The 56,624-nt window shown below is 61.7% G+C and carries 50 protein-coding genes and 1 pseudogene (2 of these 51 running past the window's edge); 23 read left to right on the top strand and 28 right to left on the bottom strand.

Annotated features, from left to right (window positions below; all coding sequences use genetic code 11):
- From hflK to cfaB, 6 genes are all read left to right on the top strand, one after another.
- Positions 1-205: the end of a protease modulator HflK gene (hflK, locus tag K5K89_RS00765; protein WP_071490870.1), read on the top strand. The gene continues 830 nt to the left of window position 1, outside the view; 205 of the gene's 1,035 nt are visible here — the last part of the coding sequence; the start codon falls outside the window, past its left edge; the stop codon is at positions 203-205.
- Positions 202-2,088, top strand: coding sequence for a cation-translocating P-type ATPase (locus K5K89_RS00760; protein ID WP_222540681.1), 1,887 nt, complete (start codon positions 202-204; stop codon positions 2,086-2,088). The genes hflK and K5K89_RS00760 overlap by 4 nt, the downstream gene beginning before the upstream one ends.
- A 118-nt stretch (positions 2,089-2,206) precedes the next feature.
- A complete protein-coding gene (locus K5K89_RS00755) occupies positions 2,207-2,458 on the top strand; it encodes a hypothetical protein (RefSeq protein ID WP_071490868.1) in 252 nt (83 codons plus the stop codon).
- A 65-nt stretch (positions 2,459-2,523) separates the two neighbouring features.
- On the top strand, positions 2,524-3,369 hold the full coding sequence (locus tag K5K89_RS00750) for a DUF692 domain-containing protein (RefSeq protein WP_222540680.1): 846 nt from the start codon (positions 2,524-2,526) through the stop codon (positions 3,367-3,369).
- Positions 3,360-4,148, top strand: coding sequence for a DNA-binding domain-containing protein (locus K5K89_RS00745; RefSeq protein WP_071490866.1), 789 nt, complete (start codon positions 3,360-3,362; stop codon positions 4,146-4,148). The genes K5K89_RS00750 and K5K89_RS00745 overlap by 10 nt, the downstream gene beginning before the upstream one ends.
- Positions 4,149-4,235: 87 nt before the next feature.
- On the top strand, positions 4,236-5,420 hold the full coding sequence (gene cfaB / locus K5K89_RS00740; protein ID WP_071490865.1) for a C17 cyclopropane fatty acid synthase CfaB: 1,185 nt from the start codon (positions 4,236-4,238) through the stop codon (positions 5,418-5,420).
- A gap of 74 nt (positions 5,421-5,494) precedes the next feature.
- Here the strand turns inward: cfaB and cls are convergent, their stop codons facing one another.
- Positions 5,495-6,934: a cardiolipin synthase gene (gene cls, locus K5K89_RS00735; RefSeq protein WP_071490864.1), complete on the bottom strand. Its 1,440-nt coding sequence runs from the start codon at positions 6,932-6,934 to the stop codon at positions 5,495-5,497.
- Between the two features lie 131 nt (positions 6,935-7,065).
- Here cls and K5K89_RS00730 point away from each other — a divergent pair, with 131 nt between their 5' ends.
- Positions 7,066-7,587 (top strand): DUF3617 domain-containing protein, encoded by a 522-nt coding sequence (locus tag K5K89_RS00730; protein ID WP_071490863.1) that lies wholly within the window; start codon positions 7,066-7,068, stop codon positions 7,585-7,587.
- Here the strand turns inward: K5K89_RS00730 and K5K89_RS00725 are convergent.
- The 7 genes and pseudogenes from K5K89_RS00725 to folE2 all read right to left on the bottom strand — a co-directional run bounded on the left by K5K89_RS00725 (position 7,584) and on the right by folE2 (position 13,211).
- Positions 7,584-8,921, bottom strand: coding sequence for a dihydroorotase (locus K5K89_RS00725; RefSeq protein WP_222540679.1), 1,338 nt, complete (start codon positions 8,919-8,921; stop codon positions 7,584-7,586). The two genes, K5K89_RS00730 and K5K89_RS00725, sit on opposite strands and share 4 nt — an antisense overlap.
- A 3-nt stretch (positions 8,922-8,924) precedes the next feature.
- Complete coding sequence (locus tag K5K89_RS00720; RefSeq protein WP_071490861.1) at positions 8,925-9,485, bottom strand: DapH/DapD/GlmU-related protein; 561 nt, start codon at positions 9,483-9,485, stop codon at positions 8,925-8,927.
- Complete coding sequence (hisI, locus tag K5K89_RS00715; RefSeq protein ID WP_222540678.1) at positions 9,482-9,895, bottom strand: phosphoribosyl-AMP cyclohydrolase; 414 nt, start codon at positions 9,893-9,895, stop codon at positions 9,482-9,484. The genes K5K89_RS00720 and hisI overlap by 4 nt, the downstream gene beginning before the upstream one ends.
- Complete coding sequence (locus K5K89_RS00710) at positions 9,892-10,770, bottom strand: metal ABC transporter substrate-binding protein (RefSeq protein ID WP_071490859.1); 879 nt, start codon at positions 10,768-10,770, stop codon at positions 9,892-9,894. Before K5K89_RS00710 ends, hisI begins: the two co-directional genes overlap by 4 nt.
- 11 nt (positions 10,771-10,781) lie before the next feature.
- On the bottom strand, positions 10,782-11,648 hold the full coding sequence (locus tag K5K89_RS00705; protein WP_071490858.1) for a metal ABC transporter permease: 867 nt from the start codon (positions 11,646-11,648) through the stop codon (positions 10,782-10,784).
- Positions 11,648-12,318: pseudogene (locus K5K89_RS00700) on the bottom strand (metal ABC transporter ATP-binding protein). Before K5K89_RS00700 ends, K5K89_RS00705 begins: the two are co-directional and overlap by 1 nt.
- Positions 12,315-13,211, bottom strand: coding sequence for a GTP cyclohydrolase FolE2 (folE2, locus tag K5K89_RS00695; protein ID WP_222540677.1), 897 nt, complete (start codon positions 13,209-13,211; stop codon positions 12,315-12,317). Before folE2 ends, K5K89_RS00700 begins: the two are co-directional and overlap by 4 nt.
- A gap of 127 nt (positions 13,212-13,338) precedes the next feature.
- Here folE2 and K5K89_RS00690 point away from each other — a divergent pair, with 127 nt between their 5' ends.
- The gene (locus tag K5K89_RS00690) at positions 13,339-14,541 is read left to right on the top strand and encodes an N-acetylmuramoyl-L-alanine amidase (RefSeq protein ID WP_092241559.1); all 1,203 of its coding nucleotides are present in this window, start codon (positions 13,339-13,341) and stop codon (positions 14,539-14,541) included.
- Here the strand turns inward: K5K89_RS00690 and K5K89_RS00685 are convergent.
- Complete coding sequence (locus K5K89_RS00685) at positions 14,538-14,906, bottom strand: glutamine synthetase (protein WP_071490854.1); 369 nt, start codon at positions 14,904-14,906, stop codon at positions 14,538-14,540. The genes K5K89_RS00690 and K5K89_RS00685 overlap by 4 nt on opposite strands.
- Before the next feature lie 127 nt (positions 14,907-15,033).
- Between K5K89_RS00685 and dksA the strand changes: the two genes are divergently transcribed.
- From dksA to K5K89_RS00665, 4 genes are read left to right on the top strand one after another with little or no spacing between them, the layout of a single operon-like run.
- Positions 15,034-15,438 (top strand): RNA polymerase-binding protein DksA, encoded by a 405-nt coding sequence (dksA, locus tag K5K89_RS00680; protein ID WP_058424325.1) that lies wholly within the window; start codon positions 15,034-15,036, stop codon positions 15,436-15,438.
- A gap of 27 nt (positions 15,439-15,465) precedes the next feature.
- On the top strand, positions 15,466-16,674 hold the full coding sequence (zigA, locus tag K5K89_RS00675) for a zinc metallochaperone GTPase ZigA (RefSeq protein WP_222540676.1): 1,209 nt from the start codon (positions 15,466-15,468) through the stop codon (positions 16,672-16,674).
- On the top strand, positions 16,674-17,318 hold the full coding sequence (locus K5K89_RS00670) for a DUF1826 domain-containing protein (protein WP_071490852.1): 645 nt from the start codon (positions 16,674-16,676) through the stop codon (positions 17,316-17,318). The genes zigA and K5K89_RS00670 overlap by 1 nt, the downstream gene beginning before the upstream one ends.
- 44 nt (positions 17,319-17,362) lie before the next feature.
- On the top strand, positions 17,363-18,325 hold the full coding sequence (locus K5K89_RS00665) for a CobW family GTP-binding protein (RefSeq protein WP_222540675.1): 963 nt from the start codon (positions 17,363-17,365) through the stop codon (positions 18,323-18,325).
- On the opposite strand, the gene K5K89_RS00660 is transcribed toward K5K89_RS00665, so the two are convergent.
- Entirely contained in the window at positions 18,319-18,714 is a 396-nt protein-coding gene (locus tag K5K89_RS00660) for a DUF3301 domain-containing protein (protein ID WP_058424321.1), read from the bottom strand. The genes K5K89_RS00665 and K5K89_RS00660 overlap by 7 nt on opposite strands.
- Before the next feature lie 117 nt (positions 18,715-18,831).
- Here K5K89_RS00660 and pdxY point away from each other — a divergent pair, with 117 nt between their 5' ends.
- Positions 18,832-19,704, top strand: coding sequence for a pyridoxal kinase PdxY (pdxY, locus tag K5K89_RS00655; protein WP_071490850.1), 873 nt, complete (start codon positions 18,832-18,834; stop codon positions 19,702-19,704).
- Between the two features lie 82 nt (positions 19,705-19,786).
- On the top strand, positions 19,787-20,815 hold the full coding sequence (locus K5K89_RS00650) for a hypothetical protein (RefSeq protein ID WP_071490849.1): 1,029 nt from the start codon (positions 19,787-19,789) through the stop codon (positions 20,813-20,815).
- Between the two features lie 36 nt (positions 20,816-20,851).
- Here K5K89_RS00650 and K5K89_RS00645 read toward each other — a convergent pair whose 3' ends face one another.
- Positions 20,852-21,337, bottom strand: a complete 486-nt coding sequence (locus K5K89_RS00645) for an acyl-CoA thioesterase (RefSeq protein WP_033897247.1) — start codon at positions 21,335-21,337, stop codon at positions 20,852-20,854.
- A gap of 291 nt (positions 21,338-21,628) precedes the next feature.
- On the opposite strand from K5K89_RS00645, the gene K5K89_RS00640 reads away from it, so the two are divergent.
- Positions 21,629-23,392 carry a cation:proton antiporter gene (locus K5K89_RS00640; RefSeq protein ID WP_093514228.1) on the top strand — a complete coding sequence of 588 codons (1,764 nt, stop codon included), beginning with the start codon at positions 21,629-21,631 and terminating at the stop codon, positions 23,390-23,392.
- 81 nt (positions 23,393-23,473) lie between these two features.
- Here the strand turns inward: K5K89_RS00640 and K5K89_RS00635 are convergent, their stop codons facing one another.
- The 3 genes from K5K89_RS00635 to uvrD form a co-directional block, all read right to left on the bottom strand.
- Positions 23,474-23,881, bottom strand: a complete 408-nt coding sequence (locus tag K5K89_RS00635) for an SMI1/KNR4 family protein (protein WP_028618538.1) — start codon at positions 23,879-23,881, stop codon at positions 23,474-23,476.
- Positions 23,882-24,016: 135 nt separating this feature from the next.
- Entirely contained in the window at positions 24,017-24,886 is an 870-nt protein-coding gene (locus K5K89_RS00630; RefSeq protein WP_071490847.1) for a Tim44 domain-containing protein, read from the bottom strand.
- Positions 24,887-25,075: 189 nt separating this feature from the next.
- Positions 25,076-27,259, bottom strand: coding sequence for a DNA helicase II (gene uvrD, locus K5K89_RS00625; protein ID WP_071490846.1), 2,184 nt, complete (start codon positions 27,257-27,259; stop codon positions 25,076-25,078).
- Between the two features lie 247 nt (positions 27,260-27,506).
- Here uvrD and K5K89_RS00620 point away from each other — a divergent pair, with 247 nt between their 5' ends.
- The 3 genes from K5K89_RS00620 (at position 27,507) to K5K89_RS28575 (ending at position 31,754) form a co-directional block, all read left to right on the top strand.
- Positions 27,507-30,380, top strand: coding sequence for an EAL domain-containing protein (locus K5K89_RS00620; RefSeq protein ID WP_093120274.1), 2,874 nt, complete (start codon positions 27,507-27,509; stop codon positions 30,378-30,380).
- 161 nt (positions 30,381-30,541) lie between these two features.
- Entirely contained in the window at positions 30,542-31,408 is an 867-nt protein-coding gene (gene hexR / locus K5K89_RS00615; RefSeq protein ID WP_003177007.1) for a transcriptional regulator HexR, read from the top strand.
- Between the two features lie 148 nt (positions 31,409-31,556).
- A complete protein-coding gene (locus K5K89_RS28575) occupies positions 31,557-31,754 on the top strand; it encodes a PA3496 family putative envelope integrity protein (protein WP_083351517.1) in 198 nt (65 codons plus the stop codon).
- Here the strand turns inward: K5K89_RS28575 and K5K89_RS00610 are convergent.
- Positions 31,684-32,658 (bottom strand): LysR family transcriptional regulator, encoded by a 975-nt coding sequence (locus K5K89_RS00610; RefSeq protein WP_071490844.1) that lies wholly within the window; start codon positions 32,656-32,658, stop codon positions 31,684-31,686. The two genes, K5K89_RS28575 and K5K89_RS00610, sit on opposite strands and share 71 nt — an antisense overlap.
- A 195-nt stretch (positions 32,659-32,853) precedes the next feature.
- Between K5K89_RS00610 and K5K89_RS00605 the strand changes: the two genes are divergently transcribed.
- Positions 32,854-34,269: an acetyl-CoA carboxylase biotin carboxylase subunit gene (locus tag K5K89_RS00605; protein WP_003195732.1), complete on the top strand. Its 1,416-nt coding sequence runs from the start codon at positions 32,854-32,856 to the stop codon at positions 34,267-34,269.
- Positions 34,270-34,280: 11 nt separating this feature from the next.
- Positions 34,281-36,089, top strand: a complete 1,809-nt coding sequence (gene oadA, locus K5K89_RS00600) for a sodium-extruding oxaloacetate decarboxylase subunit alpha (protein ID WP_058424313.1) — start codon at positions 34,281-34,283, stop codon at positions 36,087-36,089.
- Between the two features lie 74 nt (positions 36,090-36,163).
- Here oadA and K5K89_RS00595 read toward each other — a convergent pair whose 3' ends face one another.
- The 3 genes from K5K89_RS00595 to K5K89_RS00585 form a co-directional block, all read right to left on the bottom strand.
- On the bottom strand, positions 36,164-37,456 hold the full coding sequence (locus tag K5K89_RS00595) for an autotransporter domain-containing protein (RefSeq protein WP_222540674.1): 1,293 nt from the start codon (positions 37,454-37,456) through the stop codon (positions 36,164-36,166).
- Between the two features lie 117 nt (positions 37,457-37,573).
- Positions 37,574-38,344, bottom strand: a complete 771-nt coding sequence (locus K5K89_RS00590) for an amino acid ABC transporter permease (RefSeq protein ID WP_083351516.1) — start codon at positions 38,342-38,344, stop codon at positions 37,574-37,576.
- A 47-nt stretch (positions 38,345-38,391) separates the two neighbouring features.
- On the bottom strand, positions 38,392-39,213 hold the full coding sequence (locus tag K5K89_RS00585; RefSeq protein WP_071490841.1) for an ABC transporter substrate-binding protein: 822 nt from the start codon (positions 39,211-39,213) through the stop codon (positions 38,392-38,394).
- A gap of 113 nt (positions 39,214-39,326) precedes the next feature.
- On the opposite strand from K5K89_RS00585, the gene K5K89_RS00580 reads away from it, so the two are divergent.
- The gene (locus K5K89_RS00580) at positions 39,327-40,226 is read left to right on the top strand and encodes a homocysteine S-methyltransferase family protein (protein WP_222540673.1); all 900 of its coding nucleotides are present in this window, start codon (positions 39,327-39,329) and stop codon (positions 40,224-40,226) included.
- Positions 40,227-40,229: 3 nt separating this feature from the next.
- Here K5K89_RS00580 and K5K89_RS00575 read toward each other — a convergent pair whose 3' ends face one another.
- Genes K5K89_RS00575 through K5K89_RS00565 form a run of 3 tightly spaced genes read right to left on the bottom strand, consistent with a single transcriptional unit; the run spans position 40,230 to position 42,005 of the window.
- Positions 40,230-40,910, bottom strand: a complete 681-nt coding sequence (locus K5K89_RS00575) for a GNAT family N-acetyltransferase (RefSeq protein WP_071490839.1) — start codon at positions 40,908-40,910, stop codon at positions 40,230-40,232.
- Between the two features lie 10 nt (positions 40,911-40,920).
- Entirely contained in the window at positions 40,921-41,367 is a 447-nt protein-coding gene (locus K5K89_RS00570; RefSeq protein WP_071490838.1) for a GNAT family N-acetyltransferase, read from the bottom strand.
- The gene (locus K5K89_RS00565; protein ID WP_222540672.1) at positions 41,364-42,005 is read right to left on the bottom strand and encodes an FMN-binding negative transcriptional regulator; all 642 of its coding nucleotides are present in this window, start codon (positions 42,003-42,005) and stop codon (positions 41,364-41,366) included. The genes K5K89_RS00570 and K5K89_RS00565 overlap by 4 nt, the downstream gene beginning before the upstream one ends.
- Before the next feature lie 87 nt (positions 42,006-42,092).
- Between K5K89_RS00565 and K5K89_RS00560 the strand changes: the two genes are divergently transcribed.
- Positions 42,093-43,637 (top strand): PLP-dependent aminotransferase family protein, encoded by a 1,545-nt coding sequence (locus K5K89_RS00560; protein ID WP_222540671.1) that lies wholly within the window; start codon positions 42,093-42,095, stop codon positions 43,635-43,637.
- 65 nt (positions 43,638-43,702) lie between these two features.
- Here K5K89_RS00560 and K5K89_RS00555 read toward each other — a convergent pair whose 3' ends face one another.
- The 7 genes from K5K89_RS00555 to aspA form a co-directional block, all read right to left on the bottom strand.
- Positions 43,703-48,295 carry a dermonecrotic toxin domain-containing protein gene (locus K5K89_RS00555; protein ID WP_222540670.1) on the bottom strand — a complete coding sequence of 1,531 codons (4,593 nt, stop codon included), beginning with the start codon at positions 48,293-48,295 and terminating at the stop codon, positions 43,703-43,705.
- Between the two features lie 103 nt (positions 48,296-48,398).
- The gene (locus K5K89_RS00550; protein ID WP_071490834.1) at positions 48,399-49,490 is read right to left on the bottom strand and encodes a polyamine ABC transporter substrate-binding protein; all 1,092 of its coding nucleotides are present in this window, start codon (positions 49,488-49,490) and stop codon (positions 48,399-48,401) included.
- Positions 49,487-50,521, bottom strand: a complete 1,035-nt coding sequence (locus K5K89_RS00545; protein WP_222540669.1) for a histone deacetylase family protein — start codon at positions 50,519-50,521, stop codon at positions 49,487-49,489. The genes K5K89_RS00550 and K5K89_RS00545 overlap by 4 nt, the downstream gene beginning before the upstream one ends.
- A gap of 131 nt (positions 50,522-50,652) precedes the next feature.
- Positions 50,653-51,645, bottom strand: coding sequence for an AraC family transcriptional regulator (locus K5K89_RS00540; protein ID WP_071490832.1), 993 nt, complete (start codon positions 51,643-51,645; stop codon positions 50,653-50,655).
- 51 nt (positions 51,646-51,696) lie between these two features.
- Entirely contained in the window at positions 51,697-52,674 is a 978-nt protein-coding gene (locus K5K89_RS00535) for an asparaginase (protein ID WP_071490831.1), read from the bottom strand.
- Positions 52,675-52,751: 77 nt separating this feature from the next.
- Complete coding sequence (locus K5K89_RS00530; RefSeq protein ID WP_071490830.1) at positions 52,752-54,203, bottom strand: alanine/glycine:cation symporter family protein; 1,452 nt, start codon at positions 54,201-54,203, stop codon at positions 52,752-52,754.
- Positions 54,204-54,583: 380 nt separating this feature from the next.
- Positions 54,584-56,008 (bottom strand): aspartate ammonia-lyase, encoded by a 1,425-nt coding sequence (gene aspA / locus K5K89_RS00525; RefSeq protein WP_071490829.1) that lies wholly within the window; start codon positions 56,006-56,008, stop codon positions 54,584-54,586.
- A 182-nt stretch (positions 56,009-56,190) separates the two neighbouring features.
- On the opposite strand from aspA, the gene K5K89_RS00520 reads away from it, so the two are divergent.
- A protein-coding gene (locus K5K89_RS00520) for a LysR substrate-binding domain-containing protein (RefSeq protein WP_071490828.1) crosses the window boundary here: on the top strand, positions 56,191-56,624 show its beginning. Its footprint extends 475 nt past the window's final position; the window shows 434 of its 909 coding nt (coding positions 1-434); it begins with the start codon at positions 56,191-56,193; its stop codon lies off the right edge, out of view.

The raw sequence follows: 56,624 nt of genomic DNA, 5'->3' as shown, positions 1-56,624 counted from the left end.
CGCCCATGCCCAGGCCAGTGAACGCCTGGCCAATGCCCAGGCGCAAACCGCCACCGTCGCCAGCCTGGCCCAGGTGAAAGACCCGGGCTTGCTGCTGCGCCTGTACCGCGAGCGCCTGCCGAAGATTCTCGGCCAGGCTGGTTCCGTGACCACGGTCGATCCGAAAGACGACGCCCGCTTGATCATCCAGGGAACCGAACAATGAGCGCACCCATGCTGACCTCTGCAGAACAGCGCAGCGCTGCCCGGCAATTGACCCTGGCCATGCTGGCCCTGGGGTTGCTGGTGCTGGGCCTGGTGTGGAGCTGGCTGGCGCCGGACCAGAGCGGTGTGAGCCAGTTGCTGCTGGGTGTCGCATCGCTGTTGGTGGCAGTGCCGGTGATGCGTTCGGCGTGGTACAGCCTGCGATTCCCCAGCCTGCATGGCATCACCGACCAACTGATCGCCCTGGCCATGCTCGGCGCCTGGGCCACGGGTGACCTGCTGACCGCCGCGTTGCTGCCGATCATCATGATTTTTGGTCATGTGCTGGAAGAGCGCAGCGTGATCGGCTCCCAGGAGGCGATCCATGCCCTGGGCAAGCTGACCCGCAGCCATGCGCGTTTGGTGCAGGCCGATGGCAGCATCCGGGAAGTAGACAATGGCACGCTGAATACCGGTGACATCGTCGAGGTGCGTGCTGGCGACCGAGTGCCGGCGGATGGCGTGGTGCTGTCAGGCCAGGCGAGCCTGGACACGGCGCCGATTACCGGTGAGTCGGTGCCGTTGGAAGCCAGCGTGGGTTTGCAGGTGTTTGGCGGGGCGATCAACCTCGATGGGTTGCTGCGCCTGCAGGTGACCCGCACCGGTAACGAGTCCACCCTAGGCAAAGTCATCGCACTGATGCAGAACGCCGAGCGTTCCAAGCCGCCGATCACGCGGTTGCTGGAGCGGTACGCCGGCAGCTATATGGTGTTGGTGCTGCTGCTGGCGGCGGTGACCTGGTTTGTGACCAATGATGCCCAGGCGATGCTTGCCGTGCTGGTGGCGGCGTGTCCGTGTGCGTTGGTGCTGTCGGCGCCGGCCACGGCGATTGCCGGGATCGCCGTGGCGGCACGGCATGGGATTCTGATTCGCAGCTCGGCGTTCCTCGAAGAACTGGCGGACCTGACCTCCCTGGTGGTCGACAAGACCGGCACCCTGACCTATGGCACTCTGCGTCTGCACGCCATCGACACCACGGCGCCGGACCGGCAGGTGTTGTTGAACCTGGCGGCGAGCCTGGGTTCGGCCAGCAGCCACCCGGTCAGCCGGGCGTTGGCGGGGTTGGCGACGCAGGAACAGATGCTGGCGTTGACGGACATCCGCGAACGCCAGGGCCTCGGCGTGGTGGCGCAGACCGATCAGGGCGAAGCGGCTCTGGGCCGCCCGGAATTGTTCGAGCAGTTGGGCATCGCGACCACGCCGGTGCCGAACCACGATGGGCCCATCGCCGGGCTGGCGTTGGACGGTCAGTTTCTGGCCTGGCTGTTGCTGGCCGATAGCGTCAAGCCGGAGGCCCGCCAGGCCCTGCAAGAGCTGCGCGACCTTGGCCTCTGTCGTCAACTGTTGCTCACCGGCGACCGCCAGAGCGTCGCCGACAGCCTCGCGCTGGATGTGGGCATCAGTGACGTCGAAGCCCAGGCCCTGCCGGAAGACAAGCTCAACCGCGTGCTGGGTGAAATCGGCAGCGGTTTCCGGCCGATGGTAGTGGGGGATGGCATCAATGATTCGCTGGCGCTCAAGGCCGGTGTGGTCGGCGTGGCCATGGGCGCGGGCGGGGCGGATATCGCCCTGGCATCGGCGGATGTGGTGTTGATCGGCAGCGACCTGCGGCGCCTGGGGACGTGCGTGCGCTTGAGCCGCCAGTGCCGGCAGACGTTGCAGGTCAACGTGATTATCGGTCTGGGCTGGACCTTGGCGATCGTTATATTCGCCGCGTTTGGCTGGTTGGGCGCTGCCGGGGCGATGATTGCTGCGGTGTTGCATAACCTCAGCACCTTGCTGGTCCTGGGTAATGCCGGGCGCTTGCTGCGCTTCCAGGAGCCCCTTTTGAAGCTTGAAGAATAATTTCAGAAATTTTTGCGCACCCCTGTAACGCGGATGAGGGGCCTCACTCTAGTGGTGTGTCGAGACTGAACAATCCGTTCAGCCCGACACCCCTACTGATCGTTGAGGAATACAAAAAATGAACATCAAAAATGCCGTTTCCGGTGCTGCCCTGGCTATCGCTGCCGCCACCATGTTCGCCGGTGTCGCTACCCAGGCACAGGCCGCCGACGCTACTGTTCATTGCTACGGCGTCACGTCCTGCAAAGGCATGAACGATTGCAAGACCGCTGAAAACGCCTGTAAAGGCCAGGCTGTCTGCAAAGGTCACGGTTTCAAGGCCATGACCAAGGCCGCCTGCGACGCTGCCGGCGGTAAGGTCGGCGAGTAATCGCAAGCCGAGTGCAACCGCAGCGAGCCTTCAAGCCGCTGCGGACACTTTTCCAGGAGTCCGCAATGGCCATGTCTCTTCCCTTCCTGGGTTACGGCCTGGGTTTACGCAACGAATACTACGAACAGATCCTTGAACAATCGCCGGCTGTGGATTGGTTCGAAGTGATCTCCGAGAATTACCTGGTCCAGGGCGGTAAAGCCTTGTACTACCTGGACGCGATAGCCGAGCGTTATCCGCTGGTGATGCATGGGGTGTCCCTGTCCATCGGCGGGCCCCATGCCCTCGACACCGACTATCTTAAGCAGATCAGACAGCTCGCCGAGCGTATCCAGTCGGCGTGGGTGTCCGATCATCTGTGCTGGAGCCGCGGCAGCGCCCACCAGTTGCACGACCTGCTGCCGTTGCCTTACACCGAAGAAAGCCTCTACCACGTGGCCGCCCGCGTGCGCCAAGTGCAGGACGTGTTGGAGCGCCCGCTGGTGCTGGAAAACGTCTCCAGTTACGTGCGTTCCAAGGCCGATGAGTTCACCGAGTGGGAATTCCTCAACGCCCTGGCCCACCTGTCGGGGTGCCAGTTGTTGCTGGACGTCAACAATGTGTACGTCAGCTCGCGCAATCATGGCTTCGATGCCTGGACGTTTATCCGCAACCTGCCGCCGCAGAGCATCCGCCAGCTGCACCTGGCCGGGCACATGGACTACGGCGACTACGTGGTCGATACCCATGACCATCCGGTGTGTGACCCGGTGTGGGACCTCTATCAACAGACGCTGGAGCACCTGGGGCCGGTGTCGACCCTACTGGAGCGGGACGACCATTTCCCACCCTTCGAAGAGTTGCTTACCGAGCTCAGCAAGGCCCGTGAACTGGGCGCCATGGCGTTGGCCAGGAGATCGTTATGCGCCTGACCGATTGGCAGTTGGCCTTCGAACAGCACCTGTTATCCGAAACACCTGTAGCCAACAGTGGCTTCGCTGCGACCCTGCTGGGCGGGCCGACGCTGGATGTGGACACGGGCCTGGCGATTTATCACAACGCCTATATCTCGCGGTTGCAGGACGTCTTGCGGCATGACTTCAGCGCCATTCTCTATTGGCTGGGGGATGACGAGTTTGCCGCGCTGACCGAAGCCTATGTGCGCCGCTACCCCTCGGCCCATTACAGCCTGCGCTGGCTGGGCGAGCGTTTCCCGACGTTTATCCTTGAGCATCTGGTAGCGGAGCAAGGTGTGCCGCTGGCGGAGCTGGCGCGGTTGGAGTGGGCGTTTACCCTGGCATTCGATGCGCCGCAGGGCGAACCGCTGACCCTTCACGACATGGCAAGCCTGGCGCCTGAAGACTGGCCGGGCCTGCAGGTGACGCTGGCGCCCTCCGTGCAACAGGTCTTCTGCCGCTTCAATACCGTGGCGATCTGGCGAGCCAGCAAGGATGAGTCAGACTTCCCCCATAGCCAGGCCCTGGATCCGGTGCAGATCTGTCTGGTATGGCGGCACCAGAATGTGTGCCACTACCGCAGCCTGGAACCTGCAGAAATCTGCGCCCTGGCAGGCATGGTGACCACCGGCTGGCGTTTTTCAGAACTGTGCGCGGAACTGGCAGTCACTTATGCAGAGGGTGCTCCACTGCAAGCCGTGACGTGGCTGAAACAGTGGGTCCAGGATGGTTTGCTCGAGCGCCGAGCCCCATAGAGGACCGCTATCAAATCGATAGCCTCCTACTTTGTCTTCGGATGGTCTACCCTCACAGCAGACGTCTGAAACAAGGGGGGACTACTCATGCTCGCGCAACTTCCACCGGCCTTACAGAATCTTCAGCTACCGCTGCGTCTTCGACTCTGGGATGGCCATGAATTCAACTTGGGCCCCGAGCCCAGTGTGACCATCGTGGTGAAGGACCCCACGGTCGTTAACAAACTGACCCATCCCACGCTCGATTCACTGGGCGAAGCCTTCGTCGAGGGTAAATTGGAGCTGGAAGGCTCCATCTCCGAGGTCATCCGGGTTTGTGACGAATTGAGTCACGCCCTGATCGAAGACGACGAGGGGAGTCGTCCGGTGCGCTCGATCCACGACAAGGCCACTGACGCAGCGGCTATTTCCTACCATTACGACCTGTCCAACGAGTTCTACCAGCTGTGGCTGGACCAGGACATGGCGTACTCCTGCGGTTATTTCGAAACCGGCAGCGAATCCATCGACCAGGCGCAACAAGACAAATTCCGCCATCTGTGCCGCAAGCTGCGGCTGCAGCCGGGCGAGTATTTGCTCGACGTAGGTTGTGGTTGGGGTGGGTTGGCGCGGTTTGCTGCGCGGGAGTTCGGGGTCAAGGTGTTTGGTATCACCCTGAGCAAGGAGCAGTTGGCTCTGGCCCGGGAACGGGTGAAGGCCGAGGGCCTCGAAGACCAGGTGGACCTGCAATTGCTCGACTACCGCGACCTGCCGCAAGACGGCCGTTTTGACAAAGTGGTGAGCGTGGGCATGTTCGAACACGTCGGCCACGCCAACCTGGCGCAGTACTGCAAGACCCTGTTCGGCGCCGTGCGCGAAGGCGGCCTGGTGATGAACCACGGCATTACCGCCAAGCACACCGATGGCCGCCCGGTCGGTCGTGGCGCCGGGGAGTTCATCGAGCGTTATGTGTTCCCCAACGGTGAGCTGCCGCACCTGGCGATGATGACCGCCGAGATCAGTGAAGTCGGGCTGGAAGTGGTCGACGTCGAGAGCCTGCGCCTGCACTACGCGCGTACCCTGGACCATTGGAGCGAGCGCCTGGAAGACAACCTGGAGGCGGCGGCGAAGATGGTGCCGGAGCAGGCGCTACGCATCTGGCGCCTGTACCTGGCCGGTTGCGCCTATGCGTTTGCCCGGGGCTGGATCAACCTGCACCAGATCCTGGCGGTGAAACCCCATGCCGATGGCAGCCATGACCTGCCGTGGACGCGGGAAGATATCTACCGCTAACCCCGTTTCTGCGAAAAATGAAGGTCCAAGTGTGGGAGGGGGCAAGCCCCTCCCACAGGGTTCACCGCAGTGTGTTAAAGAATCGGTGAAATAAGCCGCGCGACTCGCATGCCCAGTTGTTGCAGGCGGCGCGTCTCGCGGCTCTCTTGCTGGCTGACCTCATGGGCCAGGGCAAAGTCGTCCAGCAGCATCAGCTCCACTTCCCGGGCGAAGGCTTCGTCGACCGTCAGCAACATCACTTCGAAATTCAGCCGGAACGAGCGGTTGTCCATGTTCGCACTGCCGATGGCGCTGATTTCGCTGTCCACCAGTACGACTTTCTGATGCAGGAAGCCCGGCGTGTAGCGGAACACCCGTACACCGGCGCGCACGGCTTCGATCGCGTAAAGGCTCGATGCCGCGTAAACGATGCGATGGTCGGGCCGTGAGGGCAGCAACAGGCGTACATCGACCCCGCGCAGCACTGCCAGGCGCAGGGCGGCGAACACCGCTTCGTCGGGGATGAAGTACGGGCTGGTGATCCATACGCGTTCGGTCGCCGCATGAATGGCCTCGACAAAAAACAATGAGCAGGTTTCATACGGGTCGGCGGGACCGCTGGCGAGCAATTGGCAGAGCACGCCGTCTTCCGGGTAGGCGTCCGGCAGGATCAGCGGCGGCAGCTCGCGTGCAGCCCAGAACCAGTCTTCGGCAAACGACTCTTGCAAACACGCCACCACCGGGCCGGTCACCTGCACATGGGTATCGCGCCACGGCGCCAGCGGTGGTTTCTTGCCCAGGTATTCATCGCCGACGTTATGCCCGCCGACAAACCCGGTGATGCCGTCCACCACCACGATCTTGCGGTGGTTGCGGAAATTGACCTGGAAGCGATTGAGCCAGCCGCCGCGGGTGGCGAACGCTTTGACTTTCACCCCGGCATCCCGCAGCGATTGCACATATCGGTGGGGCAGGGCGTGGCTGCCGATGCGGTCATAGAGCACGTGGATGTCTATGCCTTCAGCCGCTTTTTCCTTCAACAGCGCGTGCAATTGGCGGCCAAGCTCGTCGTCATGAATGATGAAGAACTGGAACAGCACCGCCGTCCTGGCGTTGCGAATGGCCTCGAAGATTGCGCTGAACGTGGCCTCGCCATTGATCAACAAGCGCACTTCATTGTTGGCCAGGCACGGCATGCGGCCCAGCTTGGGCATGGCGCGCAAAGAGGTGTACGCGCTGGAGTTGCGCGCCGCGAGGGCTTCCTCGACCCAGGGGCGCCAGTTCAGCGCGGTGATCGCGGTGTGCATTTCCTGGTTGGCCTGGCGGCGGGCCTGGATGTAGGCGTCGAACGTGCTGCGGCCGAAGATCAGGTAGGGGATCAACGTGAGGTAGGGCATGAACATCAGCGACAAGGCCCAGGCGATCGAGCCTTGGGCGGTCCTGACGGTCAGCACCGCGTGGATCGCGGCGAGAGTCCCGAGAAAGTGCAGCGTGGCGATGAAGTAGGCGAGCAGGTGCGGGCCAAAGAAATCCATGGACGACGGTACTCCAGGCAATCCAAGTGCCTAACAGACCATGTCTGCTTACGAATGTCGCTATTTTATTTGCCGTGCAACACTGGCGCCCTGGCGGCGTCTAACGCCCAACATCAACCAGGAGTTACCCGATGAATGCACGTCTGCTGTCTTTAGCCATGGTTATGGGGTTGTCGCTGCCGGTGGCCGCACAGGCGCAGATGCTGGCGCCGGGCTTGTGGGAATTGACCACCAGCAATATGAAAGTCGATAACCAGGACCTGCCGGACCTGTCGCTGATCCTTGGTCAACTCAAGCAACAAATGACCCCCGAACAGCGCGCCATGCTGGAAAAACAAGGCATCACCATGGCCGGCAAAGGCGTGCAGGTGTGCCTGACACCGGCGCAGGTCGCCTCTGATTCTATCCCGTTGACCGACCCGCAATCGGGCTGCAAACAGCAAGTGACGGACAAGACCGGCAACCAGTGGAAATTCCGCTTCAGTTGCCCGAAAGCCCAGGGCACGGGCGTGGCGACCTTCCAGAGTCAGAAGGAATTCACCACCACCGTCAACGGAACCTTCAATGCCACCGGTATCCAGCAAAAGGGCAGCCTCGACAGTCACGCCCAGTGGCTGGGCAACGATTGCGGTACGGTCAAGCCTCGCGCTTAACGCAGGAAATGCAATGGCAGGCCCTGGCAACTGTCGACTACCTGACCGTTGTGCCAGGCCAAGTGGCCGGAGACCAGCGTGGTGCTGACGCTATGACGAAAGCTGCGCTCGGCGAAGGGGGTCCAACCGCAGCGGGCCAGGATCGGCTCGCTGCTCACCGGCTTGCCGTGGGGCTCGGGTTTGATCAGCACCAGGTCGGCCCAATAGCCTTCGCGTAGGTAACCCCGATCCGGGATGGCGAACAGGTCGGCCACGCGATGACTGGTCTTCGCCACCAGCGTGGTCAGCGGCAGATGCCCGTCAGCCACCAGTTCCAACAGCGCCGGCAGCGCGTATTGCACCAGCGGCAGTCCGGACGGCGCCTCTCGGTAACCCAATTGTTTTTGCCCCCAGGTGTGCGGCGCATGGTCGCTGCCAATCACGTCCAATCGATCACTCAGCAAGGCCTGGCGCAAGGCGTCGCGGTCGGTACGACTCTTGATCGCCGGATTGCATTTGATCTGGTGGCCGAGGCGGTGATAGTCGCGGTCGTCGAACAGCAGGTGGTGCAGGCAGACTTCGGCGGTGATGCGTTTTTCGGCCAGGGGCTTGTCGTCGAACAGCGCCAGTTCGCGGGCGCTGGTCAGGTGCAGCACATGCAGGCGCGTGCCATGGCGCCTGGCCAACTCCACGGCAAAAGATGAGGAGCGATAGCACGCCTCGGCATCGCGGATCAGTGGGTGCGCGACGGCGGGAATATTGTCGCCGAAGCGCTCGCGCAGACGTTGTTCGTTGGCCTGGATACTCGGCGTGTGTTCGCAATGGGCCAGCAGGATGGTTGGCACTTCGGCGAACAGGCGCTCCAGGATCCGCGGGTCATTCACCAGCATATTGCCGGTGGACGCTCCCATGAATACTTTCACCCCGGCGACTTCACGCGGGTCGAGGGCGGCGACGGTGTCGAGATTTTCGTTGCTGACACCAAAGTGAAAGCCGTAGTTGGCCACCGAGTGCAGGGCGGCACGGCGTTTCTTGTCGGCCAGCGCTTGCAGGTTCAAGGTGGCCGGGTTGGTGTTGGGCATGTCCATGAAGCTGGTGATGCCGCCGGCCACCGCGGCGCGGGATTCGCTGTAGAAGCTGCCTTTGTCCGGCGCGCCGGGTTCGCGAAAGTGCACCTGGTCATCGATCATGCCCGGCAGCAGCCACTGGCCTTGGGCGTCGATTTCCACCGGTTCGTTATAGCCGTCAAGGCTGGCGGCGATCTTCTCGATACGGCCATTGGCGACCAGTACATCGGCGTCGAACTCCTGGCCTTCATTCACCAGACGGGCATTGCGAATCAGCACGCGGCTCATGGCTCAGAACTCGTTTTGCAGGGCTTTGTAGCCACGCACCAGATCGACGTTGGTACGCGCCACGTCTTCGGAAAACTCCGAGGCGCTCACGCTGACCGGCGGGAATTGCGACAGGTCGGTGGCAGGCCCGATGCGGGTGGTGGAGGGCACGTAGAAGGCGGCGGGCAAATCGCGACCGTCGACCACCGAGTTGTGACGCACCACGCAGCCATCACCCACGGCGCAGTTGAACAGCACACTGTTGAAGCCGATGAACACACGGTCGCCGACGCTGCAGGGGCCGTGGACGATGGAGCGGTGGGCGATGGAAGTGAACTCGCCGATGGTCACCGCCGCGCCGGATTTGGAGTGGATAACCACGCCGTCCTGGATGTTGGAGTTGGCGCCGATGGTGATCGGGTCCATGTCCCCACTGGCGTCGACTTCATCGGCGCGGATCACCGCGTAGGGGCCGACGAAGACGTTCTCGCCGATGATGACCTTGCCGCAGATGATTGCGGTCTTGTCGACGTAGGCTGATTCGGCAATGACGGGAAGATCGCCGGATGGGTTCTTGCGGATCATGCTGAGGGCTCCGTGATGATGTGAACGTAGTCGCCATCGATAGCGTTGTAGAAGCAGGTCGGTCGACCGGTGTGGCAGGCCGGGCCCTGCTGGTCGACGATCAGCAACACCGCGTCGCCGTCGCAATCCAGGCGCGCCTCGACCAATTGTTGCCAATGGCCGGAGCTTTCGCCTTTACGCCATAGCTGCCGACGCGAGCGTGACCAGTAGCAGACTTGCCCGGTGGCCAGGGTTTCGTTTAGGGCCGTGCGGTTCATCCAGGCCAACATCAACACTTCACCGCTGCCGTGTTGCTGGGCGATGGCGGCGATCAGGCCGTCGCTGTTCCAGGGCAGGGCGTCGAGCACCTGTCCGAGTGGAAAGCGGCTGCCCACGGCAGCCCCTTCCAGATCGAGCATGCTCAGGGTCATGGCTTGCCCAGGGCCGCGCACAAGGTGTTGAGGTTGTATTCGAACAGCCCGGTAAAGGTGCTGGCCGGACCTTGCGCGGCGAGGGCGTCGGAGTACAGCGTGCCGCCGATCTGCGCGCCACTTTCGTCTGCGATCTGCTTGAGCAGGCGCGAGTCCTTGATGTTTTCCATGAACACCGCTTTGACTTTGTCTTTGCGGATCTGGGTGATCAGCGCGGCGACCTCGGCGGCGGACGGTTCACGTTCGGTGGACAGACCCTGGGGCGCAAGGAACTCAATGCCGTAGGCCTGGCCCAGGTAGCCGAAGGCGTCATGGGAGGTGACGATGCGGCGGTTGCCTGCTGGCAGCGCACCGAACTTGGCCTTGGCTTCGGCCAGCAGGCGGTAGATTTCTTTCAGGTAGGCCTGGCTGTTGCGCAGGTAGTCAGCCTTGTTCGCCGGGTCGGCGGCGACCAGCGCCTTGGTGATGTTGTTCACGTAGATTTCGGCGTTGGCCAGGTTGTGCCAGGCGTGGGGGTCGGGGATCGTTTCGCCGTCCTCTTCCATGGTGTGGGAAATCACGCCTTTGCTGGCGGTGACCACGGTCGCCTTGGTTTCAGTGCTGGCCACCAGCCGGTCCAGCCACGGCTCGAAGCCCAGGCCGTTCTTGATGATCAGCTTGGCCTTGAGCAGCGCCTTCGCGTCGTCCGGCGTTGGTTCGTAGGTATGGGCGTCGGCGTCAGGGCCGACCATGTTGCTGATCTGGATGTGATCGCCACCGATCTGGTGAGTGATGTCATCGAGAATACTGAAACTGGTCACCACCTGGAGTTTGTCGGCGGCCTGGGCCATCGACAACGGCAGCAGCAGACTGAACAGCACGAGTAAAGCGCGCATCGGGAAACACCTCATTGGGATGTAAGGGAGGGCGGGCGGCGCAGCAAGCCGTGCACCGGACCGAAGACCACGGACAGCAGATACCCGGCACCCGCCACCAGCACGATGGCCGGGCCGCTGGGCAACGAGTAGTAGAACGACAACAACAAACCCAGCCACACCGACAGGCTTCCCAGCACCGCCGATACCGCGATCAACACCGGCAGGCGCCGGCTCCAGAAACGTGAAGCGATGGCCGGCAACATCATCAAGCCCACCACCATCAAGGCGCCGATGGCCTGGAAACCGATCACTAGGTTCAGCACCACCAGGGTCAGGAACAACCCGTGGGCCAGTGGGCCGAGGCGGCTGACGGTTTGCAGGAACAGCGGATCGAGAGTGTCCAGCAGCAACGGTCTGTAGATCACCGCCATGGCGATCAGGCTGAACCCGGAGACCCAGAGCATGCCGGTGAGGGTGGTTTCATCCACCGCCAGGGCCGAGCCGAACAGCAGATGCAGCAAGTCCAGGCGCTTGCCGGCGATGCCGAGGATCAACACGCCGGCGGCGAGGGAGATGGGGTAGATGGCGGCGAGGCTGGCGTCTTCACGCAGGCCGGTGCGACGGGTGATCCACGCGGACAGGCCGGCCATGCTCAAGCCGGCGCCGAGGCCGCCGATGGTCAGAGCCGGCAGGCTGAGGCCGGCAAACCAGAAACCGAGTGCGGCGCCGGGCAGGATGCCGTGGGCCACGGCGTCACCGATCAGGCTCATGCGTCGCAGGATCAGGAACACACCCAGCGGTGCAGTGCTGCAGGCAAGTACCAGTCCGCCGATCAACGCACGACGCATGAACACGAAGTCGAGGAAGGGCATCCACAGGTGGGCGGCGAAGTGCATCAGGCCACCTGCATTTGGGGCTGTGGGCGGATCAGCTCTTTGCTGGGGCCGAACAGGCAGCCGGTATTCTTGATCTGCACCACGTGCTGGGTGTGATGGCGCACGGAGGCAAGGTCATGGCAGACCACGATCAGCGTACGGCCTTGATCGTGCCAGGCGTGGATGTGTTTCCAGCACAGCGCCTGGCCTTCTTCATCGAGGGCGGCGTGGGGTTCATCGAGCAGCAGCACCGGCGCTTCGGCCAGGCTCATGCGGGCGAGCAGGGCGCGTTGCAGCTCGCCGCCGGAGAGAGCCATCAGCGGGCGATGTTCCAGGCCGCTGAGGCACCAGTCTTCCAGCACGGCTTCAAGGCGCTGGCTGCGTTGTTGCGGGGAGAGCTGGGTGCCCCAGAAGCCGGCGGCGACCAGCTCTTGCAGGCTGATGGGGAACTGGCGGTCCAAGTGCTGTTGCTGCGGCAGAAACGACAGACCGCCACGGCGTGGAACCGCCACCGTGACTTTGCCCGCCAAGGGCTTTTGCAGGCCGGCGATGTGACCTTGAGCAGGCTGCTTTTGCCGGTGCCATTGGCGCCGATGATGCCGGTGAGGCTGCCTTTTTCCAGATTGAGGTCGAGGGCGGGCGTCAGCGGTTGGCCCGGGGCGCCCCAGCGTAAGGCGGTGCAGGTGATCATGCAGGGTTTCTCGTCCAGCGGCTTTCCGCCACGGCATCGTGCGCGTGCAGGCTTTCGGCGTGGATCACTTTCAGGTGGAAGGCGTTGACCGCATCCGAGCGTTTCAATACGAGGTTCAGGCGGCGGGCGGCGTCTTCGCAGAACATCAGGTTCTGCCCATTGGCCAGGGCGAAGGCTTGTTCGTCCGCGCGTTTTACAGCGGTTTGTACGGCGGTGCCGAGGGCGGCTTCGACGTTATCGATCAGTTCGGTGATGGGCAGGCTGGGTTGGTCGCCGTCCAGCTCGATCAGCAACTGCGCGCTGCTGCGCTGGCTGTGAGGTGTGGCGACGATGCCATTGGCGCTGCCTAGCCAGGTCAACACGTCTTCATGCTGCAGCGGGGTGTTGCCGAAGTCTTCAAGAAATTGCTGCTGAATCAATTGCCTGGCGAGGGCTGCGGAGCACGGGCAGGTTGAGGAATAGGTAACGTCAATTTTTAGTTCCACGTGGAACATCTGGTTTTCCAGGCGCGCCTGGATGCTCACCGGGTAGCCTTTCCAGCCGGCCAACGGGCTGACCAGCGCCGAGCGCTTGAGCAGCAGATCGGTATGGATACGCAGGTAGGCGTTATTAGATAAACCTTCATGACTGTCGAGAAAACGCTGCAGTACATTACGCAGAAGTGCAGGTGTAAGCGGCTGCTGGTCGAGCATCTCCAGCGCCAGGTACAGGCGTGACATATGAATGCCACGGGCGGCGCCATCATCCAGGCTTACGCCGGCATCGGCAGTAGCGGCAAGACGCTCGCCGTCGATGAGGATCGGCAGGGCGATGCCGCACATGCCTACCCAGTCGAGTGGCAAAGCTTGGCGTGAAGCCTGCGCGGCGATATCCGGCAGAGTCAGCGCATTCATGAGCAGGTCCATCATTGGAAATAAAAAGACATGTTATAGTATAACTATTGCGTCGACGATGGTTTTTCTGCGCCAGCCTTTTTTCAGTCATGTCGAGCAGGGACGCTCCTTTTTGCGGTAACTTTTCATGCACAGACGTCAGCTTCTTAACCTGCTTCTGGCCAGCCCTCTTTTCACCTTGCCATTTGCAGCCCACGCCACGCAGATCAGCAACGCCCGCCTGTGGCGCTCGGACGACAAGCTGCGGTTGGTGTTCGACCTCAGCGGCCCGGTGCAATACAAGACCTTCACCCTGAGCGCGCCGGAGCGCCTGATCATTGACTTGAGCGGTGCCGGGCTCAGCGGTGATTTCTCTCAGTTGGCGTTGAAGAACAGCGGCATCACCTCGATTCGCTCGGGGCATTTTGGTAAAGGCGATACGCGCATCGTGCTGGACCTGGTCGCACCGATGCAGCTCAACAGCTTTCTATTGCCGCCTCAGGACGGCCAGGGTCATCGCCTGGTGCTGGACCTGACCAGCGCCACCCAGGTGCCTCGCCAGATGGCCGCTGAACCTGCGCCGCGCGTGGACAAGGCCCACCCCAAGCGCGACATCATCGTGGTGGTGGATCCCGGCCACGGCGGCAAGGACCCGGGTGCAGTCGGCTCCAAGGGCCAGCGCGAAAAAGACGTGGTGCTGTCCATTGCGCAACTGTTGGCCAAACGCTTGAAGCGCGAGAAAGGCTTTGACGTGAAGTTGGTGCGCAACGACGATTTCTTCGTACCGTTGCGCAAACGGGTGGAGATTGCCCACAAGCACAATGCCGACATGTTCATCTCCGTGCACGCGGACGCGGCACCACGCATCACCGCCTCGGGCGCGTCGGTGTATGCCCTGTCCGAAGGCGGCGCGACGTCCGCCACGGCTCGGTTCATGGCGCAACGGGAAAACGGTGCCGACTTGCTCGGCGCCACCAGCCTGCTGAATCTGAAGGACAAGGACCCGATGCTGGCCGGGGTAATCCTGGACATGTCGATGAACGCTACCATCGCCTCCAGCCTGCAACTGGGCCACTCGATCCTGGGCAGCCTGGAAGGCATCACCAGCCTGCATCAGAAACGCGTGGAACAGGCGGGATTCGCGGTGCTCAAGTCACCCGACGTGCCGTCGATCCTGGTGGAAACCGGGTTTATCTCCAATGCGCGTGACAGTGCGCGGCTGGTTACCGCGCGGCATCAACAAGCGGTTGCCGATGGGTTGTTCGAAGGCTTGAAAAAGTATTTCCAGAAGAACCCACCGATGAACAGCTACATGGCGTGGGTGCAGGAACAGAAGAACGCCCAGGTCTAGCAACCCGTTATACGGCTGCAGGTGAATTTTGCGCTGGCACCACCCGAACTGGAAAACCGGTTGAGGGTGGTCCAGCCCACGCGCCGCGTGTAGCCGACCCACGCCTCACCGTCCGACGCCAACCCGGTAAAAAAGGTCAGCTGCCCGTAGCGGCTGTTGGTCTGTGCCCAGTGGCGCTTGCCGATCACCTCGTATCCGCGCAGATACGTGGTACTGCCGACCGTCGCCACGCTGTAGGCATTGCCCAACGGGTCAACACAAGCCAGCAGGTTGGCGCTGCGCGTGCAGTGGGCCAACAGGTTGGGGGCCTGGGCGCAGGCAGGTCCGGCCGCAGCCAAAAACAGGGCGCACACCAGGTATTTCATCAGGTTTCTCGTGGCAGGGAAGTGTTCAAGCATTGCGCCCTTCGTCGTGGTGAGCAAGAGGGGATTGGCTTATTTGTGTTGTTATACTATAACATTAAAACACAGCCTGACCCGTGAACCGCTCTCCATGACCGAACAAGACCTGCTGGCCCAACCGCCCGCCGACTATATGAATGAAGCCCAGCAAGGCTTCTTCCGTGAGTTGCTGCTGGCGCAACGCAATGAGCTGCAAGCGCGTATCGACGCCGAATTCCTGCTGCTGCGCGAGCAGGAAACCAACAGCGATCCTGCCGATGTGGGCAGCGCAGAAGAACAGCGCCAATGGCAACTGCGCCTGCTGGAGCGGGAAAAGAAGCTGTTGGACAAGATCGACGACGCCCTCGAATTGCTGGCTCGCGGCGAGTACGGCTGGTGCCGCGAGACCGGCGAGCCCATCGGCCTGCAGCGCTTGTTGCTGCGTCCTACCGCCACCCTGTGTATCGAAGCCAAAGAACGTGAAGAGCTGCGCGAACGCCATAAACGGGCGATTTGACCGGCCAACCCTGATGAGGAATACCTGATGCCCAATCGCCTCCCCGTTACTGTGTTGTCCGGCTTTCTCGGCGCCGGTAAAAGCACGCTGCTCAACTACGTCCTGCGCAACCGCGAAAATCTGCGGGTGGCGGTGATCGTCAACGATATGAGCGAAATCAATATCGATGGCAGCGAAGTCCAGCGCGACGTCACCCTCAACCGCTCCGAAGAAAAACTGGTGGAGATGAGCAACGGCTGCATCTGCTGCACCTTGCGCGAGGACTTGCTGGAAGAAGTCGGAAAACTCGCCAAGGAAGGTCGCTTCGATTACCTGCTGATCGAATCCACCGGCATCTCCGAGCCCTTGCCGGTGGCCGAGACCTTCACCTTTCGTGATGAAAACGAGCAAAGCCTGGCCGATATCGCCCGCCTGGACACCATGGTCACCGTGGTCGATGGCATGAACTTCCTGCTCGACTACCAGGCCGCCGAAAGCCTGGCCTCGCGCGGTGAAACCCTCGGTGAAGAAGACGAGCGCTCCATCACCGACCTGTTGATCGAGCAGATCGAATTCGCTGACGTGATCCTCATCAGCAAGATCGACCTGATCAGCAGTCGCGAACGTGAAGAGTTGATGGCAATCCTCGAACGCCTCAACGCCCAGGCGGAAATCATCCCGATGGTCATGGGGGAGGTGCCGCTGAACAAGATCCTCAACACCGGCCGTTTCGACTTCGAGCGCGCCGCCCAGGCGCCGGGCTGGCTGCAGGAATTGCGCGGTGAACATGTGCCAGAAACCGAAGAGTACGGCATTGCCTCCACCGCTTATCGAGCTCGCCGCCCGTTTCATCCGCAGCGCTTTTTCGACTTTATCGACCGCCCGTGGGTCAACGGCAAACTGCTGCGTTCCAAGGGTTTTTTCTGGCTGGCCAGCAAACACCAGGATGCGGGCAGTTGGTCCCAGGCCGGTGGCCTGATGCGTCATGGGTTTGCCGGCCGCTGGTGGCGTTTTGTGCCCAAAAGCCAATGGCCCCAGGATGAAGAGAGCATCGCGGCGATCATGGGCAACTGGCAACTGAGCACTGGCGACTGCCGCCAGGAGCTGGTGTTTATCGGCCAGAACATCGACTTCACCCGCATGCGCGCCGAGTTGGATGCGTGCTTGCTCACCGATGAAGAAATGGCCCTGGGCGTCGAAGGCTGGCGCCTGCTGGCTGACCCTTTTGGCCCCTGGTATGAGGAGGCAGCCGCCTGATGCTGGCCCCGGTGATTCCCCTGCGTCCCGTGATTCGCCAGACCTGCGGTGACACCCCGCTGGCGCTGTCCGACATCCTCGAAGACGGCGTCAACCTGGCGCTGTGGCAGCGCCAGCTGCCGCTGCACATCGCCGAGTTCGGCGCCTTGCTGGTGGCGCTCAACGAGCCGTTGGCCGACTCCATGGTCATCGAGCTCAACAACGACGACGCCGAGCCAAACTTGCAGGGTTTGGCGTCGAGTTGTCGTGATCTTGAGGGCTACGAAGGCTTCATCGCCGATGTGTCGTGGCTGGTCAGCGCGTTCGCCTGTCTGCTTGGTGCCAAGCGTATCGGCGTGCGCCTGCGTCTGTTGGATAAAGCCATGTGCCCGCGTTTTCACGTCGACCACGTGCCGGTGCGCCTGATCACCACCTACGCTGGGGTTGGCAGCCAGTGGTTGCGTGAAGGCGTGATGGACCGTCGCAAGCTCAGCCAGCCGGATGCCGAACCCACCGAGCGTATCGAGCAGATCCACTGCGGCGAAGTCGCCTTGCTCAAGGGCACCAAATGGCATGGCAATGAAGGCCATGGCCTGATTCACCGTTCACCCGCACTGAGGGCCGACGAGCGCCGCTTGATCCTGACACTGGATTGGCTCGCATAACCGCGTAGGATCAGACGCTCTACACGGTCCGAACGATGCCCCTCATGTTGCAGAACATTCCTACCCACGTGATTGCCGGGCCCCTGGGCGCCGGCAAGACCAGCCTCATCCAGCACCTGCTTGCCCAGCGCCCGGCCAACGAGCGCTGGGCCGTGCTGATCAACGAGTTCGGGCAGATCGGCCTGGATGCCGCCTTGCTCACTCAGGATGACGACGGCATTGCCCTCGGCGAAGTCGCCGGAGGCTGCCTGTGTTGTGTGAATGGTGCCCCGTTCCAGGTCGGCCTGGGTCGCTTGTTGCGTAAGGCCAAGCCTGATCGGCTGTTTATCGAGCCCTCGGGCCTGGGTCATCCGGCGCAGTTGCTCGGGCAGTTGCGCGAAGCGCCGTGGCAGAACGTGCTGGCCGTCCAGCCGTGCGTGATGGTGCTGGATGCGCAAGCGTTGGCGGCGGGCAAGCCCTTGCCCCAAGCACAACATGAGGCATTGGCGAATGCCGGTTTGCTGGTATTGAACAAGGATGAAGCGCTGGATGCAGCGCAGCGCGAGGTGATCGAGCGGCAGTTACCCGACTGCCCGCTTTACTGGACCCGCCAGGCGTATTTGCCGCTGGCGCATTTACCTGGCCTTGACGCGCGGGCTGCTGCGGCTGTGGACAACTTCGCCGTACCCAAAGGCCTGGCGCAAATGCCGGCCATCTGGACCGATCCTGACCAGCCCATTTGCCTGAGCCAGGCTCAAGAGGGCGGCTGGAGCATTGGCTGGCGCTGGCACCCCAGCCAGCAGTTCGACACCCAGCGGCTGCATAACTGGCTTGCAAGCCTTGATTGGCGCCGCGTCAAACTGGTTATCCACAGTGCCGAAGGCTGGGTGTCCGCCAATGCTGTGGATAACGGCCCGCTCACCTGGCAACCCAGCGAATGGCGGCGCGATTCGCGTATCGAATTGATCTTCAGCGAGCCACAGGACGTGGACGTGTTACAGCGTGCGCTGGCCGCCAGCCGTCAGTGACGGTTCTTGGACGCGTGGTCCTGGCGCCACTGGCTCAGCTCGATCACCTCGGCACTGGGCAACGGCGTCTTGATCTCGAACGGGTAGGGCGCCAGTTCGATCTGTGCGCTGTGGGCACCGAACTGGGTGATGGTCCCCGGATGGCGGGTTTCGCCGGTCACGGTGAACTCGAAGTTGTAGATGCGCGCCAGGCGCCGCCGACCGTTGGCATCCTTTACAAAACCGATGCGCTTGAGTGCCACCGCACCGTCCAGCAGTTCGATGTCGAGCTTGGCGCAATGCTGCTTGACCCGCTCCAGCGCCCGCTCGCGCAGGCCATGGTTGTGCCAAACCCAGGCGGCACCGGTCGCCAGTAGCATCAACACGAACATGTTTCCCAGGGTCAGCATGCGAAAAACTCCAACAAAGTGAGGGCAGCTTAACTGTGTCGCCGGTCTGTCGTACAGGCTGCGTTTAGTCGCATACTGCGCGGCCAGAATTTCATTGGTTTTACGGAAATCTCCCGCATGAAACGCACACCTCATCTGCTTGCGATCCAGTCTCATGTGGTCTTTGGCCACGCCGGAAACAGCGCCGCCGTGTTCCCCATGCAGCGCGTTGGGGTGAACGTGTGGCCGCTGAACACGGTGCAGTTCTCCAACCACACCCAGTATGGCCAATGGGCGGGAGAAGTGTTGGCGCCACAGCAGATTCCCGCGTTGGTGGAAGGCATTGCCGCCATCGGCGAGCTGGGCAATTGCGATGCGATTCTGTCCGGCTACCTGGGCAGCGCCGATCAGGGCAGGGCGATCCTGACTGGCGTGGCGCGCATCAAGGCCATCAACCCCAAGGCCCTGTATCTGTGCGACCCGGTGATGGGGCATCCGGAAAAAGGCTGCATCGTTCCTCAGGAAGTCAGCGATTTCCTGCTGGACGAAGCCGCGGCCATGGCCGACTTCCTGTGCCCCAACCAACTGGAACTGGACAGCTTTGCCGGGCGCAAGCCGCAATCGCTGTTCGATTGCCTGGCCATGGCCAAGGCGTTGCTGGCGCGTGGGCCGAAGGCCGTATTGGTCAAACACCTGGATTATCCGGGCAAGTTGCCGGACGGTTTCGAGATGCTGCTGGTGACCCCCGAAGGCAGTTGGCACCTGCGACGGCCGCTGCTGGCGTTCCCACGTCAGCCGGTCGGGGTGGGCGATTTGACCTCGGGGCTGTTCCTGGCACGTGTTCTGTTGGGCGATAGCCTGCTGGCCGCCTTCGAATTCACCGCTGCAGCGGTCCACGAAGTGTTGTTAGAAACCCAGGCCTGCGCCAGTTACGAGTTGGAGCTGGTGCGCGCCCAGGATCGTATTGCCCATCCTCGCGTGCGTTTCGAAGCCACTCCCATTGGATTGTAGGAATATTCCTGATTGAGTCAGGCAAAGAGCGTCCGGTACTATCGGGCGCCTCTTAGTCCCCTGTGCTTTTCAAGGAAGAACCATGTCTCCCGTATTCCCTTCGCCACGGGCGTTGACCGCTCTGGTGCTGACGTCGTTGCTGGGCGGTTGCAGTGTGAACGGCACTTACCCTGACGCCACCGAGCCGGACGCTGCGAAACTGCGCTTCATCTCCAATACGTCCAACACCACCATCGACGTCTACGATGCGCAACATTGCATGGGCCAGACCACCGGCATGCTCAATAATATTTTCCTGGTCGATACCCGGCGGCGTGTCGGCATGTCGGTGCCCCCTCCGGCCAAGGCCAGGGGCTTGCTGGAGTTCAAGCTGGCTCCCGGCAAGGAAACCATGCTGATGATCAACACCAATGGCGGCAGCTATGTCTGCGGCAAATCAATGAGTATCACGCCAAAGGCCGGGGAAGAGTACGAAGTGACCTTCGATATGGCGCGGGGCATCTGCACGACCTCGTTGCAGCGCCTGACGCGCTCCGATGGCAAGGACGTGCGCATTCCACAGCCGATATTCGAGAACGGCATCCCATCGTGCGCGGGCAAAAGCCCGATATTCGGCAAGGTGATCCCGGATACGCCACACCGAACTGCGTTGATCAACGCAATCGTTGAAACCCATATGCAACTCATCACGTTGATGGAGCCTGACACGGCGCAGCGCCCGCAAGCCGTCGAGGAGGCAATCGCCGAGCGCAAGGCGCGGTTCGCCCAGTTCACTCCGCCTGAGGCCTATTGGACTCAATACCGTGAGAACTATGCACGGGTAAATCAGGAAATGGCCGGCCGCAAGGCGCGTACCCTCGAGCTGTATGAGCGGGTTTACCGCATGCGCCTGAGCGGCACCGAAGATGCGATCCTGGAGCAATGGCAGAACCCGACGGACGCCGCCGTGGTCGAGCGCGTCAAGGCGAACGACAAGTTGATGGCGCAGTACTACAAGAACACCAGCAAAGCGGTGATGGTGGACATCGTGAATCATCATATGGAGCGCATGAGCCAGTTGGACCAGCGCTTTGATGTCTGTGCCCACGATGATCAGTGCTGGCGGCTGTAGGAGCGCAGCTGCTCGCTCCTAAAGGCGGGAAATGGCCTACAGTGCGTCTGCCTTGATTTCCTGGTAGCGCTTCTCCAGTTCCTGTCGGATCTGTCGACGCTGCTGAGCCTGTACGAATCGGCGCTTGTCCTCGCTGTTCTGCGGTTGCAGCGGGGGCACGGCGGCCGGTTTGCGCTGGTCGTCCACGGCGACCATGGTGAAGAAGCAGCTGTTGGTATGGCGCACGGAGCGTTCGCGGATGTTCTCGGTCACTACCTTGATGCCCACCTCCATCGAGGTGTTGCCGGTGTAGTTGACCGACGCGAGGAAGGTCACCAGCTCGCCGACATGGATCGGCTCGCGAAAGATCACCTGGTCCACCGACAGCGTGACCACATAGCGGCCGGCATAGCGGCTCGCGCAGGCGTAGGCCACTTCGTCGAGGTACTTGAGCAGGGTGCCACCGTGGACATTGCCTGAGAAGTTGGCCATGTCAGGGGTCATCAATACCGTCATCGACAGCTGGGCGTTTCCGGGTTCCATAGCACACTCACGGGTTGTAGGCATTGGTTGGGGGGCACCTCTGCGGGTGCTGGAATCTTTGCAGGGCCATCCATAACGGGACGCCGGTTGGCGGCTAGCCGTCACGCGCGAACCGATCTGTTTCCATATATTGCACCGGCTTTCCGGCGGAAGTCGCGGTGTTAACCTTCAAAAGCCCATCTCAGGGCATTTCTTACGATCAAGGCAGACTTTTCCTTCCGCACTTTGCGACATTTCAAAGGCGCGCGCGGAAGTGGGAAAAGCGCCAGTACCCTCAAGGAGCCCCTCGCCATGCACGCCATCAGCTTTATCCAGGACTTGGCCGTGATCATGCTGGTGGCAGGGGTTGTCACCATCCTGTTTCACCGCCTCAAGCAGCCGGTGGTGCTGGGCTACATCGTCGCCGGGTTCATCATCGGCCCCCACACCCCGCCGTTCGGCCTGATCCACGACGAAGACACCATCAAGACCCTCGCCGAGCTCGGGGTGATCTTCCTGATGTTCTGCCTGGGCCTGGAGTTCAGCCTGCGCAAGTTGTTCAAGGTCGGCGCCACGGCGTTTATCGCGGCCTTCCTGGAAATCATCCTGATGATCTGGATTGGCTACGAAATCGGCCGCTGGTTCGACTGGAACACCATGGACTCACTGTTCCTCGGCGCGATCCTGGCGATTTCCTCGACCACCATCATCGTCAAGGCGCTCAATGACCTGAAGATGAAGAACCAGCGTTTCGCCCAATTGATTTTCGGCGTGCTGATCGTCGAGGACATCCTCGGTATTGGCATCATCGCCTTGCTGTCGAGCATCGCCGTCAGCGGTACGGTCAGCTCCGGCGAAGTGTTCTCCACCGTCGGCAAGCTCTCGCTGTTCATGATTGTCGCGCTGGTCATCGGCATTTTGCTGGTGCCGCGCTTGCTGGCGTATGTGGCCAAGTTCGAAAGCAACGAGATGTTGCTGATCACCGTACTGGGCCTGTGTTTCGGTTTCTGCCTGCTGGTGGTCAAGCTGGAATACAGCATGGTGCTGGGCGCATTTCTGATCGGCGCAATCATGGCCGAATCCCGGCAGTTGATTAAGATCGAGCGCCTGATCGAGCCGGTTCGCGACATGTTCAGCGCCATCTTCTTTGTGGCCATTGGCTTGATGATCGACCCGCAGATCCTGCTGCAATACGCCTGGCCGATTGCGGTGATCACCGTGGCCGTGGTGTTGGGCAAGATGCTGTCCTGCGGCCTGGGCGCGTTTATCGCCGGCAACGATGGCCGTACCTCACTGCGCGTGGGCATGGGGCTGTCACAGATTGGCGAGTTTTCCTTCATCATCGCGGCGCTGGGGATGACGCTGCAGGTGACCAGTGATTTCCTCTACCCCGTCGCGGTAGCGGTTTCGGCCATCACCACACTGCTCACGCCGTACCTGATTCGCGGCGCCGATCCGCTGTCCTTGAAGATCGCAGCGGTCATGCCCAAGCGATTAAGCCGGGTTTTCGGCATGTACGGCGAATGGCTGCGCAGTATCCAGCCTCAAGGTGAAGGCGCGATGCTGGCATCGATGATCCGCAAGATCATCCTGCAAGTCGGGGTGAACCTGGCGCTGGTAATCGCGATCTTCTTTGCCGGCAGCTTTTTCGCGGCGCGCATCGGTGGGTATCTGGAAGGCTGGATCGGCGATCCAAGCTGGCAGAAGGCGTTGATCTGGGGCGGGGCGTTGCTGTTGTCGCTGCCATTCTTGATTGCCGCGTATCGCAAGCTCAAGGCGCTGTCGATGCTGCTGGCGGAGATGAGCGTGAAGCCAGAAATGGCCGGGCGGCATACCCAGCGGGTGCGGAGGGTGATCGCGGAACTGATCCCGATCCTCTCGTTGCTGGTGATCTTCCTGCTCTTGGCAGCCTTGTCGGCCAGTATTTTGCCGACCAACAAGTTGCTGGTGCTGATTGCCGTGGTCACGGCTGCGGTGGCGGCGGTGCTCTGGCGGTGGTTCATCCGCGTGCATACGCGGATGCAGGTCGCCTTGTTGGAGACGCTGGATAACCATAAGGATACGCCGGAGCATTGAGGGGCTTGGGAGGGCTGCTTCGCAGCCCGACGCGGGGCAAGTCCGCTCGCCACAGCAAGCCCGGTTAGCCAGAGAGCTTTGTCAGCTTTCCAGCCAGACGTCCCGCGCCCAGTGCCACACCGATTCCCAGGTTTCTTCGGTGACGATTTCTTCTTCGCCGGACCACAGCACCACGGTGCCGTCTTCTTCGACGCAGTAGTAGTCGTCGCCGTCCTGGCAGATCGGGATCAGGCTGCGGTCGACACCGGCATCCCAGGCGTTGGCGGCCACGTCCGGCAGGTAGGTGTGGGACTGCGGGTCGGTGACGGTCACCGGCTCCAGGCTGCCGTACACCACGTCGCTGACGGTCAGCAGGAATTCACGGAAGACAAACGGGATGTCGATGAACAGTTGTTCCTCGATCTCCACCAGTTGGTCTTCGTCAGGCAGCTCCAAGGGAACCGGGACCGGTTCGTTGGCTTCACGCAATTGTTCGATGATTTCTTCCACGGCCGGGATCCTCTTGCTAGATGGCGCGGTTTATAGGGGCGTTTTATACAGTAGCTCGCTATAAGTGCAACCGTGAAATAGAAAACCCCGGACAGGTCCGGGGTTTTTTGTATCTGTTTACCAAGCGTGCAGGGATCAGCCGTTCTGGCGGATACCGGCGACCAGCCATGGCTGGTTGTCGCCCTGTGCACGTTCCATGTTCCAGCTTTCGCTGAACACTTCGCCCTGGTCGAAACGCGAGGTCTTCGACACACCGCTGAAGGTCAGGGTGGCGATGGTCTTGTCGGCGCGATCATCCACACCGTCCAGCTGCACGCGCAGGTCGTCGATGTAAGTCGACTGGAATGCATCGCCAATCTCGGCGCGTTCGCGCTTGAGGAACTCCAGCAGTTGCGGGGTCACGAACTCGGCGATCTTGTCCATTTCATTGGCGTCCCAGTGCTGCTGCAGGGACTGGAAGTGGCTGCGAGCCGCCTCGACGAAACGTTCTTCGTTGAACCAGGCCGGTGCATTGATCACCGGGCGGGCCGCGGCAGGTGCTGCCGAACCACCGAAGATCGAACCCATGGCTGGTTTTTGCTCGAACACTTCACGCTGCATTGGCGCGCCGGCTGGAGCCAGGTGCTCCTGCTGCTTGCGGCGACGAGCGGCGATAAAGCGGAAGACCAGGAAGGCGATGACCGCCATGATCAGGATGTCGAAGATCTGCATACCCTGGAAGCCGCCGCCCATGAACATGGAGGCGAGCAGGCCACCGGCGGCGATGCCGGCAAGAGGGCCCAACCAGCGCGAAGCACCGCCGGCCTTGGCGGCAGCGCCTGCAGCACCGGCGGCGCCTGCGGTGGCCGCAGCACCGCCGGCACCGGCGGATGGAGCCATTTGGCTGGTCTGGTGAGTTGGTGCTGCGCCTGAGCTTTTGCCGCCACCGAAGCGTTTGGCGTTGGCGTCGAGGCTCATCGTCAGGCCGATGCACAACGCCATGGCGATGCTAAGAAAACGTTTCATAAAGGGAATTCCCATTTGTGGATTGCACGCGCGCCATGTTGCACAGGTGTGGTGACAGTGGCTAGCGGCATAATGTTTCGGGCTTTTGCGTAGGATCGATTCAGAACGGTCTGTAGGACTTATTACAGATATTGGCCCGCACTTGTTAAAAACAAGGGTGGGCCAAGAACCTTCATGTAGGCAAATGTTTCAAACGGCTTCGAGCTTCGCGTAACCCATCATCAGCCACTTGCTGCCTTCGGCGAAATTCACCTGCACCCGCGCCTGGGCACCGGCACCCTCGAAGTTGAGGATCACCCCTTCGCCGAACACCGAATGCCTGACCTGCTGGCCCAGGCTGAACTGGGTCTGCGGAATCTCCGAGCCCGCAAACATGCTGCTGGAGTTCTGCTGCTGGCCCCCGCCGAACGGGCGGCTCACGCTGTTGGACAGGCGCACTTCCTGGATCAGACCCTTCGGTACTTCACGTACGAAGCGCGACACCTTGTTGTAGGTCTCGCTGCCGTACAGGCGTCGGGTCTCGGCGTAGGTCATCACCAGGTTCTGCATCGCCCGGGTGATGCCCACGTAGGCCAGGCGGCGTTCCTCCTCAAGGCGGCCGGGTTCTTCCAGGCTCATCTTGTGCGGGAACAGGCCTTCCTCCATGCCCACCAGGAACACGTAAGGGAACTCCAGGCCCTTGGCGCTGTGCAAGGTCATCAGCTGGATGCTGTCTTCATGCTCGTCGGCCTGGGTATCGCCGGCTTCCAGCGAAGCATGGCCGAGGAACGCGGCCAGCGGTGTCAGCTCTTCGTCTTCCTCGGTATTTTCGAACGCACGGGCGGCGCTGACCAGTTCCTCAAGGTTTTCTACCCGGGCCTGGCCTTTCTCGCCTTTTTCCGCCTCGTGGTAGGCGATCAGCCCGGATTGCTCGATCACGGTCTGGGTCATCAAATGCAGGGGCATTTCCGCGCACTTGGCCGCCAGGTTCTCGATCAGCTCGACAAACACACCCAGCGCACCCGCCGCACGACCAGTCAGGCCCTTGTTGGCGATGAGCAGGCGCATGGCTTCCCACATCGACACATCGGCGTGGCGGGCGTGGTCGCGAATGGCTTCGACGGTTTTTTCACCGATGCCACGGGCCGGGATATTGATCACCCGTTCCAGCGCCGCATCGTTGCCACGGCCTTCCAGCAAGCGCAGGTAGGCCATGGCGTTCTTGATTTCCGCCCGCTCGAAGAAGCGTTGGCCGCCATAGATGCGGTACGGGATGCGTTCGCGCAGCAAGGCTTCTTCCAACACCCGCGATTGGGCGTTGGAACGGTACAGAATGGCGATATCGCTGCGCGCCAGGCCGGTTTTCAGCGCACTTTCGATGGTTTCCACCACGTAGCGCGCTTCATCGTGTTCGTTGAAAGCGGCGTACAGGTTGATCGCTTCGCCTTCGCCGCCGTCGGTCCACAGTTCTTTGCCCAGGCGCCCGGTGTTGTTGGCGATCAAGGCGTTGGCCGCCTTGAGGATCCCGGCGGTGGAGCGATAGTTCTGCTCCAGGCGGATGGTGACCGCGTCCGGGAAGTCTTCGGAATACTGGTAGATGTTCTCGATTTTCGCGCCACGCCAGCCGTAGATCGACTGATCGTCGTCGCCCACCACCATAAGGCTGTCGCCACCTTTGGCCAGCAGGCGCAGCCAGGCGTACTGCACGGCGTTGGTATCCTGGAACTCGTCCACCAGGATATGGCGGAAGCGTTTCTGGTAATGCGCCAGCAGGCCTGGGTTATCGCGCCACAGGTCGAGGGCGCGCAGCAGCAGCTCGGAAAAGTCGATAACCCCGGCGCGCACGCAGGCGGCCTCATAGGCTTCATAGATGCTGCGCATGGTGGCCAGGAACAGATCGCCGCTGGCCTGGATATGTTGCGGGCGCAGGCCTTCGTCTTTCTGGCCATTGATGAACCATTGCGCCTGGCGCGCCGGCCAGCGTTGTTCGTCGAGGCCCAGCTCGCGGATCACCCGCTTGACCAGGCGTTGCTGGTCATCGCTGTCCAGAATCTGGAAGGTCTGGGCCAGGCCCGCTTCCTGCCAGTGCGCCCGCAGCAAGCGGTGCGCCAGGCCGTGGAAGGTGCCCACCCACATGCCGGCCGGGCTGATGCCCATCAGCTGTTCGATGCGGTGGCGCATCTCGGCAGCGGCCTTGTTGGTGAAGGTCACCGACAGGATGGAATGCGGGGACGCGTTCTCGACCTGGATCAACCAGGCGATACGGTGCACCAGCACTCGGGTTTTACCGGAGCCAGCACCGGCCAGGACCAACTGACGGCCAACGGGGGCCGCTACAGCCTGGCGTTGGGCATCGTTGAGGGAGTTCAGCAAAAGGGAGAGATCATCGCGCATCGGCGCATTCTATGGCCCCCGGGGAAGTGGGGCAAATGCCAATGCCGGCTGGTCGACGGAAAACCTTCGGGGTGATGACCGGTCGGTCGATGGTCGCAGCCCGCGTAGCGTCTCGCTCAAGCCGTCTGGCCCGGAAGTTTGCGCTGCATGACCGCGCAGTTTTTATGACATGGAGCAGTTTGGCCCAAGCGCTTGCTTGTGTATGCTCCGTCGACGTTTCGGGCTCACCATTATAAGAACACTGCCTATGACCCTTAGCACCGACCTGCTTGGCCCCTCGGCGGCTCCCGCGCAGGTTATCCGTAAACACTACGCCACGGAGATGGCGGTCGAGCGCACACGCCTGCTGTATCAAGGCTCACTGCTGCCGACCCTGTTGATGTTGGTCAATGGCCTGGTCTGCGCCTGGCTACTGTGGAACCCCCAGCAATACCTGTTGGACAGCATCTGGTTGATCTGGCTGCTGGCCCTGGTGGCAATGCGCGTGATCCAGGTGGCCGCGTTCGACTCGGCGATGCCCAGCCGCCAGGCCCAGCCGGTGTGGCAGCGCATGTTCCTGCTCGGCTCGGCGGTCAGTGGCCTGACTCTGGCAACGGCCGCCATCGCCCTGGTGCCGGGTGACAGCTTCATGCAGCAGGCCTGGGTATTCGGCCTGATCGGCGCGGCGACCTTGTCGGCCAGCGTGGCGTACGCCGTGAGCCTGCCGGCGTTCCTGTCCTTTGCCTTGCCGTGCCTGGTGCCGTCCATCTTCTACCTGTTCTGGAGCGGCGACCCGCAGCAGCGTGGTTGGGGTGTACTTGGCCTGATCCTGCTGGCGTCCTTGAGCCTGGTGGCGTGGCAGGTCAATCGCCTGATCCAGCGCGGGCTGTTGCGCCGCTTCCAGAACCAGGCGCTGATCGAACACCTGCAACAGGCGCAGCAACGCAGCGAGCAACTCAATCAGGACCTGGTGCGTGAAGTCGAGCAGCGCCGTCAGGTCGAACAGGAGTTGCGCGAAGCCCAGATCGGCCTGCAAGACCGCGTCGCACAGCGCAGCCAGGAACTGGACGCCGCCAGCCTGGCCTTGAATAAAAGCGAAGCACGCCTGGCCATGGCGCTGCAAGCCAGTGAACTGGGCCTGTGGGACTGGAACCTGCAAACCGATGAGGTCCATCACACCCAGCTCAAGGAGCTGTTCGGCCTGGAGCCGGAGTACGTCACGGCAATGCTCAGCCACCTCAAGCCGCGCCTGCACCCCGACGACCTGCCGCTGCTCAAGCGTGCCCTGGTGGAACACCTCAAGGGCCGCAGCGAGGACTATCAGGTGGAATACCGCGTGCGCCATGGCGACGGGCACTGGGTGTGGATCGAAGACCGTGGCCGCGCCGTGGAGCGTGCGCCCAGCGGCCGGGTCACGCGCATGCTCGGTACGCGCCGCGATATCAGCGCCGGCAAGGCCCTGGAGGAACAGCAGCGGTTGGCCTCGACCGTATTTGAAGCCGCCAGCGAAGGCATTGTGATCCTTGATCCGGACTACAAGCTGATCGCCGTCAACCAGGCTTTCAGCCGCGTTACGGGGTTCGAAACCGATGACATGATTGGCCGCAATGTAGTGGAGTTGCCCAGCAGTCGTGACGCCCGCCGCCATTTCCCGGTGATCCGCCAGGCGTTGCTCAGCCACGGCACGTGGCAGGGCGAATTGGTGGAGACCCGCAAGAACGGTGAGCTTTACCCGCAGTGGCTGCAGTTGAACGTAGTGCGGGATATTCGAGGAAAAGTCAGCCATATCGTAGGCTTCTTCGCCGATCTCTCGGCGCGGCGTGAGTCCGAAGAGCGTATGCGCTACCTCACCCACTACGACGAACTGACCGGCCTGGCCAACCGCTCGCTGTTCCGCGAACGCTTGCGCGAGGCGCACCAGCGTGTCCGCCAGGGTGGGCGTAGCCTGGCGCTGCTGCACATCAACCTCGATCGCTTCAAGCTGTTGAATGACAGCCTGGGCCATGAAGTGGCCGACCAGTTGCTGCAAAAAATGGCGCGACGCCTGATCAATGCCTTGCCCGAGGCCGACACCATTGCACGCCTGTCCGGGGATGAGTTTGCCGTGTTGTTCGACGCCTACGGCAACTTGTCGAGCCTGGCGCGGGTCGCCACGCGGCTGCTGGCCAAGCTGCGGGTGCCGGTGACGGTGGAGGGGCATGAACTGGTGGTGAGTGCTTCCATGGGGGTTAGCCTGTTGCCGGACAACGCGCGTGAAATTTCCGCATTGGTCAGCCAATCGAACATGGCCATGCAACACGCCAAACACCTGGGCGGCAACAACTTCCAGTTCTACACCGACAGCCTGCAAGCCAGCACCCTGGAGCGCTTGCAGCTGGAAAACCACCTGCGCAAGGCCATCGAAGAGCGTCAGCTCACGGTGTTCTATCAACCGAAACTGTGCTTGGCCACTGGCAAGCTCAATGCTGCCGAAGCGCTGATCCGTTGGGACCATCCGCAGTGGGGCATGGTGCCGCCGGGGGAGTTTATCGGCCTGGCCGAAGAGACCGGCCTTATCGTACCGCTGGGCGAATTCATACTGCGCGAAGCCTGCTGGCAAGCCTGTGAATGGCAGCGCCAGGGGCTGGCGCCGATCCGGGTATCGGTCAACCTCTCGGTGCACCAGTTGCGCCAGGGCAAGCTGGTCAGCCTGGTGCGCCAGGTGCTCGAAGAAACCGGCCTGGACCCGCAATACCTCGAGCTGGAGCTGACCGAAAGCCAACTGCTCGACAGCGTCGAACACATCATCGCCACCTTCCAGCAACTGCGTGACCTGGGCGTGAAGCTGGCCATCGATGACTTCGGCACCGGGTATTCGTCCCTCAGCTACCTCAAGCGCATTCCCGTGGACTACGTGAAGATCGACCAGACCTTCATTCGCGGCCTTGGCCAGGGACGCGAAGACGCGGCCATCACTCGGGCAATCATCGCCATGGCCCACGGGCTGGCGCTGAAGGTGGTGGCCGAGGGTGTGGAAGATCAGCAGCAGCTGGATTTCCTGCGGGGTGAGCATTGTGACGAAGTGCAGGGCTATTTGATCAGTCGGCCGATGCAGGCCGATGGGTTGGCAGATTTGTTACGGAAAAATGCAGAATTTCCTTAACGACGCCGGGGGCGCCCCTGTGGCTACAACGCGGCCGCCCTTAGATTCAAAGGGGGGCAGGGCGATTTAGTGATGCGTCGGACGGGCAAAAGGGCAATTCTTGTAGTATAACTACAAGCTTGCTACATCCCTGGCCCTGCCCATAACAAGAGTCCTGCCCTTTGAACCTGTTGCAACATATCGCCCAGTCGCGCCACCTGTTACGCAAATCGGAACTCAAGGTTGCCGATCACGTGCTGCTTGACCCTGCGGCTGTGATGCACAGTTCGATGGCCGACCTGGCCCATAGCGTGGGTATCAGCGAACCGACCATCGTGCGATTCTGCCGCGCCATCGGTTGTTCCGGGTTCCAGGACTTGAAACTCAAGCTGGCCCAGAGCCTGGCCGCCGGTGCCAGCTTCGGGCAGTTCGCGATCCATGAAGACGATTCCGTCGCCGACTACAGCCTGAAAATCTTCGACACCACCTTGCACACGCTCATGGAAGTGCGCGAGAAGCTCGACCCGGTGGAGTTGCAAAAGGCCGTGACGGCCATGTCCCAGGCCCAGCGTGTGGAGTTCTATGGCTTCGGTGCTTCAGGCGCGGTGGCCGCCGATGCCCAGCACAAGTTCTTCCGCTTGCTGCTGACCGCTGCGGCCTACAGTGACCCGCACATGCAGGCCATGTCGGCGGTGACCCTGAAACCTACTGACGTCGCCATCTGCATTTCCCAGTCGGGCCGCTCCAAGGACCTGCTGATCACTGCCAACCTGGTGCGTGAAAGCGGTGCATCGTTGATCACCCTGTGCCCGAGCCAGACGCCGTTGGCGGAACTGTCCACGGTCAACCTGGCGATCGATGTGCATGAAGACACCGAGATCTATACCCCGCTGACCTCGCGTATCGCCCACCTGGTGGTGATCGATGTATTGGCGATGGGCGTGGCCATGGCGCGTGGGCCGAGCCTGGTCAACCACCTCAAGAGCGTCAAGCGCAGTTTGCGCAGCCTGCGTCTGTCGCCCAAGTCCGTCAAAGCCCTCGATGACTAAAGCGGTACACAGAGCAAAATGTGGGAGGGGGCTTGCCCCCTCCCACATTTGGATCTCCTGCAAACCCAGAATCTTCATCAGGCTGTCATCGCTGCGTCATCGCCCAGGGCCATCCTGAACTCCCCGTACTCGCATTGGGAGACTCCAAATGGCCCGGACTTACGAAGACAGCAACAGCTCCGTCAAAACCCGTCGTCAGCAGGAAGACCAGCGCCGCATGGCGTTCCGTCGCGCAATCGAAGACCGCTGTGAGGAGCGCCAGTTGCTCCAGAGCATCAGCGACTACCCTGAACTCCACTGGCAGGCACCCGCGGCAGCCCAGCGAAACGCTCAGCCAGTACGCTGATCTGCACCCTCTCGCTGCGGATAAAGCCCAGGAACGCATGGGCCACTGGTGACAGGCGCTTGGCCTTGGCCTGCACCAGGCACCAACTGCGGTACAGTGGCAGCTCTTCCACCGGCAGCTCCCGGAGCCCGCCGGTGGCCAGCTCCATGTTGACCGCATGACGCGTCAACAGGGCCACGCCCAATCCCGCACAAACACATTCACGCTGCGCCTCGGCCGAGGCTACTTCCACGGTCTGGGTGAAGTGCACGCGTTTTTCCTTGAAGTACTCCTCGCAGGCCAGTCGCGTGCCGGAGCCCGCTTCGCGCAGCAGCAGGGTGTAGGGTTCCAGGTCCTGCAGGCGCAGCGGGCCTTGCAGGCTCAAGGGATGGTCGGGCGGCGCCACGGCGACAATCGGGTTGTTGAGGAACGGCAGGAATTCCAGGCCCATGTCCTGGGGCACCATGGACATGATCACCAAGTCGTCACGGTTGTCCGAAAGCCGGCGAATCACCTGGGCGCGGTTCACCACCGTCAACTGCAACTGCACTTCCGGATGCTGGCGCTTGAAGGCGGCGAAGAGGTGCGGCACGAAGTACTTGGCGCTGGACTCAATCGCCAGTTTCAACTGGCCCTGCAACGAGCCCTGCATGTCCGAGAGCTGCATATCGAGGTTTTCCAGACGCCCGAAGATGTCGCGGCTGGCGCGCTGCAAGGCTTCGGCGGCCTCGGTCATGTAGAGCTTTTTGCCCACGTAATCGAACAGCGGCTGGCCGATCAGCTCTTCCAACTGGCGAATTTGCAGGCTGACGGCCGGTTGCGTGAGGGACATTTCCTCGGCCGCACGACTGTAGGAACGCAAATCGCACACCTCATGGAAGATCTGCAATTGACGCAATGTCAGTCTCATCAGTGACTTACGCATTTTTTAGTGCTCTCGCCGCAAGCTGTCCGGGTGACTATAAGTCTTTACTTATGCCCAACCCAATAATTATTGATTTTTGTTAATCCCTTGGCGGGCTTAGTGTGTGTCTCGCGACTGTCATGAAACATTTGGTCACGCGCCGACCCGGCTCCAGCGGGTCGAAGAACGCAGCAATCGGCTCAAGGGAATTTCCAAGTGATAAAAAAGATCCTGATCGCCAACCGTGGTGAAATTGCCGTACGAATCGTGCGTGCCTGCGCCGAGATGGGCATTCGCTCGGTCGCGGTCTACTCCGATGCCGACCGCCACGCGTTGCACGTCAAGCGTGCCGACGAAGCCCACAGCATTGGTGCCGAGCCCCTGGCCGGCTACCTGAACCCGCGCAAGCTGGTGAACCTGGCGGTGGAAACCGGCTGCGATGCGCTGCACCCCGGCTATGGCTTCCTGTCTGAAAACGCCGAACTGGCGGACATCTGCGCTGAACGCGGCATCAAGTTCATTGGTCCATCGGCTGAAGTGATTCGCCGCATGGGCGACAAGACCGAAGCGCGCCGCAGCATGATCAAGGCCGGTGTGCCGGTCACGCCGGGTACCGAAGGCAACGTCGCGGATATCCACGAGGCACTCACCGAAGGCGACCGCATTGGTTACCCGGTGATGCTCAAGGCCACCTCCGGTGGTGGTGGTCGTGGTATCCGTCGCTGCAACAGCCGCGAAGAACTTGAACAAGCCTTCCCCCGTGTGATCTCCGAAGCCACCAAGGCCTTCGGTTCGGCGGAAGTGTTCCTGGAAAAGTGCATCGTCAATCCCAAGCACATCGAGGCGCAGATCCTCGGTGACAGTTTCGGCAACGTGGTGCACCTGTTCGAGCGTGATTGCTCGATCCAGCGCCGTAACCAGAAGCTCATCGAAATCGCCCCAAGCCCGCAACTGACCCCTGAACAGCGCGCCTACATCGGCGACCTGTCGGTGCGCGCCGCCAAGGCCGTGGGCTACGAGAACGCCGGCACCGTGGAGTTCCTGCTCGCCGAGGGCGAGGTGTATTTCATGGAGATGAACACCCGGGTGCAGGTGGAACACACCATCACCGAAGAAATCACCGGGATCGACATCGTTCGTGAACAGATCCGCATCGCCTCCGGCCTGCCGCTGTCGGTGAAACAGGAAGACATCCAGCACCGTGGTTTCGCGTTGCAGTTCCGTATCAACGCTGAAGACCCGAAAAACAACTTCCTGCCCAGCTTCGGCAAGATCACCCGTTACTACGCGCCCGGCGGTCCCGGCGTGCGTACCGATACGGCGATCTACACCGGCTACACCATCCCGCCGTTCTACGACTCCATGTGCCTGAAACTGGTGGTGTGGGCGTTGACCTGGGAAGAAGCCATGGACCGCGGCCTGCGTGCCCTGGATGACATGCGCCTGCAAGGCGTGAAGACCACCGCCGCTTACTACCAGGAAATCCTGCGCAACCCGGAATTCCGCAGCGGCCAGTTCAACACCAGTTTCGTGGAAAGCCACCCCGAGCTGACCAACTACTCGATCAAGCGCAAACCCGAAGAGCTGGCCCTGGCCATCGCCGCCGCCATCGCCGCCCACGCAGGCCTGTGAGGAATACAACAATGTCCAAGAAAATCTTTGTCACCGACACCATCCTGCGCGACGCCCACCAATCGTTGCTGGCGACCCGCATGCGCACCGACGACATGCTGCCGATCTGCGACAAGCTCGACAAAGTCGGCTACTGGTCCCTGGAAGTCTGGGGCGGCGCGACCTTCGACGCCTGCGTGCGCTTCCTCAAGGAAGACCCGTGGGAGCGCCTGCGCAAACTGCGCGCCGCATTGCCCAACACCCGCCTGCAAATGCTGCTGCGCGGCCAGAACCTGCTGGGCTACCGCCACTACAGCGACGACGTGGTCAAAGCCTTCGTCGCCAAGGCCGCCGTAAATGGCATCGACGTATTCCGCATTTTCGACGCCATGAACGACGTGCGTAACCTGCGCGTGGCCATCGAAGCGGTGAAGGCCGCCGGCAAGCATGCCCAGGGCACCATCGCCTACACCACCAGCCCGGTGCACACCGTCGAAGCCTTCGTGGCCCAGGCCAAGCAACTGGAATCCATGGGGTGCGACTCCATCGCGATCAAGGACATGGCTGGTCTGTTGACCCCATATGCCACGGGTGAGCTGGTCAAGGCGTTGAAGGCCGAGCAGAGCCTGCCGATCTTTATCCACTCGCATGACACTGCTGGTTTGGCCGCGATGTGCCAACTCAAGGCGATTGAAAACGGTGCGGACCATATCGACACCGCCATCTCCAGCTTCGCCTGGGGCACCAGCCACCCGGGCACCGAGTCGATGGTCGCCGCTCTTAAAGGCAGCGAGTTCGACACCGGCCTGAGCCTGGAACTGCTGCAAGAGATCGGCCTGTACTTCTACGCCGTGCGCAAGAAATACCACCAGTTCGAAAGCGAATTCACCGCTGTCGACACCCGTGTGCAAGTCAACCAGGTGCCGGGCGGGATGATTTCCAACCTGGCCAACCAGTTGAAAGAGCAGGGCGCCCTCAACCGCATGAGCGAAGTGCTGGCCGAGATCCCGCGCGTGCGTGAAGACCTCGGCTTCCCGCCGCTGGTCACCCCGACCTCGCAGATCGTCGGCACCCAGGCGTTCTTCAACGTGCTGGCTGGCGAGCGCTACAAGACCATCACCAACGAAGTGAAGCTCTACCTGCAAGGCGGCTACGGCAAGGCGCCGGGCACCGTGAACGAGAAACTGCGGCGCCAGGCCATCGGCAGCGAAGAGGTGATTGACGTACGCCCGGCCGACCTGCTCAAGCCGGAAATGACCAAGCTGCGTGGTGAGATCGGCGCGTTGGCCAAGTCCGAAGAAGACGTGCTGACCTACGCGATGTTCCCGGACATCGGGCGCAAGTTCCTCGAAGAACGCGACGCAGGCACCCTGGCGCCGGAAGTGCTGCTGCCGATCCCGGAAGCGGGCGGCGTGGCGCGTGCCGGTGGCGAAGGCGTCCCGACTGAGTTCGTCATCGACGTGCACGGTGAAAGCTATCGCGTGGACATTACTGGTGTCGGCGTCAAGGCCGAGGGCAAGCGCCACTTTTACCTGTCCATCGATGGCATGCCGGAAGAAGTGGTGTTCGAGCCGCTCAACGAGTTCGTCAGCGGTGGCAGCAGCAACCGCAAGCATGCTACCGCGCCGGGCCATGTCAGCACGGCGATGCCGGGCAATATCGTCGACGTGCTGGTCAAGGAAGGCGATGTGGTCAAAGCTGGCCAGGCCGTGCTGATTACCGAAGCCATGAAGATGGAAACCGAAGTACAGGCCGCGATTGCCGGCAAGGTGACCGCCGTTCATGTGGCCAAAGGCGACCGGGTCAACCCTGGCGAAATCCTGATTGAAATCGAAGGCTGAAAACAGCCTTCGACACTACCGCTTAATCCTCGGGGGGGCAGGTGCCCCCTTTTTTTTGCCTGAAATTTGGTGGGTCAGAAGCTCATCTTCCATTGTCCCATCAGGCCTTGGTTACGGCTGTTGGTACCGGCCTGGGCGCTGTAGGTCAAGCCGACGGTGTGTTGTGTCGACAGGGCCAGGTCCAGCCCGGCTTGCAGATCCAGGCTATTGCGATCCAGCGAAGTGCCCTGGACCGTGAAGCCGTCAACCCGCCCTGGCAATGCGCGGTAGGACTGGCGCACCTGGCTGTCGACCTCGCCGTAGAGGTGTTTCCAGCCGGTGCTGAGATGAGGTGTGAGGCTGACCTGGTTATCGAATCGATACACCGTTGCCAGGCGAAGGCCCACGGTGCTGCTCAGGTTCTGCTGGGTTTGTGCGCCAACGTTCAGCGCGCTCAGGCCACCGGTTTCCTTGAAGCCGTCACGGTGGTAGCGCTGGAAGCCGAGGCCGGCGAAGGGCTCCACGCTGAGATCCGCGCTGCCCAGTTGATAGCCCAGTTCGGAAAACAGGGTCTGGCTCTGGGCGTTGTATTGGCCCCTGAGTTGCTCCTTGTAATCCAGCAGGTTGACGTTACGTTTGTTCTGCCCCGCATGGTCGCTGTAGATCGCGCCCAGGCGCAGGGCCAACGGGCCGTCCTGGCGCACGGCATAACCACCCAGGTGCCAACTGTCCAACTCGGAGGCGAAGCGTGGGGTGTCGAAATGACTGGTGGATTTTGCGCCCATGATACCCACGCGCCAGGCGTGATCCAGCGCCCAGTCGGCGCCCAACAGCAGGCCTTCGGTGCTGTATTTCAAGCCGGCGCTCCCGCCTTGTGTGTCGAGGCGGCCGTCGTGGCCCAGGCCTTGAACCCAGAAGTGTCCCTCGTCGTCGGCGGGCAGTGTGCGTAGGTTCGAGAGCAATTGGCTGCCGATGTGTTGTGTGGTGTTTTGCGTTGCACCCGCGAGGTTGGCGTTCTGGCTGCCAGCCAATTGCTCAAGGCTGGCACCGATTCCGCCAGGCTGTTTCTCCAGCGCGTCACCGAATTTATCCAGGGCTTTGATTTGTTCGGAAGTCAGCTCTCCGGACTTCAGCAAACGAATCAATGCGGGCTCCAGCACTTTTGCCACTTGCAAGCCATTGTGCGAGGTGGCCTTGCGGGTGAGATAACCGTCCAGGGGCAGCGCTTTGGGTTCGGGTGTGTAGAACCAGTCGGCATCCAGCGCATCGTAGGGCTGATACCAGTACGGCGTGTATTCGATATCGCCTTGCGCCTGTGCGGATTGAAGGCTGGTGGCGCTGAGCGCAAGGGCAATGACAAGGGCAACTCTGTGCGGTGTAAAAGGCATGAAATCCCAACCTCTGATGAATGAGGCCGGGAATTTAGCGAGATGGTGGGGTGATAACTGTCAGGCCATCGACTCCTGGTTTGCGGGAGTTGTCTTTACTGGCGGGAGATTAAGAACTTACCCCTTGCGCGCATACCCCTTGCCGTAGTGCCGCTCCATTTGCGCCTGGATCAACTCAAGCCCCAGGGACATCACCCAGTAGATGATCGCCGCCGTGGTGAGCATTTCGATATAGCGGTAGCTGGAGCGTCCGTAGGACTGCGCCAGAAACATCACTTCCCATACCCCCATCACTGAAATCAGCGACGAGTCCTTGAGCATGGAGATGAACTGGTTGGTGGCTGGCGGGATGATGGTGCGCATGGCCTGGGGCAGGGTGACGTGCCAGAAGATCGCGCTGTCGCGCATGCCCAGGGCCAGGGCAGCTTCCCGCTGGCCCTGGGGTACGCCGAGGATACCCGCACGGAAGATCTCACTCAGGTAGGCCCCATAGTTCAGCGAGAGCGCGATGATCCCGGCAACGATTGCACCAGGCACCACACCCAATTGCGGCAGGCCCAGGTAGATCAGCAGGATCTGGATCAGCAAGGGTGTGCCGCGAAAGAACGAAGCGTAGAAACTGGCGACGCCGAAAGCCACGGCGCTGTTCGACAGCCGCCCCAGCGCTGTGACAAAGCCCAGCAGCGACGAGGCCACCATCGAGCACAGGCACAGGAATACGGTGAGTGCCGCCCCTTGCAGGAAGCCGTTGGGGGCCAGGTGTACGCCGATCAGGTTGGGCAGTTTGTCGAGAATGATCGAGAACTTCAGGTCAAAGCTCAGGAAAAAGCTGGCGAACAGGCAGAACAACGTCGCCCAGGTCAAGTAAAGCCGAGTCCGGAATCCCATGAGGCGCCGTGTGTTCACCGGTGGCTTGGGAGGTGTGGGGAATGCAGTCATTGGCTGATATCGGCGCCGATCCATTTTTGCGACAGCTTGCTCAGGGTACCGTCCTGTTTCAGTTGGGCGAAGACCTCACGCACCTTGCTGTCCCACTGTGGGTCGCCTTTTTCGATGGCCACCGAGTTGGGTTCGGCATACAGCGCATCGCCGGCGAGCTTGAAGCGCTTGTCCTGGTCCAGGCGCGGTTGGGCAGTGACCAGATTGGTGAGGATCGCATCCAGGCGCACGCCGGCGCCCAGGCCCAGGTCCTGGAACGCTACGTTGTCGGTGTCGTATGGAGCGATCTGCACGTTGTCGAAAGGGTACTGCAGGTGGGTATCTTCGGCGCCTTCGATCACCAGATTCTTGTTCAGATAGCTTTCATAGCTGGAGGCGCTGGTGAGGCCGACTTTCTTGCCGCTCAGGTCCCTGGCGCCGTGAATACGGTCATCCTTGGCGTTGACCACAATCACGGCAGGCGATGCGTAGTATTGCACCGGGAAATCGAACACCTCGGCGCGGGCTTTGCTCGGCGTCATGGAGCAGATGCAGATGTCGTAGCGCCCGCTCCAGCGGCCTGCGGCGATTACGTCCCAGGAAGGTGTTTCCAGGCGCAGCTTCACCCCCAGTTTTTGCGCAACCGCCTTGGCGACATCCACGTCGAAACCGTCGAGTTGGTTCTGCTCGTTAAGAAACGAGAACGGCGGGTAGCTTTCCATCAACACGCCGACCAGTTCCTTTTTTTGCTCGACCCGGTCCAGTGTCGTGCCTGCGAAGGCTTGAGTCGACGTGGCCAACATCGTCAGGGCCAGAGCCAGCAGCGGTTTTAGTTTCACAATCGACACCTGAATAAAAAAGAGGTTGTTAATAACCGAATGCTGCGTATTAAATAGTTATAAGAACGGCTCTCATAGTGAGTTATTTTCATAAGCTTATGAGTAAAAGGCATATGGGTAAGGCACGCACAGTAATCCTTGATGGCGGCATGGGCCGTGAACTGCAACGCCGGGGCGCGCCGTTCCGGCAGCCGGAGTGGTCAGCACTGGCACTGAGTGAAGCACCGCAGGCGGTGGAAGCGGTACACGCGGCGTATATCCAGAGCGGTGCGACCGTCATCACCAGCAACAGCTATGCCGTGGTGCCGTTTCACATCGGAGAAGCGCGCTTTGCCGCAGAGGGCCAGGCGTTGGCCGCACTCGCCGGGGAATTGGCGCGCCGTGCCGTAGAGGCCTCGGGCAAAACCGTATTGGTCGCCGGTTCGCTGCCGCCGTTGTTTGGTTCGTACCGCCCTGACCTGTTCGAACCGCAGCGCGTGTCTGAATTGCTGACCCCACTGGTGCAAGGCCTGTCGCCCCATGTCGACCTGTGGCTGGCGGAAACCCAGAGTTCGATTGCGGAGGCACGTGCCATCCACGCCGGCCTGCCCAAGGACGGTAAGCCGTTCTGGCTGTCGTTTACCCTCAAGGATGAAGACACTGACGAGATTCCCCGCCTGCGTTCCGGCGAACCGGTGGCTGAAGCGGCAGAAGCGGCTGCGCAACTGGGCGCGCAAGTGCTGCTGTTCAATTGCAGCCAGCCCGAAGTGATCGGCGCGGCTATCGACGCGTCCTGCCAGACGTTCGAACGCCTCGGGGTGACGATCCAGGTCGGCGCCTATGCCAACGCGTTCCCGCCGCAACCCAAGGAGGCCACCGCCAATGATGGCCTGGACCCGCTGCGCGAGGATCTCGACCCGCCAGGCTACCTGCGCTGGGCTGCCGACTGGCAAGCACGGGGTGCCAGCCACCTGGGGGGGTGCTGCGGGATCGGGCCGGAGCACATTGCAGTGCTGGCCCGGCAGTTGGGCTAAGCCTCAGCGCGCCTGGCGGCGACAGTCCGCCAGGCCTTTCACCTGCCCTGAACCGGTCTGGTTAGCCTCCGACAGCCACTCCTCGAAACCGGCCTGGATTGCCGACCATTCTGCGTCGATGATCGAGTACCACGCGGTATCGCGGTTCCTGCCCTTGACCACCATGTGCTGGCGGAACACTCCTTCAAAGCTGAAGCCCAACCGCTCGGCCGCGTACTTGGAGCGGGCGTTGGCGTTGTTGCACTTCCATTCCAGGCGGCGGTAGCCCTGTTCGAACGCGTATTTGGCCAGCAAGTACACCGCTTCGGTGCTTTTCGGCGAACGCTGCATCGGCGCGCCGAAGGTGACATGGCCGATTTCGATGCGGCCCTGTGCGGGGACGATGGACATCAGGCTGAGAAGGCCCTGTACCTGGCCGGTCTGGCGGTCGACCACGCAGAAGAAGTACGGGTCGCTGTGGGACGCGTGGTTGTTGAGCCAGTCATTGAAGGCGCTGCGCTCTGGGAAGGGGCCGTATGGCAAGTAGTCCCACAGCTTGGGGTCGGCACCGGGGCCCTGGAGGGCCTGGAACAATTCGTCGCCATGGCGTGCAGGGTCGAGTTTTTCCAGGCGGATGAAGCGCCCTTCAAGCAGTGTGACGGTAGGGGCCGGTGCGCCTTTCCAGTCGGCGAGGGAAGTAGTCATGCTGCGCTCCTTAAAGACCTTTGCGAAATTGGATGAACCCAGGGCGTTCGGCGATGCGTTCGTAGAGTTGGATCGCGGTGGCATTGGTTTCGTGGGTCAGCCAGTGCACCTTGGCGCAGCCATCGGCCTTGGCGGTGGCGTAGACGAACTCGATCAGCTTGCGACCGACGCCGGTGCCACGTTGGGCCGGGTCCACCAGCAAGTCCTGAAGGTAGCAGGAATTCTCGATGCTCCAATTGGAGCGATGGTAGATGAAGTTCACCATGCCCACCGCCTTGCCGTCCTGCCAGGCCAGGGCCGAGTGGGTCGGTTCGCTGGCGTCGATCAAGCGTTGCCAGGTGCTTTGGCTGACCGCGTCCGGTAGTTCGGTTTCATAGAACTTCAAGTACGCCTGCCACAGCGGAAGCCAGGCAGCGTGGTCGGCGGCGGTGACCTGGCGGATATCGATCGGGCTCATTCTGGGGCTCCTTGGGGGGGAATAAAGCGGGCGAGGGTCTGGTCGCGCACATCGGCGCTGGTTGCCAGGCCAGCACGAACGCCGGCCATGTCGGCCGCGCTGCGGTTCTGGCTGAGTTTGCGTTTACCGATCAGGCGTTCGATCGGCAGGGCGAAGCCGACGATGGCCTTGAGCATGCCGTCGATGTAATCGGCCGGAGCGTCGCTGACCTTCCAGGGCTGGGCGCGGCCGCCTTCATGGCGATCGGTCAGCGCAGTGACCACCGCGAGCAAGCGCTCGGCATCGTTGAATACCTCGGCTTTGCCATAAGCGTGCACGGCGATGTAGTTCCAGGTAGGCACGACTTTGCCGTGCTCGGCCTTGGCCGGGTAGAACGCCGGGCTGATGTAGGCCTCGGCACCGGCAAAGATCACCAGCGCTTCGCTGCCGTTCTGCAGGTCTTTCCACTGCGGATTGGCTTTGGCCAGGTGCCCGTAAAGCATGCCGTTGGGGCCTTCATCCGGGTTGAGCAGCAAGGGCAAGTGACTGGCTTGCAGGCCTTGCTCGCCAAAGGTCACCAGCTGCGCCAGGCGGGTGTGCTGGATCAGTTGCTGCAGTTCGGGCAAATCGTCGAGGGCAAAGGCGCGGGGTGTGTACATGGAAAAATTCCTTGGCGAATGCCTGCATCCTAGGCAGGCTAATGGCTCGTTGAAAGAGCCATCTGGCACCCATTTCATAGGTCCAATATGTCGCCTGTCTCGCCGCCCCTGTCGTTCAACCCCGCTGGTATTGAACTGGATCGCCGCCAAGGCCTGACGCGCCAGCTGTATGACGCCCTGCGCCAGCGGGTGCTGGACGGTCGGTTGGTCAGCGGGACGCGTCTTCCCGCCACCCGTGACCTGGCGACGGCGTTGTCGATTTCCCGCAACAGCGTGGTACGCGCCTACGATCAGTTGTATGCGGAGGGGTTTATTGAAAGCCGGGTTGGCGATGGCACCTATGTCGCCCAATTGCCCACCGCCAAAAAACTATCCACAAAAGTATCCACAGGGTTTTCAACAGCCTTATCCCCAGACTTATCCACAAAATGGGCAGATTTGCCCGAAGTCCTGGACAGTGAAGTTACCCACAGCGTGGGCTTGGCACGGATCAAAACCAATCACCTGTCTCTGCCGCCAGCGGGGCCGCCACGGGCATTTCGCGTGGGTGTGCCAGCCTTCGATCTGTTCCCGTTCGAGGTCTGGGCCAAGCTGAACGGGGCCTTCTGGCGCAAGCCGGACCTGGAGCTGCTCTGCTACGGCGACCCCGCAGGCCACGGCCGCCTGCGGGGCCTGATTGCCGCCTACTTGCGCAGCTCACGAGGCATGCAGTGCACGGCTGAACAAATAGTGATCACCAGCGGCGCGCAGCAGGCAATCAGCCTTTGTGCACAGTTGCTCGTGGAGCCTGGGGACGGCGTGGCGGTGGAAAACCCCGGCTATCGCGCGGCCGGGCATGCGTTCGCCCTGGCGGGCGGGAAATTGCATGGCGTGCCGGTGGATGGCGAGGGTATTGATTGCCAAGTGCTCAATACCCTGGAGGATTGTCGGGTGGCTTACGTCACGCCTTCCCACCAGTATCCGCTGGGTGTGGTCATGAGCCTGGCGCGCCGCCTGGAACTGCTGGCCTGGGCCGAGCGAACGGGCGGTTGGATCATCGAGGACGACTACGACGGCGAGTACCGCTACAGCGGTGCACCGTTGTCGCCCCTGGCCGCGCTGGATCGCAGTGGGCGCGTGCTCTATGTCGGCACCTTCGGCAAGGTGGCTTTTCCGGCGTTGCGCCTGGGCTACCTGGTGTTGCCGCCGGCCCTGGTGGAGGCGTTCGCCCGGCGCCGTGCTGTCGACATGCGCCACTCCGAAGTCAGCACCCAGGCGGTAATGGCCGAGTTCATGGCTGCGGGGCATTTCCAGCGGCATATCCGGCGCATGCGCCGTGCTGCGTTGAGTCGGCGCAATGCTTTGTTGGCCGGCTGGCCAAAGGGGCTGGCGGGTGTGGGTGAGTTACCCCCTGTCAGCGCAGGGCTGCACCTGACCGTACGGGTCGCCAGCCTGGCTCGGGAACAGCGACTGCTTGCGCAGGCACGGGCCGTAGAGGTCGAGGTCAACGGTTTGAGCAGTTACTGGCTGGCACAGTCGAGCACGCCAGTGAACCAGCGCGCCGGCCTCGTGCTGGGATTTGCTGCGGTACCCGAGCACGCCATCGCCCTGGCATTGCAGCGCCTGCGCGCAGCGTGGCAGGTCGTTGACTAAGCGCGCACGGTAGTGACAGGAGGAGTGACCCGGACGGTAGATAAATAGAGGCAGAAGGCGTCGACTCAGGCCTCCTTCTTTTCGAAAAACAGTCGGTCGGCCTGCTTCAGGCTGATCTCGCTGAGGTAGTAGTCAATCCTTTGGGCTTCGCTCAGGCCTACGGTGGTGTCGGCGGCCAGTCCCTTGAGCTGCTCGGCCGGGGTTTTCAAACGTGCGGCGATGTAGTACTTGGCCGGTGTCCAGGAGGCGCTGTAGTGGAAGTGCGCATACCACAGCGGCTTGCCGGAGCTGCGTTCGACGATGCTGTACTCATCGAGGTAGTCGGGCCGGGGACTTTTGAGTTTGCGTCGGGTGATTGTCTTCTTGATCTTGATTTCATTGTGATTGAGCAGCCACTCGACATTCTCGATCGTTGGTGCCTGCGTCTTGTGCAGCCTGAGCAGGTGTTCGCGGCTGCGTCGGTATAGCTGAGCAATAGCCGTATCGAGCGCTTTGTTGACGGCACTGGCCGGTTGATTGACGTTTTCGGTGATGTTTCCTTGGGTCAAGGCCTGGTCGATGGCTTCGCTGGCGCGTTCCAGGCGCAAGGCTTGCTGGTGATAGAGGTTTTCGATGCCTAAGGTTGTGCGCTCCTCCTGGTTGGCCCGGACATCTGCCTGGCGCAGGAACTCAGGCAGCGTGTCCAGCAAGGCCTGGCCTTCGCGGACGGCGGCCTGAATATCGAGGGTAGCTGCCGGCTCTGTCGACGTCTGGACGCGCTCAACCCACACCCCCGGGGATTTCTGATGATAGGTGGCAATGATCTTTTGGGTGATCGGCGAGCGGATATCCACCAGGTCGGTTTGCTCCCCGGTGGGCGACAGGCGCGGTTCGCCGATGCGGATACCCTCGTAGCGCGTGCGGATGAATTGGCTGTTTGGCCGTGGTGGCAACGGTGGCGGGATAGGACGCAGCCTGAGGGCATCTCTTTCGACACTCAACAGCGCCAGGTTCTGTGTGGCCTCCCGGCTGAACGCCTTGAGCTGGTCGCGCAGACCCTGTATCCGAGTCGGTTGCGTATGCGCTGTATAGCGTTCGGCAAAGTCACTCAGGCGTTCCCCGATGACCTGGAACTGGCCGACCAGGCTGCCCAGTGTGCCGATACGTTCGTCGAGGCGCGACTCGCTGCGCTCTTTCAACGTATCGGTCAGGCATTGAATGGCGATATCGGCGGTGTCGACGATCGAGTCGATGGTTGACCAGGCCTCTGGGGCGGAGGCCAGCGTATCCTCCGCCAGGCACAGGTGGCGAGTGAGGGTGACCTGCAGGGCCGTGAGGTGTTCGCGGGGGTAATGCGGCAATGTGCTTTTAGTGTCGCGGATCAACGTGAAGCCTTCCTTGGACAGTTGCCTGAGTTCATCGAAGCGGGTGTTCATGTAGTCAAGGCGGTCGAGCATGTCCTGGGTCAGGTCGATCATCTGGCGCGCGTCGTCAAAGGGCCGTTGGCTCGTTGGGCTATGGAGTTGGTCCAGTACCTTGCGCATCATCGGGGCAAAGCGGGTGAGAGCCTCGCGGATGCCCGCGTAAGTGAATTCAATCTGCACCTTGACGTAGGAGATGGCTTTGGTGGCGTAGTCCGCTGACGGCGCGAAGACATTCAGCTGCTTGAGCTGTTGCAGCACGGTTTCGTAGTTGTCGCGTTGAGCGACCAAGGTCTGCAAGTAGTTTTGTCGGCGTGTCTCTGCGGTGTCGGCAGTGCCCTGAGTCATGGCCTCATAAGCTTTTTGCAGCTCGGCCTGGGCGTCTTTCTTGGTTTTTTCGAAGTCACTCAGTTGGCGACGCAGGCGTTGAGCACGCTCTTCGGCCAGGGCCTTGGCTATCCGTGTCTTCAATGTGGGTCCCCCACCACGCAGGCGCAGGCGTGTGTCGATAAACCAGTTACCTTGGCGATTGCTGACCAGCAAAGGGCCGAGGCGGGACAATTGTTTCGAGTCGACGATGATGACGTTGCCACTTTCATCAACGATCACTTGATACCAACGATTGCCCACGGGCGCATAGAGTTTGTCGGCGAGCTTATAGAGATGCTGGTTTGGGCCGCGTTCGCTGATCGGCGCGCCAAGGTTGCTGGGCTTTTCGACTTTGTAGCTGTCCAGGAGCGCGGCCAGGTGTGATCCACCACGATGGGTGGCGCCGCTGGTGTGCAACGGTTGTGAGCGATCCGAAGGGATCTCAGAAATTTTGACATCTGGGATCTTGCGAATCGTGGTCGCCGGTCTTTTTTCCGGCGCTGGCTTGATCGGGATGGGTTGCTGGGCGATGGGCCGCGATGGTTTGGATTGTCGGGTCACGCTGTGCAGCGTGACGGCCATGCCCAGGTTGAGCAGCAGGTCAGTGATGGCGCCCCAGCGTGAGCGGTGTTGTGGGTCTTCTTCGGCGTCGACCACTTCTTGCAGTTGGTCCATTATTTGCCAGATCCATGCCGCCACCCCGGCCGTGCGCCCGAGGAACGGCAAGGCTGCGTTGAATATCAGCCAGCCGGTGCGCTCCAAGGTAGCCCAGCGCGCATCCGCGTTGGAGACCGACTGACGATCGGCCAATGTCACCAGTGCATTGGCGTTGGCCTTGAACAGGGTGGCGAGCCTATCGCCATTGAGGGTTTCCTCGCCCAGCAGCAGCGGGCCGCTCAGGCTCAGCACTTTGGCCGGTTCTACCAGGAAATCCACCACCGACCAGGGCGACGGTAAGGTGCCTGGAAACACATACCGGCTGTAATCCGTGCGCACGCTATCCGGCAACCAGGCGAGCACCGATTCGCGCAGGCTCGGGGATTGCTGGATCGCGTAGATCAGATTGGCGGGAGATGGGTATTGGCTCAGGGGCTCGTCGAGCAGTGGACGGTAAAGTAAGCAGGGCCCGGCATGCAGATCGGCGGGACCGATCACAAACATGTTCGCGACGGTGTTCGGTTTGCCGTTGCCGTTTTTCGTCAGAAAGGCCAACGGCCGTATGACGATAGTATTGCCCTCCACTGTGCGATCCGCTGCGTTGTCCTGCATCACGGCCGTCACATAACGGTATCCGCGTTCGTCGATGCCCCCTTTTTGATTGAGTTTGTAGTGCAGCGCCAACAGCGGTAGCTGAATGCGTAGATGGCTGGTGTAGAGCTTCTCACGTCGCGACGACTCTATCGGGTCATCCAGCAGTTTGCTTTTGATCAACGCCGGGTAGGCGCTGCCGATGTCGATGCGGGTAATCAGGGTTTCCAGGTAGCCGACGGTGAGCCACTCGGGAATTGTGCCGCCGTTGCTTCTGCGTAGGGTCTTGTTGCCCAACGGCAGGGCGATCAGGTTTTGCAGGGCCAGTTGCGCCAGGCTGAACGTGGTGGTCACGGTTTGTCCGGGCACCGTGAACGTACCCCAGATGACAGGGCTCTGGACCACGATGTCGATCTTGTCCAAGGCCAGATGCTTGGCGTCTTTGTGGTCTTTGCTCATCTGCGCTTTCAGCGCATCGAGTGCGTATTGCTCGATGGGGGCAATGCCGTCGTCGTAGGCGTGGCCCCCGTTCAGGCTATGCAGTGCTGCCAGGTCTTTGAGGTGGCGGCCATAGGCGTCCTGTTCCGGGCTGGAAGCCTCGCTGAGCCAATCGGGCAAGGCGTCCCTGAACCAGTCGAGGCCAGGGGAGCGCCGGGGCTGGCCATTGCCGGCAGGGGCCGTGACGGAGCCGGGCAGCTGTTGCGTCGTGTCCGTAAAGCGGATGGCGCCGATGGCGTCGATTTGAATGGAGATCAAGATGCAGGCTTGCTGGTCGAAAAAGTTGCCGTCGGGCTCGAACAGGCGCCAATCGATTTTCTTGCCCAGCGCACGGTCTGGCAGGTAATTCTCCAACGCGGCTCCCAAGGCCTCGATCGAGTTGAATTTTTCATAGCCGTGCCCTGGCGAATAGGTCAGCAGCACCTCTTGGCCGTTTTGTCTGCCGACCAGTACGGCGATCAGGCTGTCATTGAGGTGGGTGGCTTTGCCGTCGTCGTCGATCAGAAAAATGTCCACCAGACAGGCACGGGACGCATAGGGATCATTGCGTTTGCGGACATCCGGATCCGGGGCGGCATACAGGCTGCGCGCCATGACGCAATCCTCATGCGTCCAACCGTCCACCGTCTCGACATTCCAAAAGCTGCGAAGGGCGCTGGACAGTTGCTGCCAATGGGGCGCTGAACCGTTCTCGGACATGTTCCAGTATTCTGCCTGTTGCTCCTGGAAGCCTGTGATCATCACTGGCGCCAGCAAATTGATAATGTTGGCGATTTCTTCGATGCGTACCTGCAGGTGCACCGCTGGCTCAACGATTGGCAGCCGGGTGAGAAAGTGTTCCCCCTCGATATAGATCGTCGGTACGCCGAGTACGGCCTGTTTGGCCAGGACGTCGGCGAGTGCCTGGTACTGGGGAGGCTTGGCCACGACTTGATCACCGACGACGTCCCACACCGGCGTGCCAACCATCGTGCTATTGGGGTCTATATCCAATTGGGGGTAGCGCGCTTTGAGCTCACGTCGCAGCAAGGCGGCGGCCACCTCCCTAAACGCAGGGCCAGTGGACAACTGAGTGATCAGGGTGGCGGTGGAATAAAAGCGTGGCAGTAGTGGCGAATCTGAGGTGTCTGTGATTGAAGTCATGGGAGACCTGACAGGCTTGTGATGGGCATAGGCCGAGGCTCTGCCTCGGGTATGCCCATGCTAGAAAGCGCGCTGTCAGGAGGGCGGTGTTTATGTATGCGTCTCAGGTGCCGGACTTGATCTTGGTCCAGGCGCGGGTCCTGGCACGTTCGGCATCACGGCCCAGGGGTTTCAGGGTATAGAGCCCCGCCATCGCCGCCTCGGTGGGGTACAGGTTGGGGTTGTTGCGGATCGCCGGGTCGACCTGTTCGGTCGCATCCTTGTTCGGGTTGGGGTAGCCGACAAAATCGCTGATCGGCGCGATCACCTGGGGTTGCAGCAGGTAGTTGATAAAGGTGTAGGCGTCCTGTGGGTTCTGCGCGCCCTTGGGAATGGCGAGCATGTCGAACCAGATCGGCGCGCCCTCCTTGGGCAGGCGCATATCCACCACTACGCCGTTCCTGGCCTCCTTGGCGCGGTTGGCCGCCTGGGAGAAGCTGCCCGAATAACCCACGGCCACGCAGATGTCACCGTTGGCGATATCGGCCATGTACTTGGACGAATGGAAATAGGTGATGTACGGGCGGATCTTCATCAACAGCGCCTCGGCCTTGACGTAGTCCTTGGGGTTGCTGCTGTTGGGGTCCAGGCCCAGGTGCTGCAGGGCCAACGGCAGGATCTCCGAAGGCGAGTCGAGCAGGGCCACGCCGCATTGCTTGAGCTTGCTGATGTTCTCTTCCTTGAAAATCAGGTCCCAGCTGTCCACCGCAGCGTTGTCGCCGAGCGCAGCCTTGACCTTGGCCGGGTTGAAGCCGATCAGGATGGTGCCGTACATGTAGGGCACGGCGAATTTATTGCCGGGGTCATTGGCCTCGATCAGCTTCATCAGCTTGGGGTCGAGGTGGTTCCAGTTGGGCAATTGGCTGCGGTCCAGGGGCTGGAACACGCCGGCTTCGATCTGCTTGGCGAGGAACACGTTGGAGGGCACCACCACGTCATAGCCGGAGTTGCCGGTGAGCAGCTTGGCCTCCAGTGCTTCGTTGGTGTCGAAGATGTCGTAGACCAGCTTGATCTTCGGGTTCTGCGCCTTGAAATCCTCCAGTGCCTTGGGCGTGATGTAGTCGAACCAGTTATAGACTTTCAGGGTTTTTTCTTCGGCGTGTGCGGTGCTGCTCAGCACGGCGGCGCAGAGCACAAGCGACTTGAGCATATTCATTGGGCGGCCCCCTCAAAACCTTCGAGCACATTGACGGCGTTGATGCCGATTTCTTCCACCGCGTAACCGCCTTCCATCACGAACAGCGTCGGCTTGCCCAGGCGTGCGATGCGCGCGCCCATGGTCAGGTAGTCCGGGCTGTCGAGCTTGAACTGGGAGATCGGGTCATCCTTGAAGGTGTCCACGCCCAGCGAGACCACGAGGATGTCGGTGCCGTAGTGTTCGATCTCCCGGCAGGCCTGTTCCAGTGCTGCGCTCCAGGTGTCCCAGCCGGAGCCGGCGGGTAGCGGGTAGTTGAAGTTAAAGCCTTCGCCTGCGCCTTCGCCCCTCTCATCGGCATAGCCCAGGAAAAACGGAAACTCGGCCTCCGGGTGACCGTGGATCGAGGTAAACAGCACATCGCGGCGGTCGTAGAAAATCGACTGGGTGCCGTTGCCGTGGTGGTAGTCCACATCGAGGATCGCGACCTTGCGGTGGCCCTGGTCGAGAAACGCCTGGGCGGCAATCGCGGCGTTGTTCAGGTAGCAATAACCGCCCATCAAGTCGCTGGCGGCGTGATGGCCCGGTGGGCGGCACAACGCGAACGCACTGTGGGCGCCGCGCTGGATCGCCTGTTGTGCGGTGAGCGCCACTTGCGCCGCCGAGTAGGCCGCCTGCCAGGTCCCGGCGGTAATCGGCGCGCCGCCGTCGAAACTGTAATAGCCCAATTGGCCGTGCAGGCTGGTGGGCAGCACGCGGCGCAGGGTGCGCGCGGGCCAGGTGTAGGGCAGCAGATCGCCGTCCTCGCCGTATTCGGTCCAGCGCGCCCAGGCGCCTTTGAAGAAATCCAGGTAGTCGCGGTTGTGAATGCGCTGCAAAGGCGCCAGGCCAAAGTCGTATGGCGCCTGCACTGGCCCCAATTCGCGGTCCTTGACCCGCTGCAGCACATGGTCGGCCCGCGAGGGCATTTCGAAGCAGGGCATCAGTTGCCCGTCCATCAATTCGCAGCGGCCGTGGTGCAGGTGGTGATCGTCCGAGTAGATCGTCAGCATTCTTGTTCTCCGCAGGCTGGGTCGGTGCATGCAGTCTTGCGGTGGGCGCGGTTCAAGAGAACGGCAGGAGCGGCCAAAAGGGGATGAATATGGCCAAAGTGTCTGTCCGTAATTCGCCCCTCAATGGCGCATCATGCTCGAAATTGGCTCGGTGCTACGCCGCTCCAGCGCACAAATGCATGCCGGAAACTCGCTGTTTCGCTGAACCCCAAGGCCTCGGCAATCCGGTAGATCGGCCACTGGTCCTCCGCCAGCAGTTGCTTGGCGCGCTCGAAGCGCAACTCGTCCAACAGCTCCTGGTAGCTGCAACCCTGGTCGTGCAAATGCCGGCGCAGGGTGCGCGCCGAGCAGTTCATCTGCATGGCCAGGCCTTCCAGGCCCGGCGCGGCGTTGAGCTGCGCGGTGAGCAACTGGCGAATCCTGCCCAGCCAGGCCTGGCGCCCGGTGAACTCCAGGTTCTGCTTGCGGCAGCGCTCGGCCATGGCCTGGTGGGTGACGGCGTCTGCCAGCGGCAGTGGCTGTTCGAGCCAGTGCCGATCGAAGGCAAACGCGTTGGCGGTGGCCTGGAACTGCAACGGGCAAGGGAAGCTTTCGGTATAACGCGCGCAGTAGTCCGGGGCGTCGTACTCGAAGCGTGCGGCGAGCAGTGGCAGCGGCTGGCCCAGCAGGTCGTCGCAGATGACCTTCAGCGAGGCCAGGCACAATTCGACATTGAACATCTCAAGCGTCGGGTCTTCGCGATAATCACAGGCGGTGAACCAGACGCGCTGGCCATCTTCCTCCAGGCTCAGCTCGAAAAGTGTTCCCAACAGCGCCGGGTAGTGCAGCGCTAGGCGCAAGGCGTCACCAAAGGTGGCACTGGTGAGCAGGGCATAGCCGAGCATGCCATAGGCCGATACATGCATCTGCCGGCCCAGTTCCAGGCCGATATCCCGACGCCGCGCTACGGCATTGGCACACACGCGCATCTCCTGGTTGGTGGTGATGCGCGTGTCGGCGCGGCTCAAGTCCGCCGCGCAGATGCCGCTGCCAGCCAGCAGTTCCTGGGCCGGCAAGCCTTCGGCCTTGAAAGCGTTAAGCACCAGGGACACGGCGTTGAGAGTGGTCAGGTGGGAGTGCAGCATAGGGGGCTTCCAGCCAGGGGATGGCTGGAAGGGAAGCAAGTTACAGGCCGGTCAGCTCAGCTCGCCACACAGGTCGAGTTCCACCAGGCGACGAACCTCGGCGGTGTCGAGCCCTGCACCGAGCAGTGCATTGAGCTTGCCGAACACCGCTTCGCGGGTCATGCCGCCACCGGACAACACGCCGACGCCGCGCAAACGGCTGCCCGCTTCGTACACATCCAGCTCCACACCGCCTTCATGGCATTGGGTGATCGCCACCACCACAACGTCTTGATCGTGCGCGCGTTGGAGGCTGGCCAGGAACGCCGGGTTGTCGCTCGGCCCGGTGCCGCTGCCGAAGCATTCCAGCACCAACGCCTGAATGCCGCTGTCGATCAGTGCATCCAGTTGCCCGGCGGCAATACCCGGCACCAGCGGCAGCACACCGACGTTGGCCACGGCTTTGGGCTGACGGTAATGCAGGGCGGCCGGGATCATTTCGGCCTGGGCGACGCCGCCATTGCGCTGCAGGGCAGCAAACGGGTGGCGACCGAAACTGCGGATTTTCGCGCAGCGGGTCGGCGCCATCAGCGCACCGTGGAAGAACAACTGCACGCCCGGCGCCAGGCCTTCGCCCAGCGCCGCCAAGGCACCGCTGACGTTTTCCCAGGCATCGCTGTCGGGCACGCCGGCGGGTAGCATGGAGCCGGTGAACACCACCGGCGCCGGCAGGCCGAGCAGTTGGAAGCTCATGGCGGCGGCACTGTAGGCCAGCGTGTCAGTGCCGTGCAGGATCAGTACGGCGTCGCAGCCGGCGTCCACCGCCTCAACCACGGCGGCGTGCAGGCGCTGCCAGTAGACGGGGGTCATGTTGGCGCTGTCGATCAGCGGCGACATTTCCTGGAAGCGCCAGGCGGGCACTTGCGCGTCGGCAAGCTGTTCGCGCATACGCGCCTCAAAACCTGAAGCGGGCGCCAGGCCGTTGGCGCTGGCCTGCATGCCGATAGTGCCACCGGTGTAGAGCACCATCACGTTGTTAGCTGGGGACATCGAATTTTCTCCTGAACGAAAAACGCCGCCGGGCCCAGAGCATGCCCAAGGCCGGGCGGCGTGTCATCTCTCTACACTCAGCGTTGCGCTTGAGCGTTCAGTTCAGCGGTAGTTTGAGCGCTTGGCTCAGGCTTGACCGGGTTGGCTGGCCAGGCCTTGCGGTCCAGGTCCAGGTCAGGGAACTGGCTGGAATCGAATACCGGGGTCTTGATGCCTGCGGCGCGCTGGTTGTCGTAGTCGTTGAGGATGCGCATGGCGATCTTGAACAGGAACGCCAGGGCGAACAGGTTGACGAACGCGAGCAGGGTCATGGTGATGTCGGCGAAGGCGAACACGGTGCTCAGGTTCTCGATGGAACCCCAGAAAATCAGCACCAGCACCAGGGCGCGGTAGCCCATCAGCACCTTGCGGTTGTTGCCTACCAGGAAGCGCAGATTGCTCTCGCCCAGGTAGTAGTTGTACATGATCGAGGTGAACACGAACAACGCCAGGGCCACCGAGATGAACATGCGGCCCCAGTCGCCCACCACCGCCGCCAGGGAGTTCTGGGTCAGGGCAATGCCGTCGCCTTCGAAGCCCGGGGTGTAGAAGCCGGAGAGCAGGATCAGCAACGCGGTACAGGTGCAGATCACGAAGGTATCGAGGAACACGCTGAACGCCTGCACCACGCCCTGGGCGATCGGGTGTTCGACCGACGCCACCGCCGCCACGTTAGGCGCACTGCCCAGGCCGGCTTCGTTGGCGAACACACCGCGCTTCACACCCATGATGATCGCGCTGCCCACCAGGCCCCCGAAGGCCTGGTCGAGGCCGAAGGCGCTCTTGACGATGGTCGCGAGCATGGCCGGCACATGGTCGAATTGCAGCACGATTACATAGAGAGTCACGGCGATGTAGACCAGGGTCTTGACCGGCACCAGCAGGTCGGCAATCGAGGCGATGCGCTTGATCCCGCCGATGAACACCAGGCCCAGCAGTACCGCCAGCGCCAGGCCAGTGTAGGTGGTGTCCAGGCCAAAGGCGTTGTTCAGCGAGTGGGTCACGGCGTGGGCTTGCAGGCCGTTGAAAGCAAAACCGAAGGTCACCAGCAACAGGAACGCCATGACCATGCCCAGCCAGCGCTTTTGCAAACCGTGCTGGATGTAGTAGGCCGGGCCGCCACGGAAGGTGCCTTCCGCGTCGGTGCGCTTGTACAGCTGGCCGAGGGAGCACTCGATAAAGCTCGACGACATGCCCACCAGTGCGGTAACCCACATCCAGAACACGGCGCCCGGGCCACCCAGTGTCACGGCAATACCGACACCGGCAATGTTACCGGCACCCACGCGACCGGCCAGGCTGAGCATCAGCGCCTGGAAGGAGCTGAGCTGGTCGGAGCTGTTTTTCAGGCTGTCGCGAAACACCGAAAACATGTGGAAGAAGTGACGCAGTTGTACGAAACGCGAGCGAATCGTGAAATAACCGCCGAGCCCGACAATGAGCACGATCAGTACTTTCCCTGAGAGGAAGTCGTTGATGACTTCGAGCATGGAGTGTTCCTCGCTGATTTTTCTAATGGCAAACGCAGGACGGTTCGACGCTATCGCTCAGCACCAGGCAGTGCACGACGTTCGACCCCAATCCTTTTGCGGGTGTTGTTATTCATGCGGTTTCGCGCTGTACAGGACCTCGTAACCGACGATCTCTGACGCGAAGAGGGGCGGCACTATACCTAGGCGAACGTGATCCGTCTGCTCGGGGCGATTAAAGGTTTCAGCTGGGCGGTGGGCCTGCAGAGCGATATTGGCGTTTTTATAGGCTTCATTTCACAACCTCGGGGCAAAAAAAAGGGCCTGAAGAACGAGCCTTCAGGCCCTCAAAAGGTGAGAGGTGTCTAGTCCCTCAGCCTGGTGAGCGGTGCAACAAACGCTTAGGCCTTCAGCGGGACCAAGCGTGGAGCAATCATGTTTTCGGGGCGCAGGATGTCGTCGAGCATGGCGTCGTCGAGCAAGCCTTCTTCGCGCACCAGTTCCAGCACGCCACGGCCGCTTTCGAGGGCGATACGGGCGATGCGGGTGGCGTTTTCATAGCCGATGTACGGGTTCAGCGCGGTAACCAGGCCGATGGAGTGCTCCACCAGTTCGCGGCAGCGGGCTTCGTTGGCGGTGATGCCGACGATGCAGTGCTCGCGCAGCATGTCCATGGCACGTTGCAGCAGGCGGATCGAGTCGAAGATCTTGAAGGCGATCAGCGGCTCCATCACGTTCAGTTGCAGTTGGCCGCCTTCGGCCGCCATGGTCAGGGCCAGATCGTTACCGATGACCTGGAACGCCACCTGGTTCACGGCTTCCGGGATCACCGGGTTGACCTTGCCGGGCATGATCGAGCTGCCTGGCTGGCGGGCCGGCAGGTTGATCTCGTTGATGCCGGTGCGTGGGCCGCTGGACAGCAGGCGCAGGTCGTTGCAGATCTTCGACAGCTTCACCGCAGTACGCTTGAGCATGCCGGAGAACAGCACGAAGGCGCCCATGTCGGAGGTGGCTTCGATCAGGTCGGCAGCCGGCACGACCGGCTGGCCGCTGATTACCGCCAGGCGCTGTACGGCCAGGGCCTGGTAGCGCGGGTCGGCGTTGATGCCGGTACCGATGGCGGTGCCGCCCAGGTTTACTTCGGTCAGCAGCTCAGGCGCCAGGGTTTTCAGGCGTGCCAGGTCTTCACCCAGGGTGGTGGCGAAGGCGCGGAATTCCTGGCCGAGGGTCATCGGCACGGCGTCTTGCAACTGGGTGCGGCCCATTTTCAGTACGTGGCTGAATTCTTCGCCCTTGGCGGCGAAGGCCTGGATCAGGCTGTCGAGGCTGGCCAGCAGCGCGTCATGGCCCAGCAGCAGACCCAGGCGGATCGCGGTCGGGTAGGCGTCGTTGGTCGACTGCGCCATGTTCACGTCGTTGTTGGGGTGCAGGTACTGGTACTCGCCCTTCTTGTGGCCCATGGCCTCCAACGCGATGTTGGCGATGACTTCGTTGGCATTCATGTTGGTTGAAGTGCCGGCGCCGCCTTGAATCATGTCCACCACGAACTCTTCGTGGAAATCGCCGCGGATCAGACGGGCACAGGCTTCGCTGATGGCAGCGTGCTTGGCTTCGCTGAGCTGGCCCAACTCGCGGTTGGCGTCAGCCGCCGCTTGCTTGACCATCGCCAGACCGACCACCAATTTCGGGTAATGCGAAATCGGAACGCCCGAGAGGCGGAAGTTGTTCACCGCTCGCAGGGTCTGGATGCCGTAATACGCTTGAGCCGGTACTTCAAGTACGCCAAGCAGGTCTTTTTCGGTACGGAAAGATGCAGCGGAGGACATGACGGAAATCATCTCGATATGGACCCGGAACTGGCCGGAACGCTGCGAATGCTAGGCTTGTAGAACTTTTTGGGCCAATGCTGTTAAACACTGGCCTATGCACAAACGGCATAATGTGAGTGTGACCCGGTTATCATGGCGGGCGTGTGTGCCAAAATGGTGCGTACCCACGGGAGGCAGTAATGAACCTTGAGAGCAAATGGCTGGAAGACTTCAGCGCCTTGGCGGCGACCCGCAGTTTTTCCCAGGCGGCGGAGCGGCGCTTCGTCACCCAGCCGGCGTTCAGCCGACGCATCCGCAGCCTGGAGGCGGCCCTGGGTCTGACCCTGGTCAACCGCTCGCGCACGCCGGTGGAGCTGACGGCGGCGGGCCAGTTGTTCCTGGTCACTGCCCGCACGGTGGTCGAGCAGCTCGGTGAAGTGCTGCGCCATTTGCATCACCTGGAAGGCGGGCAGGGCGAGGTCATGCAAGTGGCTGCGGCGCACTCCCTGGCCCTGGGCTTCTTCCCGCGCTGGATCGCGCAACTGCGCAACGAAGGCTTGAACATCGCCACGCGGCTGGTGGCCACCAACGTCGGCGACGCTGTGCACGCCCTGCGTGAAGGCGGTTGTGACCT

Origin of the sequence: Pseudomonas sp. DR208 (assembly GCF_019823005.1) — a bacterium.
In the GTDB taxonomy this organism is placed as follows: Bacteria; Pseudomonadota; Gammaproteobacteria; order Pseudomonadales; family Pseudomonadaceae; genus Aquipseudomonas; species Aquipseudomonas extremorientalis.
The sequence above is the reverse complement of the archived record's forward strand: the minus strand, read 5'-3'. Positions and strand labels throughout refer to the sequence as shown.

Excerpts from the sequence above, each read along its gene's own strand:
- K5K89_RS00760 (WP_222540681.1), top strand. The coding sequence starts at position 202 with ATGAGCGCACCCATGCTGACCTCTGCAGAACAGCGCAGCGCTGCCCGG.
- K5K89_RS00755 (WP_071490868.1), top strand. The coding sequence starts at position 2,207 with ATGAACATCAAAAATGCCGTTTCCGGTGCTGCCCTGGCTATCGCTGCC.
- K5K89_RS00750 (WP_222540680.1), top strand. The coding sequence starts at position 2,524 with ATGGCCATGTCTCTTCCCTTCCTGGGTTACGGCCTGGGTTTACGCAAC.
- K5K89_RS00745 (WP_071490866.1), top strand. The coding sequence starts at position 3,360 with ATGCGCCTGACCGATTGGCAGTTGGCCTTCGAACAGCACCTGTTATCC.
- cfaB (WP_071490865.1), top strand. The coding sequence starts at position 4,236 with ATGCTCGCGCAACTTCCACCGGCCTTACAGAATCTTCAGCTACCGCTG.
- cls (WP_071490864.1), bottom strand. The coding sequence starts at position 6,934 with ATGGATTTCTTTGGCCCGCACCTGCTCGCCTACTTCATCGCCACGCTG.
- K5K89_RS00730 (WP_071490863.1), top strand. The coding sequence starts at position 7,066 with ATGAATGCACGTCTGCTGTCTTTAGCCATGGTTATGGGGTTGTCGCTG.
- K5K89_RS00725 (WP_222540679.1), bottom strand. The coding sequence starts at position 8,921 with ATGAGCCGCGTGCTGATTCGCAATGCCCGTCTGGTGAATGAAGGCCAG.
- K5K89_RS00720 (WP_071490861.1), bottom strand. The coding sequence starts at position 9,485 with ATGATCCGCAAGAACCCATCCGGCGATCTTCCCGTCATTGCCGAATCA.
- hisI (WP_222540678.1), bottom strand. The coding sequence starts at position 9,895 with ATGACCCTGAGCATGCTCGATCTGGAAGGGGCTGCCGTGGGCAGCCGC.
- K5K89_RS00710 (WP_071490859.1), bottom strand. The coding sequence starts at position 10,770 with ATGCGCGCTTTACTCGTGCTGTTCAGTCTGCTGCTGCCGTTGTCGATG.
- K5K89_RS00705 (WP_071490858.1), bottom strand. The coding sequence starts at position 11,648 with ATGCACTTCGCCGCCCACCTGTGGATGCCCTTCCTCGACTTCGTGTTC.
- folE2 (WP_222540677.1), bottom strand. The coding sequence starts at position 13,211 with ATGAATGCGCTGACTCTGCCGGATATCGCCGCGCAGGCTTCACGCCAA.
- K5K89_RS00690 (WP_092241559.1), top strand. The coding sequence starts at position 13,339 with ATGCACAGACGTCAGCTTCTTAACCTGCTTCTGGCCAGCCCTCTTTTC.
- K5K89_RS00685 (WP_071490854.1), bottom strand. The coding sequence starts at position 14,906 with ATGAAATACCTGGTGTGCGCCCTGTTTTTGGCTGCGGCCGGACCTGCC.
- dksA (WP_058424325.1), top strand. The coding sequence starts at position 15,034 with ATGACCGAACAAGACCTGCTGGCCCAACCGCCCGCCGACTATATGAAT.
- zigA (WP_222540676.1), top strand. The coding sequence starts at position 15,466 with ATGCCCAATCGCCTCCCCGTTACTGTGTTGTCCGGCTTTCTCGGCGCC.
- K5K89_RS00670 (WP_071490852.1), top strand. The coding sequence starts at position 16,674 with ATGCTGGCCCCGGTGATTCCCCTGCGTCCCGTGATTCGCCAGACCTGC.
- K5K89_RS00665 (WP_222540675.1), top strand. The coding sequence starts at position 17,363 with ATGTTGCAGAACATTCCTACCCACGTGATTGCCGGGCCCCTGGGCGCC.
- K5K89_RS00660 (WP_058424321.1), bottom strand. The coding sequence starts at position 18,714 with ATGCTGACCCTGGGAAACATGTTCGTGTTGATGCTACTGGCGACCGGT.
- pdxY (WP_071490850.1), top strand. The coding sequence starts at position 18,832 with ATGAAACGCACACCTCATCTGCTTGCGATCCAGTCTCATGTGGTCTTT.
- K5K89_RS00650 (WP_071490849.1), top strand. The coding sequence starts at position 19,787 with ATGTCTCCCGTATTCCCTTCGCCACGGGCGTTGACCGCTCTGGTGCTG.
- K5K89_RS00645 (WP_033897247.1), bottom strand. The coding sequence starts at position 21,337 with ATGGAACCCGGAAACGCCCAGCTGTCGATGACGGTATTGATGACCCCT.
- K5K89_RS00640 (WP_093514228.1), top strand. The coding sequence starts at position 21,629 with ATGCACGCCATCAGCTTTATCCAGGACTTGGCCGTGATCATGCTGGTG.
- K5K89_RS00630 (WP_071490847.1), bottom strand. The coding sequence starts at position 24,886 with ATGAAACGTTTTCTTAGCATCGCCATGGCGTTGTGCATCGGCCTGACG.
- uvrD (WP_071490846.1), bottom strand. The coding sequence starts at position 27,259 with ATGCGCGATGATCTCTCCCTTTTGCTGAACTCCCTCAACGATGCCCAA.
- K5K89_RS00620 (WP_093120274.1), top strand. The coding sequence starts at position 27,507 with ATGACCCTTAGCACCGACCTGCTTGGCCCCTCGGCGGCTCCCGCGCAG.
- K5K89_RS28575 (WP_083351517.1), top strand. The coding sequence starts at position 31,557 with ATGGCCCGGACTTACGAAGACAGCAACAGCTCCGTCAAAACCCGTCGT.
- K5K89_RS00610 (WP_071490844.1), bottom strand. The coding sequence starts at position 32,658 with ATGCGTAAGTCACTGATGAGACTGACATTGCGTCAATTGCAGATCTTC.
- oadA (WP_058424313.1), top strand. The coding sequence starts at position 34,281 with ATGTCCAAGAAAATCTTTGTCACCGACACCATCCTGCGCGACGCCCAC.
- K5K89_RS00595 (WP_222540674.1), bottom strand. The coding sequence starts at position 37,456 with ATGCCTTTTACACCGCACAGAGTTGCCCTTGTCATTGCCCTTGCGCTC.
- K5K89_RS00590 (WP_083351516.1), bottom strand. The coding sequence starts at position 38,344 with ATGGGATTCCGGACTCGGCTTTACTTGACCTGGGCGACGTTGTTCTGC.
- K5K89_RS00580 (WP_222540673.1), top strand. The coding sequence starts at position 39,327 with ATGGGTAAGGCACGCACAGTAATCCTTGATGGCGGCATGGGCCGTGAA.
- K5K89_RS00575 (WP_071490839.1), bottom strand. The coding sequence starts at position 40,910 with ATGACTACTTCCCTCGCCGACTGGAAAGGCGCACCGGCCCCTACCGTC.
- K5K89_RS00570 (WP_071490838.1), bottom strand. The coding sequence starts at position 41,367 with ATGAGCCCGATCGATATCCGCCAGGTCACCGCCGCCGACCACGCTGCC.
- K5K89_RS00565 (WP_222540672.1), bottom strand. The coding sequence starts at position 42,005 with ATGTACACACCCCGCGCCTTTGCCCTCGACGATTTGCCCGAACTGCAG.
- K5K89_RS00560 (WP_222540671.1), top strand. The coding sequence starts at position 42,093 with ATGTCGCCTGTCTCGCCGCCCCTGTCGTTCAACCCCGCTGGTATTGAA.
- K5K89_RS00555 (WP_222540670.1), bottom strand. The coding sequence starts at position 48,295 with ATGACTTCAATCACAGACACCTCAGATTCGCCACTACTGCCACGCTTT.
- K5K89_RS00550 (WP_071490834.1), bottom strand. The coding sequence starts at position 49,490 with ATGAATATGCTCAAGTCGCTTGTGCTCTGCGCCGCCGTGCTGAGCAGC.
- K5K89_RS00545 (WP_222540669.1), bottom strand. The coding sequence starts at position 50,521 with ATGCTGACGATCTACTCGGACGATCACCACCTGCACCACGGCCGCTGC.
- K5K89_RS00540 (WP_071490832.1), bottom strand. The coding sequence starts at position 51,645 with ATGCTGCACTCCCACCTGACCACTCTCAACGCCGTGTCCCTGGTGCTT.
- K5K89_RS00535 (WP_071490831.1), bottom strand. The coding sequence starts at position 52,674 with ATGTCCCCAGCTAACAACGTGATGGTGCTCTACACCGGTGGCACTATC.
- K5K89_RS00530 (WP_071490830.1), bottom strand. The coding sequence starts at position 54,203 with ATGCTCGAAGTCATCAACGACTTCCTCTCAGGGAAAGTACTGATCGTG.
- aspA (WP_071490829.1), bottom strand. The coding sequence starts at position 56,008 with ATGTCCTCCGCTGCATCTTTCCGTACCGAAAAAGACCTGCTTGGCGTA.